At 72.1% G+C, this 56,861-nt stretch carries 50 protein-coding genes (2 of these 50 only partly in view); 16 read left to right on the top strand and 34 right to left on the bottom strand.

The window, feature by feature from the left end:
* Both yicI and IO39_RS25665 read left to right on the top strand, forming a co-directional pair.
* On the top strand, positions 1-1,735 hold the 3' portion of the coding sequence (yicI, locus tag IO39_RS25660) for an alpha-xylosidase (RefSeq protein ID WP_043628043.1). Its footprint begins 560 nt before the window's first position; 1,735 of the gene's 2,295 nt are visible here — the last part of the coding sequence; its start codon lies off the left edge, out of view; it ends in the stop codon at positions 1,733-1,735.
* A 1-nt stretch (position 1,736) separates the two neighbouring features.
* On the top strand, positions 1,737-3,131 hold the full coding sequence (locus IO39_RS25665; protein WP_043628044.1) for a GH1 family beta-glucosidase: 1,395 nt from the start codon (positions 1,737-1,739) through the stop codon (positions 3,129-3,131).
* Between the two features lie 84 nt (positions 3,132-3,215).
* Here IO39_RS25665 and IO39_RS25670 read toward each other — a convergent pair whose 3' ends face one another.
* From IO39_RS25670 to IO39_RS25685, 4 genes are all read right to left on the bottom strand, one after another.
* Entirely contained in the window at positions 3,216-4,049 is an 834-nt protein-coding gene (locus IO39_RS25670; RefSeq protein WP_043628046.1) for an SAM-dependent methyltransferase, read from the bottom strand.
* A gap of 124 nt (positions 4,050-4,173) precedes the next feature.
* A complete protein-coding gene (locus tag IO39_RS25675; protein WP_043628049.1) occupies positions 4,174-4,809 on the bottom strand; it encodes a nitroreductase family protein in 636 nt (211 codons plus the stop codon).
* A gap of 167 nt (positions 4,810-4,976) precedes the next feature.
* Complete coding sequence (locus tag IO39_RS25680; protein ID WP_043628051.1) at positions 4,977-6,080, bottom strand: glycoside hydrolase family 53 protein; 1,104 nt, start codon at positions 6,078-6,080, stop codon at positions 4,977-4,979.
* A gap of 10 nt (positions 6,081-6,090) precedes the next feature.
* Positions 6,091-8,091: a beta-galactosidase gene (locus IO39_RS25685; protein ID WP_043628053.1), complete on the bottom strand. Its 2,001-nt coding sequence runs from the start codon at positions 8,089-8,091 to the stop codon at positions 6,091-6,093.
* Positions 8,092-8,271: 180 nt separating this feature from the next.
* Between IO39_RS25685 and IO39_RS25690 the strand changes: the two genes are divergently transcribed.
* From IO39_RS25690 to IO39_RS25705, 4 genes are read left to right on the top strand one after another with little or no spacing between them, the layout of a single operon-like run.
* Positions 8,272-9,588: an ABC transporter substrate-binding protein gene (locus IO39_RS25690; RefSeq protein WP_052423363.1), complete on the top strand. Its 1,317-nt coding sequence runs from the start codon at positions 8,272-8,274 to the stop codon at positions 9,586-9,588.
* Positions 9,585-10,490, top strand: coding sequence for a carbohydrate ABC transporter permease (locus IO39_RS25695; protein WP_052423364.1), 906 nt, complete (start codon positions 9,585-9,587; stop codon positions 10,488-10,490). The genes IO39_RS25690 and IO39_RS25695 overlap by 4 nt, the downstream gene beginning before the upstream one ends.
* 25 nt (positions 10,491-10,515) lie before the next feature.
* Positions 10,516-11,322 carry a carbohydrate ABC transporter permease gene (locus IO39_RS56860; RefSeq protein ID WP_043628061.1) on the top strand — a complete coding sequence of 269 codons (807 nt, stop codon included), beginning with the start codon at positions 10,516-10,518 and terminating at the stop codon, positions 11,320-11,322.
* Entirely contained in the window at positions 11,319-12,314 is a 996-nt protein-coding gene (locus IO39_RS25705) for a LacI family DNA-binding transcriptional regulator (RefSeq protein WP_043628063.1), read from the top strand. Before IO39_RS56860 ends, IO39_RS25705 begins: the two co-directional genes overlap by 4 nt.
* Before the next feature lie 69 nt (positions 12,315-12,383).
* Here the strand turns inward: IO39_RS25705 and IO39_RS25710 are convergent, their stop codons facing one another.
* From IO39_RS25710 to IO39_RS56110, 4 genes are all read right to left on the bottom strand, one after another.
* The gene (locus tag IO39_RS25710; RefSeq protein WP_043628065.1) at positions 12,384-12,734 is read right to left on the bottom strand and encodes a hypothetical protein; all 351 of its coding nucleotides are present in this window, start codon (positions 12,732-12,734) and stop codon (positions 12,384-12,386) included.
* A gap of 103 nt (positions 12,735-12,837) precedes the next feature.
* The gene (locus IO39_RS25715; RefSeq protein ID WP_043628066.1) at positions 12,838-13,683 is read right to left on the bottom strand and encodes a helix-turn-helix domain-containing protein; all 846 of its coding nucleotides are present in this window, start codon (positions 13,681-13,683) and stop codon (positions 12,838-12,840) included.
* Between the two features lie 23 nt (positions 13,684-13,706).
* Entirely contained in the window at positions 13,707-14,153 is a 447-nt protein-coding gene (locus tag IO39_RS25720; RefSeq protein ID WP_043628067.1) for a DUF6879 family protein, read from the bottom strand.
* Entirely contained in the window at positions 14,146-14,442 is a 297-nt protein-coding gene (locus IO39_RS56110; RefSeq protein ID WP_052423365.1) for a hypothetical protein, read from the bottom strand. Before IO39_RS56110 ends, IO39_RS25720 begins: the two co-directional genes overlap by 8 nt.
* A gap of 365 nt (positions 14,443-14,807) precedes the next feature.
* Here IO39_RS56110 and IO39_RS25730 point away from each other — a divergent pair, with 365 nt between their 5' ends.
* Complete coding sequence (locus IO39_RS25730; protein WP_157548894.1) at positions 14,808-15,299, top strand: hypothetical protein; 492 nt, start codon at positions 14,808-14,810, stop codon at positions 15,297-15,299.
* A 163-nt stretch (positions 15,300-15,462) separates the two neighbouring features.
* Here IO39_RS25730 and IO39_RS25735 read toward each other — a convergent pair whose 3' ends face one another.
* A complete protein-coding gene (locus IO39_RS25735) occupies positions 15,463-17,976 on the bottom strand; it encodes an excinuclease ABC subunit UvrA (protein ID WP_052423366.1) in 2,514 nt (837 codons plus the stop codon).
* A gap of 308 nt (positions 17,977-18,284) precedes the next feature.
* On the opposite strand from IO39_RS25735, the gene IO39_RS25740 reads away from it, so the two are divergent.
* On the top strand, positions 18,285-19,118 hold the full coding sequence (locus IO39_RS25740; RefSeq protein WP_043628070.1) for an SAM-dependent methyltransferase: 834 nt from the start codon (positions 18,285-18,287) through the stop codon (positions 19,116-19,118).
* Positions 19,119-19,203: 85 nt separating this feature from the next.
* Here the strand turns inward: IO39_RS25740 and IO39_RS25745 are convergent, their stop codons facing one another.
* Genes IO39_RS25745 through IO39_RS59050 form a run of 4 tightly spaced genes read right to left on the bottom strand, consistent with a single transcriptional unit; the run spans position 19,204 to position 24,857 of the window.
* Positions 19,204-19,581, bottom strand: coding sequence for a YchJ family protein (locus IO39_RS25745; protein WP_043628072.1), 378 nt, complete (start codon positions 19,579-19,581; stop codon positions 19,204-19,206).
* A gap of 5 nt (positions 19,582-19,586) precedes the next feature.
* Positions 19,587-20,606 carry an NAD-dependent protein deacetylase gene (locus IO39_RS25750; protein WP_245642228.1) on the bottom strand — a complete coding sequence of 340 codons (1,020 nt, stop codon included), beginning with the start codon at positions 20,604-20,606 and terminating at the stop codon, positions 19,587-19,589.
* A 55-nt stretch (positions 20,607-20,661) separates the two neighbouring features.
* Positions 20,662-21,945 (bottom strand): hypothetical protein, encoded by a 1,284-nt coding sequence (locus tag IO39_RS25755; protein ID WP_157548896.1) that lies wholly within the window; start codon positions 21,943-21,945, stop codon positions 20,662-20,664.
* Positions 21,924-24,857 carry a lantibiotic dehydratase family protein gene (locus IO39_RS59050; RefSeq protein ID WP_052423368.1) on the bottom strand — a complete coding sequence of 978 codons (2,934 nt, stop codon included), beginning with the start codon at positions 24,855-24,857 and terminating at the stop codon, positions 21,924-21,926. Before IO39_RS59050 ends, IO39_RS25755 begins: the two co-directional genes overlap by 22 nt.
* A 460-nt stretch (positions 24,858-25,317) precedes the next feature.
* Between IO39_RS59050 and IO39_RS25770 the strand changes: the two genes are divergently transcribed.
* Positions 25,318-26,430 carry a PP2C family protein-serine/threonine phosphatase gene (locus tag IO39_RS25770; RefSeq protein WP_245642231.1) on the top strand — a complete coding sequence of 371 codons (1,113 nt, stop codon included), beginning with the start codon at positions 25,318-25,320 and terminating at the stop codon, positions 26,428-26,430.
* Positions 26,431-26,489: 59 nt separating this feature from the next.
* The gene (locus IO39_RS25775; protein WP_052423369.1) at positions 26,490-27,653 is read left to right on the top strand and encodes a pyridoxal phosphate-dependent aminotransferase; all 1,164 of its coding nucleotides are present in this window, start codon (positions 26,490-26,492) and stop codon (positions 27,651-27,653) included.
* Between the two features lie 76 nt (positions 27,654-27,729).
* Here IO39_RS25775 and IO39_RS25780 read toward each other — a convergent pair whose 3' ends face one another.
* Entirely contained in the window at positions 27,730-28,773 is a 1,044-nt protein-coding gene (locus IO39_RS25780; protein WP_043628344.1) for a glycerophosphodiester phosphodiesterase family protein, read from the bottom strand.
* Between the two features lie 190 nt (positions 28,774-28,963).
* On the opposite strand from IO39_RS25780, the gene IO39_RS25785 reads away from it, so the two are divergent.
* Positions 28,964-31,267, top strand: coding sequence for an ATP-binding cassette domain-containing protein (locus IO39_RS25785; protein ID WP_052423370.1), 2,304 nt, complete (start codon positions 28,964-28,966; stop codon positions 31,265-31,267).
* Positions 31,268-31,335: 68 nt separating this feature from the next.
* Here the strand turns inward: IO39_RS25785 and IO39_RS25790 are convergent, their stop codons facing one another.
* Genes IO39_RS25790 through IO39_RS25800 form a run of 3 tightly spaced genes read right to left on the bottom strand, consistent with a single transcriptional unit; the run spans position 31,336 to position 33,877 of the window.
* A complete protein-coding gene (locus IO39_RS25790) occupies positions 31,336-32,223 on the bottom strand; it encodes a hypothetical protein (protein ID WP_043628074.1) in 888 nt (295 codons plus the stop codon).
* A 33-nt stretch (positions 32,224-32,256) separates the two neighbouring features.
* Complete coding sequence (locus tag IO39_RS25795) at positions 32,257-33,153, bottom strand: S66 peptidase family protein (RefSeq protein ID WP_043628076.1); 897 nt, start codon at positions 33,151-33,153, stop codon at positions 32,257-32,259.
* Positions 33,140-33,877 carry an SIR2 family NAD-dependent protein deacylase gene (locus IO39_RS25800; RefSeq protein ID WP_245642233.1) on the bottom strand — a complete coding sequence of 246 codons (738 nt, stop codon included), beginning with the start codon at positions 33,875-33,877 and terminating at the stop codon, positions 33,140-33,142. The genes IO39_RS25795 and IO39_RS25800 overlap by 14 nt, the downstream gene beginning before the upstream one ends.
* A gap of 30 nt (positions 33,878-33,907) precedes the next feature.
* Here IO39_RS25800 and IO39_RS25805 point away from each other — a divergent pair, with 30 nt between their 5' ends.
* Positions 33,908-34,792 carry a sulfotransferase family protein gene (locus tag IO39_RS25805; protein ID WP_043628081.1) on the top strand — a complete coding sequence of 295 codons (885 nt, stop codon included), beginning with the start codon at positions 33,908-33,910 and terminating at the stop codon, positions 34,790-34,792.
* Positions 34,793-34,843: 51 nt separating this feature from the next.
* Here IO39_RS25805 and IO39_RS25810 read toward each other — a convergent pair whose 3' ends face one another.
* From IO39_RS25810 to IO39_RS25865, 12 genes are all read right to left on the bottom strand, one after another.
* Entirely contained in the window at positions 34,844-36,730 is a 1,887-nt protein-coding gene (locus IO39_RS25810; RefSeq protein WP_043628083.1) for an ABC transporter ATP-binding protein, read from the bottom strand.
* A gap of 427 nt (positions 36,731-37,157) precedes the next feature.
* Positions 37,158-37,919 (bottom strand): enoyl-CoA hydratase/isomerase family protein, encoded by a 762-nt coding sequence (locus IO39_RS25815; protein ID WP_043628348.1) that lies wholly within the window; start codon positions 37,917-37,919, stop codon positions 37,158-37,160.
* Between the two features lie 178 nt (positions 37,920-38,097).
* Positions 38,098-38,313, bottom strand: coding sequence for a helix-turn-helix domain-containing protein (locus tag IO39_RS25820; RefSeq protein ID WP_020547488.1), 216 nt, complete (start codon positions 38,311-38,313; stop codon positions 38,098-38,100).
* A 113-nt stretch (positions 38,314-38,426) separates the two neighbouring features.
* Positions 38,427-40,025 carry an ABC-F family ATP-binding cassette domain-containing protein gene (locus tag IO39_RS25825; protein ID WP_043628086.1) on the bottom strand — a complete coding sequence of 533 codons (1,599 nt, stop codon included), beginning with the start codon at positions 40,023-40,025 and terminating at the stop codon, positions 38,427-38,429.
* A 113-nt stretch (positions 40,026-40,138) separates the two neighbouring features.
* Positions 40,139-42,895, bottom strand: a complete 2,757-nt coding sequence (locus IO39_RS25830) for an exo-rhamnogalacturonan lyase family protein (protein ID WP_084773492.1) — start codon at positions 42,893-42,895, stop codon at positions 40,139-40,141.
* A gap of 23 nt (positions 42,896-42,918) precedes the next feature.
* Positions 42,919-43,794, bottom strand: a complete 876-nt coding sequence (locus IO39_RS25835) for a carbohydrate ABC transporter permease (protein WP_043628087.1) — start codon at positions 43,792-43,794, stop codon at positions 42,919-42,921.
* A 7-nt stretch (positions 43,795-43,801) separates the two neighbouring features.
* A complete protein-coding gene (locus tag IO39_RS25840) occupies positions 43,802-44,767 on the bottom strand; it encodes an ABC transporter permease (protein ID WP_043628089.1) in 966 nt (321 codons plus the stop codon).
* 50 nt (positions 44,768-44,817) lie between these two features.
* On the bottom strand, positions 44,818-46,341 hold the full coding sequence (locus tag IO39_RS25845) for an extracellular solute-binding protein (protein WP_245642234.1): 1,524 nt from the start codon (positions 46,339-46,341) through the stop codon (positions 44,818-44,820).
* A 32-nt stretch (positions 46,342-46,373) separates the two neighbouring features.
* A complete protein-coding gene (locus tag IO39_RS25850) occupies positions 46,374-47,003 on the bottom strand; it encodes a YesL family protein (RefSeq protein ID WP_245642236.1) in 630 nt (209 codons plus the stop codon).
* Between the two features lie 123 nt (positions 47,004-47,126).
* Complete coding sequence (locus IO39_RS25855) at positions 47,127-47,783, bottom strand: DUF1961 family protein (protein WP_211267163.1); 657 nt, start codon at positions 47,781-47,783, stop codon at positions 47,127-47,129.
* Positions 47,784-48,010: 227 nt separating this feature from the next.
* Positions 48,011-49,030, bottom strand: a complete 1,020-nt coding sequence (locus IO39_RS25860; RefSeq protein ID WP_043628091.1) for a LacI family DNA-binding transcriptional regulator — start codon at positions 49,028-49,030, stop codon at positions 48,011-48,013.
* A 175-nt stretch (positions 49,031-49,205) separates the two neighbouring features.
* Positions 49,206-49,823, bottom strand: coding sequence for a TetR/AcrR family transcriptional regulator (locus IO39_RS25865; RefSeq protein WP_084773495.1), 618 nt, complete (start codon positions 49,821-49,823; stop codon positions 49,206-49,208).
* Positions 49,824-49,918: 95 nt separating this feature from the next.
* Here IO39_RS25865 and IO39_RS25870 point away from each other — a divergent pair, with 95 nt between their 5' ends.
* Positions 49,919-50,785: an NAD(P)H-binding protein gene (locus tag IO39_RS25870; RefSeq protein WP_043628093.1), complete on the top strand. Its 867-nt coding sequence runs from the start codon at positions 49,919-49,921 to the stop codon at positions 50,783-50,785.
* 64 nt (positions 50,786-50,849) lie between these two features.
* Here the strand turns inward: IO39_RS25870 and IO39_RS25875 are convergent, their stop codons facing one another.
* Positions 50,850-51,584, bottom strand: a complete 735-nt coding sequence (locus IO39_RS25875; protein WP_169789114.1) for an acVLRF1 family peptidyl-tRNA hydrolase — start codon at positions 51,582-51,584, stop codon at positions 50,850-50,852.
* A gap of 349 nt (positions 51,585-51,933) precedes the next feature.
* On the opposite strand from IO39_RS25875, the gene IO39_RS25880 reads away from it, so the two are divergent.
* From IO39_RS25880 to IO39_RS25890, 3 genes are all read left to right on the top strand, one after another.
* Complete coding sequence (locus tag IO39_RS25880) at positions 51,934-52,959, top strand: EAL domain-containing protein (protein ID WP_043628094.1); 1,026 nt, start codon at positions 51,934-51,936, stop codon at positions 52,957-52,959.
* Positions 52,960-53,229: 270 nt separating this feature from the next.
* A complete protein-coding gene (locus tag IO39_RS25885; RefSeq protein ID WP_043628096.1) occupies positions 53,230-53,514 on the top strand; it encodes an aminotransferase class V-fold PLP-dependent enzyme in 285 nt (94 codons plus the stop codon).
* Positions 53,511-54,296, top strand: coding sequence for an endonuclease/exonuclease/phosphatase family protein (locus tag IO39_RS25890; RefSeq protein ID WP_043628098.1), 786 nt, complete (start codon positions 53,511-53,513; stop codon positions 54,294-54,296). Before IO39_RS25885 ends, IO39_RS25890 begins: the two co-directional genes overlap by 4 nt.
* Positions 54,297-54,316: 20 nt before the next feature.
* On the opposite strand, the gene IO39_RS25895 is transcribed toward IO39_RS25890, so the two are convergent.
* The 4 genes from IO39_RS25895 to IO39_RS25910 form a co-directional block, all read right to left on the bottom strand.
* Positions 54,317-54,859: a carbonic anhydrase gene (locus IO39_RS25895; protein WP_043628099.1), complete on the bottom strand. Its 543-nt coding sequence runs from the start codon at positions 54,857-54,859 to the stop codon at positions 54,317-54,319.
* 85 nt (positions 54,860-54,944) lie between these two features.
* Complete coding sequence (gene hisG / locus IO39_RS25900; RefSeq protein WP_043628101.1) at positions 54,945-55,790, bottom strand: ATP phosphoribosyltransferase; 846 nt, start codon at positions 55,788-55,790, stop codon at positions 54,945-54,947.
* Positions 55,791-55,854: 64 nt separating this feature from the next.
* A complete protein-coding gene (locus tag IO39_RS25905) occupies positions 55,855-56,118 on the bottom strand; it encodes a phosphoribosyl-ATP diphosphatase (RefSeq protein WP_043628104.1) in 264 nt (87 codons plus the stop codon).
* A 100-nt stretch (positions 56,119-56,218) separates the two neighbouring features.
* Positions 56,219-56,861: the 3' portion of an acetylxylan esterase gene (locus IO39_RS25910; RefSeq protein WP_043628106.1), read on the bottom strand. The gene runs 320 nt beyond the window's last position; 643 of the gene's 963 nt are visible here — the last part of the coding sequence; the start codon falls outside the window, past its right edge; the stop codon is at positions 56,219-56,221.

Here is a 56,861-nt window from a genome sequence, read left to right on the forward strand (position 1 = left end):
CAGCGAGATCGCCTACAAGAACGTGCCCTTCTACCTCACCAACCGGGGTTACGGGGTGTTCGTCAACCATCCGGGCCGGGTCTCGTTCGAGGTGGGCTCGGAGAGCGTGTCGCGGGTGCAGTTCAGCGTCGAGAGCCACGACCTGGAGTACCTGATCATCCACGGGCCGACCCCGGCCGACATCCTGCGCCGCTACACCGCGCTGACCGGCCGGCCGGTGCTGCCGCCCGCGTGGTCGTTCGGGCTGTGGTTGTCCACCTCGTTCACCACGAACTACGACGAGGCCACGGTGAGCTCGTTCGTGGACGGGATGGCCGAGCGGGACCTGCCGCTGAGCGTCTTCCACTTCGACTGCTTCTGGATGCGGCAGTACCGCTGGTGCGACTTCGAGTGGGACCCGGAGGTGTTCCCGGACCCCGAGGGCACGCTGCGGCGGCTGAAGGAGCGCGGGCTGAAGATCTGCCTGTGGATCAATCCCTACATCGGGCAGGCGTCGAAGCTGTTCGACGAGGGGGCCGCGGCGGGGCACCTGCTGCGCCGGCCGGACGGGACGATCTGGCAGGATGATCACTGGCAGGCGGGCCGCGCGCTGGTGGACTTCACCTCGCCCGCCGCCCGCGCATGGTACGCGGGCAAGCTGCGGGGGCTGCTCGACATGGGGGTGGACGCGTTCAAGACCGACTTCGGCGAGCGCATCCCCACCGACGTCGTCTACGCCGACGGCTCCGACCCGGAGCGGATGCACAACTACTACAGCCTGCTCTACAACCAGACCGCGCACGACGTGCTGGCCGAGCGGCGCGGGTCCGGCGACGCCGTGCTGTTCGCCCGCTCGGCCACGGTCGGCGGGCAGCGGCTGCCGGTGCACTGGGGCGGCGACTGCGAGTCGACCTGGGAGGGCATGCTGGAGTCGCTGCGCGGCGGGCTCTCGCTCGGCCTGGGCGGGTTCGGGTTCTGGAGCCACGACATCGGCGGCTTCGAGGGCATGCCCGACCCCGCCGTGTTCAAGCGGTGGATCGCGTTCGGGCTGCTGTCGTCGCACAGCCGGCTGCACGGCAGCGGCTCCTACCGGGTGCCGTGGCTGTTCGACGAGGAGTCGGTGGACGTGCTGCGCTCGTTCACCCGGCTCAAGGCGCGGCTGATGCCCTACCTGTACTCCGCCGCCGTGCAGGCCACCACCGAGGGCCTGCCGGTGATGCGGGCGATGCAGCTGGAGTTCCCCGGCGACCGGGCCTGCGACCACCTCGACGCCCAGTACATGCTCGGCCCCGACCTGCTGGTGGCGCCGGTGCTGTCGGCGGAGGGCGAGGTCTCCTACTACGTGCCGGAGGGCACGTGGACGCGGCTGCTCGACGGGGAGCCGGTGAGCGGGCCCGGCTGGCGTACCGAGCGGCACGGGTTCGACAGCCTGCCGCTGCTGGTGCGGCCCGGCGCGGTGATCGCGACGGGCGCCCGTGACGACCGGCCCGACTACGACTACGCCGACGGCGTCACCCTCGACGTCTTCGAGCCGGCCGACGGCGCGGCCCGCACCGTCACCGTGCCCGGCCCGGACGGCGGCGCGGCGGCCGTGTTCGAGGTGTCGCGGGCGGGCGGCCGCGTCACCGCCCGCCGCGTCCAGGGCGCGCCCGCCGCCTGGAACCTGCGCGTCCGGACCCAGCACTCGGCCACGGCGAGCGCCGCCGCGGCCCCGGAGACCGACCACATCGAGATCAACCTCAGCGCCAAGGAGTGACATGCCCGCTTTCCCCCCGAACTTCCTCTGGGGCACCGCCACCGCCGCCTACCAGGTCGAAGGCGCCTGGAACGAGGACGGCCGCGGCCCCTCGATCTGGGACACCTTCTCCCACACGCCGGGGCTGGTGGCCAACGGCGACACCGGTGACGTGGCCTGCGACCACTACCACCGGCTGGAGGAGGACCTCGACATCCTCGCCGGGCTCGGCGTGGGCGCCTACCGCTTCTCCATCTCCTGGCCGCGCGTGCAGCCGGGCGGCTCCGGCGCGCTCAACCGGCCGGGCGTGGACTTCTACCAGCGCCTGGTGGACGGCCTGCTGGCCAGGGACATCGCCCCGGTCGCCACGCTCTACCACTGGGACCTGCCGCAGGAGCTGGAGGACGCGGGCGGCTGGCCGGCGCGCGACACCGCGCTGCGCTTCGCCGAGTACGCCCGGCTCATGGGCGAGACGCTCGGCGACCGCGTCAACACCTGGATCACCCTGAACGAGCCGTGGTGCTCGGCCTACCTGGGCTACGCCTCCGGCGTGCACGCCCCGGCGCGCACCGAGCCGGCCGCCGCGCTGGCCGCCGTGCACCACCTGAACCTGGGGCACGGCCTGGCCGTGCAGGCGCTGCGCGCGACCGCCGCCAAGGACGCGCGGATGTCGGTCACGCTCAACCTGCACCACGTGCGCGGGGTGTCCGAGCGCGACGCCGACGCCGTGCGCCGCGCGGACGCGGTGTCCAACCGGGCCTTCCTCGGGCCGATGCTGGAGGGCGCCTACCCGCGCGACCTGATCGCCGACACCGCCTCGGTGACCGACTGGTCGTTCGTCAAGGACGGCGACGAGGCCACCGCCTGCCAGCCGCTGGACGTGCTCGGCGTCAACTACTACAACCCGACGCTGGTGCGCCAGTGGGACGGCACGAGCTCCAAGGAGACGGCCGACGGCCACCAGGACGGCGCCGCCTCGCCCTGGATCGCCTGCGAGGACATCGAGTTCGTCAAGCAGCCGGGACCGTACACGGAGATGGGCTGGAACATCGACGAGACGGGCCTGACCGAGCTGCTGCTGCGCCTGCACCGCGACTACCCGGACCTGCCGACGATGATCACGGAGAACGGCGCCGCCTTCCCCGACCCGGTCGGCCCCGACGGCGTGGTCCACGACGCCGACCGCGTCGACTACCTGCACCGCCACCTGACGGCCGTGACCGAGGCCATCGCGGGCGGCGCCGACGTGCGCGGCTACTTCGTGTGGTCGCTCATGGACAACTTCGAGTGGGCCCACGGCTACGCCAAGCGCTTCGGCATCGTGCGCGTGGACCGCGAGACCATGGAGCGCACCTGGAAGGACAGCGCCCACTGGTACCGCGAGGTCGTCGCCACCGGCAAGCTGCCGGCGGCCTGACCTGTCACCGGCAAGCCGCCGGCGGCCTGACCTGTCACCGGCAAGCCGCCGGCGGCCTGACCTGTCACCGGCAAGCCTGATCTTCTAGGGCTTGCGCGCCACTCCCCCGACGAAGGTGTGGTACGTGATCCCCGGCGCGGCCTGGTGGTCACCGGTCTCCGGACGCCATTCGGGGAGCGGCACCAGGCCGGGCTCCAGCAGGTCGAGCCCGTCGAAGAAGGCGAGGATCTCCGCGCGGGTGCGCCAGCGGCCGGTGCCGAGGTGCTCGTTGAAGAGCTTCTCGGCGGTGGCGGCCTGCTCGGCCACCTCGGGGCGCTCCTGGCCGGGGTTGTGGAAGTGCGAGATCACCACGTGGCTGCCCGGGGCGAGCGGGCGGATGAGCCGGGCCGCGATGCCGGCCGGGTCCTCCTCGTCCGACAGGTGGTGCAGGATGCCGAACAGCAGCAGGCCCACCGGCTCGTCGAAGTCGATGAGGCTGCGCGTGCGCGGGTCGTCGAGGATCTTCTCGGGCTCGCGGGCGTCGGCCTCGACGATCGTGGTGGTCTCGTCCACGGCGAGCAGGGCCCGGCCGTGCGCCAGCACGATCGGGTCGTGGTCGACGTAGACGACGTGCGCGCCGGGGATGACCGCCTGGGCGACCTCGTGCACGTTGCCCTGCGTGGGCAGGCCGGAGCCGATGTCGAGGAACTGCCTGATGCCCGCCTCGGCCGCCAGGTGGCGGACCGTGCGCCGCAGGAACTCCCGGTTGGCCAGGGCGGCCTCGGGGGCGTCGGGCGCGATCCGCAGCGCGGCCTGCGCCACCTGGCGGTCGATCTCGTAGTTGTCCTTGCCGCCGAGCATGAAGTCGTAGACGCGGGCCACGCTCGGCCTGGTGGTGTCGATCCCGCTGGGCGCGCTCGCCTGCTCGCTGTCGGGCACTGTCGGCTCCTCGATGGATCAGGGGGGTTCAGGGCCATGATCCTAAACGGGCGCGCCCGGAACGGGCGGGAAATTCGTCAGGAAATCTCGCGACTTGCCCGCCTTCGCGTTCCGGCGTGGCGCGTCACCAGTGATCGACGTGGAGCACCTCCTCCAGCGGCTGCCGCTTGGCCGGCCGGAAGGTCTCACCGGTGTAGTACGCGGTGGGCAGCAGCACGCCCTGCCTGACGTCCGCCGGGATGCCGAGCAGCTCGGCCACCTCGCTCTCGTACGCCAGGTGCAGCGAGGTCCACGCGGTGCCCAGCCCGCGGGCCCTGGCGGCCAGCATGTAGCTCCAGGCGGCCGGCAGCAGCGAGCCCCACACCCCCGCCTGGTTGCCCTCGGGCAGGCGGCGCACCGTCATGCACCCGAGCACCAGCACCGGCACCTCGCCCATGTGCTCGGCCAGGTAGGCGGCGCTGTCGGAGACCCGCTCCTGCGTGGCCGAGCGTTCCGGGTCGTCCTTGAACAGCCCTCTGGCCGAGCCGCCCGAGGTGTAGTAGGCGTTCCACGAGCGGGCGTAGTAGTCGCCGATCGTCTTGCGCTTGGCCGGATCGGTCACCACGACCCAGTGCCAGGGTTGCGCGTTGCCCCCGGTCGGCGCCTGGAGCGCGACCTCCAGGCACTCCTTGACCAGCTCCATCGGGACCGGGCGGGTGAGGTCGAGGCGCTTGCGCACGCTGCGGGTGGTGGTGAGCAGCTCGTCCGCTGAGATCGTCATACGGGCATCCTTCCCCGCTCAGCGCGTGACGCGCGGAAACCGGCCTCACCCGCGTGTTTCAGGCGGCGCCCAGCCACAGGTCGGGGCCGAACACCTCGTAGTGGATGTCGCGCGGCGCGACCCCGGCCTCGATGAGCTGCGCGTCCCCGGGCGGGCGGGGTGCGGGGTCAGAGCCGGCCGAGGGTCGCCATCGCGGGGAGGGCGCGGTCGTCGTAGTCGAACAGGGCCTGGTTCTCCCAGCCGTTGCCGGACGCCGGATCGGCCGGGTCCCAGCCGTTGCCGCGCACCCCGGTCCAGGTGGCCTCCCAGGTGAACAGCCCCAGGCCCAGCCCTCCGGGGACGGCGCGCACGATGTCGGCCACCCGCGCGAGCATCGCCGCCTGGCCCTGCGGCGTGGCCCGGTGGCCGGGGTACGGCTCGGCGGAGGTGATGATGTTCGCCCAGCCGTCGTCGTCCGCCGTGGTGAACGGGTAGGCGGTCTCGGCCAGGACGACGGGCTTGCGGTAGCGGGTGGCCACGTCGTTGAGGTTGGCCTGGAACGCCTCCAGGGTGCCGTGCCAGTAGGGGTAGTACGACAGCCCGATCACGTCGTACCGGATGCCGTGGGCGGCGGCGTTGTCGAACCACCACCGGTACAACCCGTTGTCGCCCCCGTCCGCCAGGTGCAGCACGACCCTGGTCGAGCCCGACACCGCCTTGACCGCGTCGTGGCCGGCGTTCAGCAGCGCGGCCGTGCCGGCCCAGTTCGCGGTGGAGCCGTCCGGCCAGAGCAGGCCGCCGTTGAGCTCGTTGCCGACCTGCACCATGTCGGCCGTGGTGCCCTGGTCGCGCAGCGCGGCGAGCACGTCGTACGTGTGGTCGTAGACGGCCTGCCTGAGCCGGTCGAACGGCAGCGCCTCCCAGGCGGCCGGCTTGTACTGCTTGCCGGGGTCGGCCCAGGTGTCGGAGTAGTGGAAGTCGATGAGCAGGCCCATGCGCTGCGCCTTGACCCGCCTGGCCACCGCGAGCACCCGCTCCTTGGTGTTGTAGCCGTCGGCCGGGTTCACCCAGACCTTGAGCCTGATGTAGTTGAGCCCGGCCCGCGCCAGGATGGCCAGCGCGTCGCCCCTGCGCCCGCCGGCGTCGCGGTAGACGCCGCCGAGGGCCTCCGACTTGGCCAGGCTGGACACGTCCGCGCCCCTGATCTGGAGCCGGCCGGGCCCCGCCTGCGCCTGCGCCGGGGCGGCGAGGGCCGCGAGTAACAGCAGCGCGGTGACGATGATGCGTTTCATCAGGATCTCCCTAGGGTCGGGGGGTCTCCTCGGCGGCCGGGGCCTCGATGACCGTGACCGCGCCGGCCGCGACGGTGACCGGCCCGTCGTGCCGTACGCCGTCGAACACGCTCACGCCGCTCACCCCCTCGACCGTCACCGGCAGGTCGCCGTGGTTGATCAGGAAGACGTGCCGGCCCCTGCGCACCAGCTCCAGGGTGTCCGGCAGGCCGCGCGGGCGGGACACGCCCGCGCGGTCGAGCACCTGCGCGAGCAGCTCGCGCAGGCCGGTGACGGGGGCGGTGGCCAGATACCAGGCGGCGCCCGCGCCGAGGTCGTGGCGGGTGACGGCGGGGTGGCCGGCGTCCGGCCCCCCGGCGAAGCCCCGGACCGTGACCGCACCCGCCGGGCGCACCCGTTCCGACCAGATCCGGGCGACGTCGCCGCCGGTCAGGGTCACGGTCTCGTGCTCGCGCAGCGGGTGGAACTCCTCGACGGACAGGCCGAGCAGCTCGCGCAGCGCGCCGGGGTGGGGGCCCGGGTGGATGGTGTCGTGCTCGTCCACGATGCCGGAGAAATACGACACGAGCAGGTGGCCGCCGGCTTCCACGTACCGGTGCAGGTTCTTGGCGGACGCCTCGGTCAGCAGGTACGAGCTGGGCGCCACCACCACCCGATATCCCGAAATATCGGCTGAAGGGTGGACGAAGTCCACCGTCACGTGCTCCCGCCACAACGCCTCGTAGAAGGCGTCCACCCGCTCCCGGAACGTCAGGTCCACCGACGGCCGCCAGTCCAGCTCCAGCGCCCAGTACGACTCCCAGTCCCACACGATCGCCACCTCCGCCGGCACCCCGCTCCCCCGCACCCCGGCGAGCCTGCGCAGGTCGGCCCCGAGCCGCACCACCTCGCGCCACTGCTCGGAGTCCGTTCCGGCGTGCGGCACCATCCCGGAGTGGAACTTCTCCGCGCCGAACCGCGAGGCCCTGAACTGGAAGAACAGCACGCTGTCGGAGCCGCGGGCCACGTGCGCGAGGCTGTTGCGGCGCATCTCGCCGGGCCGTTTGGCGAGGTTGCGCGGCTGCCAGTTGACCGCGCCCGCCGAGTGCTCCATCAGCATCCACGGCGCCCCGCCCGCCACCGAGCGCGCCAGGTCGGCGGACATGGCCAGGTCGATGTGGTTGTCGGGCCGCTCGGCCCTGAGGTAGTGGTCGTTGGCGATCACGTCCAGCTCGCGGGCCCACCGCCACAGGTCGGTGGACTTGCAGTTGACGGTGCCGGCGAAGTTGGTGGTGATCGGCAGGCCGGGGGCGGTCTCGCGCAGGATGTCGCGCTGCAGCAGGTAGTGCTCGCGGTGCTGGGCGTCGCTGAAGCGGGCGTAGTCGAGGCGCTGGGCCGGGTTGACGGCGGTGTGGTTGGCGCGGGGGGCGTCGATCTGCCCCCAGTCGGTGTAGGTCTGGCCCCAGAACGTGCTGCCCCAGGCGTCGTTCAGGGCGGAGATGTCGCGGTAGGTGGTGCGCAGCCACGCGCGCCAGGCCGTCACGCTGTGCTCGCAGTAGCACTCGCCGAGCGGCGCGCCGTACTCGTTGTGCACGTGCCACATGACCACGGCCGGGTGCCCCCGGTAGTGCTCGCCCAGCGCCCGCACCAGCCGCGCGGTGGCCGCGCGGAAGGCCGGGGCGCTGGAGCAGGCGCTCTGCCTGCCGCCGAAGCCGATCCGCCGGCCCTCCCTGTTCACCGGCAGCACGTCGGGGTGCGCGGCCACGAACCAGGCCGGCGGCGCGGCGGTCGGGGTGGCCAGGTCCACCGCGACGCCGGCCGCGTGCAGCCGGTCGATGATCTCGTCCAGCCAGCCGAACGCGAACCGCCCCTCCTCGGGCTCCATCAGCGCCCACGAGAACATGCCGAGGCTGACGAGGTTCACCCCGGCCTCGCGCATCAGGGCCGCGTCCTCCTCCAGGACCTCGCGCGGCCACTGCTCCGGGTTGTAGTCGCCGCCAAAGGCGATCCCGGCCGGACGCTCCGGATACATCCATCCCCCTAGAAAGCTTCTGTGAACGTGCACAGTAATCTTTCTCCGCCCTGCCGGGGAACACCTATCCCGAAATTTGCTGCTTTTGCAGGAGATTAACGAGAGCGTAACGACCTCTTGACGGCCATTTCAGCGCTGTTCCACTCTGTGCACGTTCACAGAACTGTCTGGAGGTACGCAATGCGCGCCAACCGCCTTGGAGCAGCCCTGGCCGTCGCACTCACGGCCGCCCTCGCGAGCTGCGGCTCCGGCGAGCCCACCGAGAGGCCCGAGGCGGCGCAGAGCCCCGCGGCCTCCGCGCAGGGGCCCGTCACGCTCACGTACTGGACCTGGGCCCCCAACATGGACAAGATCGTCGAGGTGTGGAACGCCGCCAACCCCGACGTCCGGGTCACGGTCAGCAAGCAGGCGGGCGGCGACGACGCGGCGGCCAAGTTCCTCACCGCGGCCAAGGCCGGCAACCCGCCCGACCTGGTGCAGGCCGAGTACCAGCACCTGCCGTCGTTCATCGCCGCCGACGCGGTGGCCGACCTCAAGGCCGAGACGGCCGCGATCGAGAAGGAGTTCAGCGCGGGCCTGTGGGGGCTGGTCACGCTGGGCACCGAGTCCGTCTACGGCATCCCGCAGGACAGCGGCCCGATGATGCTCTTCTACCGCAAGGACCTGTTCGACAAGCACGGGCTCAAGGTGCCGGCGACCTGGCAGGAGTACGCCGAGGCCGCCAGGAAGCTGCGCGAGAAGGACCCGCAGGCGTACCTCGGCACGTTCTCCAGCAAGGATCCGGGAGCGTTCACAGGGCTGGCCCAGCAGGCCGGCGCGCAGTGGTGGTCGATCAGCGGCGAGTCGTGGAAGGTCGGCATCGCCGACGAGCCCACCAGGAGGGTCGCCGCCTACTGGGACGGCCTGGTCAAGGAGGGCGTCATCGACGACATGCCGTACTTCACCCCCGAGTGGAACAAGGCACTCAACGACGGCAGGCTGCTGACCTGGCCCTCCGCCGTGTGGGCGCCGGGCGTGCTGGCCGGCAACGCGCCCAAGGCCAAGGGCAAGTGGGCCGTCGCGCCGCTGCCGCAGTGGAACGCCGGGGAGAGCTACAGCGGGTTCTGGGGCGGCTCGTCCACCGCCGTGTCGGCCGGCACGCCGCACAAGGCCGCCGCCGCGCGCTTCGCCACCTGGCTCAACACCGACCCGGCCGCCATCGGCCTGCTGGTCGAGGAGGCCGCCGTCTACCCGGCCGCCACCAAGGGCCAGGCCACCCTCGGCCAGGCGCCGGACTACTTCTCCAACCAGCCCGACTTCTGGCGGCAGGCGGCCGCCGTCTCCGCCGGGGCGCGCGGCTTCACCTTCGGGCCGAACGTCGGCGTCACGTACAACGCCTTCAAGGACGGCTTCGACAAGGCGCTGCAGAACAGGACGCCGTTCACCGACGCCGTGCAGGGCATGCAGGACGCCACGGTCGCCGACATGCGCAAGTCCGGCTTCCAGCTCGCGTCGTGACGCACCCGGACAGGACCGTGCGGCAGCCGGGACGGATCCTCTGGCCGTACGTCTTCCTCACCCCCGCGATCGTGCTGTTCACGCTCTTCCTCGCCGTCCCCATCGGCTACACCGTCTACCTGGCGACGCGCCGCGCCAAGGTGTCCGGGCTCGGGCTGGGACGCGGGGCGCGCAGGGAGGTGTTCGTCGGGTTCGAGAACTTCGCCGCCGCCCTGGCCGACGCCGAGCTGTGGCACGGCTGGCTGCGCGTGCTCGGGTACGGCGCGCTGGTGCTGGTCGTGATGCTGGGCCTGGCGCTGCTGTTCGCGCTGCTGCTGGACACGGCGCGGGTGCGGCTGGCCCGGTTCTCGCGGATCGCGATCTTCCTGCCGTTCGCGGTGCCCGGCGTGGCGGCCACGCTGCTGTGGGGCTTCCTCTACCTGCCCTCGCTCAGCCCGATCCGGGAGGTGCTCGACGTCGACTTCCTGGGCGCGACCACCGTCACGTACTCGATGGCGAACGTGGCGGTGTGGGGCGGGACCGGCTTCAACATGCTCGCGCTCTACACCACGCTGCGCGCCATCCCCCGCGACCTGTACGAGGCCGCCCGGCTCGACGGCGCCTCCGAGTTCCAGATCGCCGTCCGCGTCAAGATCCCGCTCCTGACCCCGGCGATCATCCTGACCACCGTGTTCTCGATCATCGCGACCATCCAGGTGTTCACCGAGCCCACGGCGCTGCGCCCGCTGACCAACACGATCAGCTCCACGTGGAGCCCGCTCATGAAGGTCTACCGCGACGCGTTCGTCAACGGCGACCTGTACTCGGCCGCCGCCACCTCGATCGTCATCGCGGCGATCTCGCTCGTCCTGTCGCTCGGATTCCTGCGCGTGGTCCGCGACCGCGCCTTCGGGGAGAGCTGATGACCACCGCCTTCGGGGAGGGCTGATGACCACCGCGTTCCGCCACCGGCCGCCGCGGGCCGGAGCCGGCCGCGCCGCCGGTCTCGTGCCGACCGCGCTGCTGCTCGTCGGCGCCGTCTACTGCCTGTTCCCGGTGGTGTGGGTGCTGATCGCGGCCACCAAGTCGCCGGGCGAGCTGTTCACCACCTCCACGCTCTCCTTCGGCACCGGCTTCCTCGGCAACGTCTCGGAGCTGTTCGCCTACCGTGACGGCGTGTTCTGGTGGTGGGCCGGCAACACGCTCCTCTACGCGGGCGGCGGCGCGCTGCTGTCCACCGCCGTCTCGGCGATCTCGGGGTACACCCTGGCGAAATACCGCTTCCCCGGCCGGGACGCCATCTTCACCCTGCTCATCGGCGGCATCCTGGTGCCCGCCGTGGTGCTGGCCATCCCGCAGTACCTGCTGTTCTCCAAGATCGGGCTGGCCGACACGTACGCGGCCGTGCTGCTGCCGCAGATCCTGCACCCGTACGGCATCTACCTGGCCCGCGTCTACGCCGCCGCGGCCGTCCCCGACTCCCTGCTGGAGGCGGGGGGGCGCTGCCGCGCCCGGCGAGGCGGGCCCGGTGGAGGGGGTAAACAGCTGCCCCGGCCTCTTGGTGGCGTCGATCAGCACCCACACCACCGGGAACAGGCAGGAGGCGGCCCCGACGAGCAGCAGGGCGCGAACCAGCCCTCGCTCTACAATCTGATCCTCACGGGCGCCTTCCTGTCGATCATCCCCTTGATCGCGCTCTTCCTCACGATGCAGCGATACTGGAAGACCGACCTGTCCTCTGGAGCCCTGAAGTGAAACGCCCCACGATCCACGATGTCGCCGCCGCCGCGGGCGTCTCCCGCGGCACGGTCTCCCGCCTGCTCAACGGGGACAAATACGTGAGCCCGGCGGCGCGCGTGGCCATCGAACGGGCCATCTCCGAGACCGGCTACGTCGTCAACCGCGCCGCCCGCAGCCTGGTCACCCAGCGCACCGGCTCGGTCGTCATGGTCCTGTCCGAGCCGCACGAGAAGCTGTTCGAAGACCCCAACTACAGCACGATGATCCGGGTCGCCATCCGGATGCTGGCCGAGCGCGACCTGTCGCTGGTGATGATGCTGGCCGGCGACGAGGCCGACAGGGAGCGGGTGGTGCGCTACGTGCGGGGCGGCCACGCCGACGGCGTGCTGCTGGTCTCGACGCACGCCGGCGACCCGCTCCTCGACGCCCTGCGCAGCGGCCCGCCGGCCGTCTCCTGCGGCGCCGTCATCGGCCGCGAGACCGTCATCCCGTACGCCGCCGCCGACGACCGCCTCGGCGCCCGCCAGATGACCGAGTACTTCGTCGGCCTGGGCCGCCGGCGCATCGCCATGATCACCGGCCCGATGGACACGCCGGGCGGCATCCAGCGCCTGGAGGGCTTCGCCGACGTGCTCGGCCGCAAGGCCACCAAGCGCCTGATCGCCCACGGCGACTGGACCCAGGCCAGCGGCGAGCGCGCCATGACCGAACTCCTGGAGCGCACCCCCGACCTCGACGCCGTCTTCGTCGCCTCCGACCTCATGGCCGCCGGCGCCCTGGCGGCCCTGCGCGCGGCCGGCCGCCGCGTCCCGGACGACGTGGCGGTGGGCGGCTTCGACGACTCCCCCGTCGCCCTCTCCACCCACCCGCCCCTGACCACCATCAGACAGCCCCTGGCCGAGATGGCCCAGGAAACCCTCCGCCTCCTGCTGGCCCTCATAGACGGCGCCGACCACGTCGACCCGGTCATCCTCCCCACCGAACTGGTCATCCGCGCCTCCGCCTGACCCCATCCCCGGCCGCACGGAGGAGGACCGATGTCGAACCCGAACCGGGGGTAGCTCATGAGGCCCCGTTCAGGGCTCTCTTCGCCTCGGCGGATTCAGGCTCCACGACACCACCGGCCCACTGCCACGGCCCGTGCTTCCCTTCTGGAACGTTCGGTAGGCGGCCTCGGTGGTGAAGAGACGCTGCGTCGCCTTGCCCATCACGTGGTCAAGGACGTCGATGGTGAGCATGCCGCGATCGCGTGTCGGATGGAAGAGGTCTGCGATCACCTCGTCCTTCCAGGCCACCCAGTACGCGGCGCTCATCAGGACCAGACGCTCCGGCTCCATGAGGTCGCAGAGCTGGGCCATCGTCGTCCTGCCGACGCGGCGAACGGCCAGGGCGGAATCGGGGGATGCGAATGTGCCGGGCTCTGTCATCGGGGTTCTCCGTGAGCGTCTATCCGGGTGGCTGTGCCATCCGACGCTAGGAGCAGGGCGATCAGCATCTCAACGAGTGTGGCGAAGTGTGGCAGCCCCATGGCTAAAGCGCCGCCAATGCGGCGGAAATCACCCTTCGAGCCGCATCGCCCCGTACGGCCATGCTCGCCAGCATCTCGAACTCTCGGCGGTACTGTGCGATCTCCGCCGGAACGGTCACGGTCACGGCGGCCGTCAGGAGCTCCACGCGGACTTCCGTGTCGTCGTAGATGGAGAAGTCCCCCAACGTGTACGCCTCCCTGGACGCCGTGAAGGGGATCACGGCCAGGGAAACCGAAGGCAGGCGCATCGCCGACAGCAGGTGCTCAAGCTGGCCGGCGAGTACAGCCGGGCCACCCATCCGGTAGCGCAGCACCGACTCCTCCAGGACGAACGCGAATCGGTGGTCGCCCTCGCGCAGGAGTCGCGCTCGCCTCATACGCGCCGCGACCGCCACGTCCAGGTCATCGGGGATCTCGTTCTGCCGTACCACTGCCCCCATGACCGCGCGGGCGTAGTCGGGTGTTTGGAGCAGGCCGGGAACGACCTGGGAGGTGTAGAGCCGGAAGTGCCGCGTCTGCTCGAACAGGCGGGTGCGCTGCTCTTGGAGGTTGCGAAGGCCGCTCCGGTTGAACCGCTTCCACTCCATGTACATTCCGGCCACCGCACGCAGCGTGGCAAGGAGATCTTCGGTCTGATCCTCAGCCCCGCACACGCGGCACCAGGTGCGGATGTCGGCCACTGATGGGGCCCGAGCGGCATGCTCGATCTTGGAGACCTTCGTACGCTCCCACCCCGCGGCAGCGGCCAGCCCGATGGCCGTCAGCTCAGCCTCTTCGCGCATGTCGCGGAGCCGCCTGGCGAGCGCCTTGCGAGCTTCCTGCGCCGAGGACGATGGCGAGGTGGACATGGTGCCGCGGGCCGTAGCTGCGTCTAGGCCGGCTTGTACTCCGCATGGTCGATGCCGCGATCCCAAACCGCCTCGAACGCCGAGACACACAGCCGCGCCACGTCCGGCTCATCGCGCATTTCGTGCGCGAGGAAGTCACCATTCCCGGCGAAGTGGCCGAACCTCACGAGCCGGTCGTCGAACACCCAGAAGTCGTTGCCGGGCAGGGCCAGATCGGAGGCCAGCCGCCGAGGAAGCCAGCGAACCTGCTCCCCGCTCGCGATGTTGAGCGGGTTCGTCAGCTCGTACTCGTGCCGGATGAACTCCGTGACAGGCTCGGACACGATCCGAGCTCGACGCATGACCACTCCGCGGGCGACCGTGGCCGACACCAGCTCCCGCCACGAAGACCAGAAGCGGTCCACGTCGATGGCGCCCGTCCGCTTCCAGTGCAGGAAACACGGGTCGTCCGGCGTGTACTCGTCACGCATCTCCAGATGCACTGCCGAGCGGGTGGTGGCCGCGATCAGCTCTTGGAACGGTGGGGTCGTCGTCGATGTCACGCAGAGCCTCCCATATGAGCTTCCTCATGCGGACCGGGACCCGCACCGCCGTCTCCGACTCGCTGATCCCGCTGGTACTCGTCAGTCGGGCCAGGGTGCGGGAATCGGTGATCGTCTCACCCACGAACACGAGGTCGCCCGTCTCCTCGTCCACCTGCATGGCCGGACAGTTGTCGCCACCCGTGGTGGGGTCGATCACCAGGAAGCGTAGCCGCATGATCCCCTCCAGGTTTCCCGGTGTGCCGGGATGTGGCACACCTCGGAAGCCTGAACATGGGCACGTAGGCCGTCAAGGCACTATGCGTTACGTCCCCATATGCGTTCGGTACGTTCGTGGCGACCAAGGTGATCAAGATCTGTGACCGGCACGAGGGGCCAGAGACGGCGGCACGGTGTCCGCGGCGATCAACCGTGGGGGCCGCCATCGCCGGCATCGACCGTCGCCTTGCTCTCACGGCGGACCCGCCCGAACGCCAGGCTCGGCACACCGGCGGCTGACACGAACGATCTCCCTCTCCGGCCCCTGGAGGTGATCCGCCGCGGAACGCCCGGCGGGAACCGGCCGTCCAAACGATCATGGATGTGCGGTATCTGAAACGCTCGCCCGCTCTGCTGTGCGCTCTGGCAGCGCCGTTGCTGTACGCAGGGGTGACCCTGATCGCGCTCCAGTCAGCCGCCCGGGCGGGGCTCGACCCCCGGCACGAAGGCTGGAACGACCTGCTGCCAGGCCGGCTGGACGGGGAGATCGCCTCGGCGAGAGGATGGGTGGGCGCCATCACCCTCGTCCTCTCCGCCGAGGCGGCCGTGCTCGCCGCACTCGGGGGCCGGCTGAGTCGCCGATCCACCGCCGCCCGCCTCGTGCTGGGCACGGCCGCCGGCATGGCCCACCTGATGAGTCTCGCCCTGGCCGTGCTGGCCACTTATGCGATCGTGCTCTATCCTTCCGGCGACACCGACCTCGGGCCGCTCTTCCCGGACTGGTACCTTCCCGCACTGACCGTCATCGCCGTCATCACCCTCACCGGGCTGACCGTCTGGCTGTCCACCGTGGACAGGAAGGCCCCGGCCGCCTGACGGGCCGGCCCCGCCCGGTGGTGCCGCCCACCTGCGGCGGTGCAGGGCGGCGAGAGCGGGCTGATGCCGCTGGCGCCTCACAGAGGTCAGGCGAGCCAGGCAAGGCGGATCGCCGTCCGGGCAGAGTCAGGAGTTCACTCAGGGGTACCGGCGGGGCTCGACGTCACTCGTTCGCCCCGGAAACCTGGGTCAGCAGCGCGCCTTCCCCCGCTCCCAGGAGCGGCAGGCCCGCCGCGTACCGCCGGAAGAAGCCGGCGGTCGGGGTGCCCGCGCCGGCGATGGCGTCCGGGGTGCCTTCCGCGATCACCGCGCCCCCGTCCGGGCCGGCTCCCGGCCCCAGGTCGATCACCCAGTCCGCGGAGGCGGCGACGGGGATGTCGTGTTCGGCCACGACGACGGTGTTGCCCGAGTCGAGCAGCACGTCGAGCGCGTCCACCACCCGCTGGATGTCGGACGGGTGCAGGCCCGAGACGGGTTCGTCGAGGACGACGAGGCCGGCCTTGCGGCTCGCGGCGCCACGCTGGATCGCGGAGGCGAGCTTCAGCCGCTGCGCCTCGCCGCCGGACAGCTCCGTGGCGCTCTGGCCGAGCTGGAGATAGCCGAGCCCGACCTGGTTCAGGGCCTTCAGGGTGTCCGCGAGTTGCCGGGGCCGGGAGAAGTGCTCCACGGCCTCGGCGACGGTCAGCTCCAGCACCTGATCGATGGCCAGCCCCTGATACCGGATCTCCAGGGCCTCCGGCTTGTAGCGCCGGCCCTCGCACGCGTCGCAGACCACCCACACGTCCGGCAGGAAGTGCATGTCGACCAGCTTGCGGCCATAGCCGGTGCAGGTTTCGCAACGGCCGCCACCCGCGGTGTTGAAGCTGAACCAGGAGGCGTTGACGCCGCGCCGGCGCGCCTCGCCGGTCTCGGCGAACAGCTTGCGGAGGAGGTCGAACGCCTTGCTGTAGGTGGCCGGGGTGGAGCGCGGCGTGCGCCCGAGCGGTTCCTGGTCGACGACGGCGACCCAGTCGAACCCGTCCAGGCCGATCACCTGCCGTACCGTGTCGGTCGTCGTCCCGTTCAGGGCGGCCTCCACGCTCACCGCGAGCGCGCCGAGCAGGCTGCTCTTGCCGCTGCCGCTCACCCCGGTCAGGCAGGTGAGCCGGCCGGCGGGGAACCGCACCAGGTCCGCGGTCACGTTGTACGCGCGCAGGCCGTGCAGCTCCACCCACCCCCTGCCCTCCCCGACCGGCCGGCGGGTGCGGCGCAGCCGCGGCGCCTCGCCGGCCAGATAGCGTCCGGTCAGCGACGCCGGGTGGGCGGCCACGTCGGCGGGCGGCCCCGACACCAGGACCTCACCGCCGAGGCGGCCCGCGCCCGGCCCCATGTCGATCACCCAGTCGGCCCGCGCGATCAGTTCGGGGTCGTGCTCGACCAGGAGCACCGTGTTGCCGGCCTGGCGCAGCTCCAGGGCGATGTCGAGCAGGTGCGCCTTGTCCGCAGGATGCAGCCCGGTCCCGGGCTCGTCCAGGACGAAGACGACGCCGCTCAGGTCGGTGCTGAGCTGGGCGGCGAGCCGGGTTCGCTGCAACTCGCCCCCAGACAGCGTCGCCGCGCTCCGCGAGAGCTGGAGATGGGCCAGGCCGAGCCGGTCGAGGATCCCGAGCCTGCGGCCCAGGTCCTGCAGCAGCGGCTCCCCCACCTCGCGCTGCCGGGCGTCCAATCCATCCGCCACGCGTTCCGCCCAGCGGCGCACCTCCCGCACTTCCACCTCGATCAGGTGGGGATAGGTCAGCCCGCCGAGCCGCACGGACCGGGCCACCTGGTCGAACCCGCTGCCGCCGCAGGCGCCGCACGGCTGCTTGCGCATGTACGGCAGGTAGCGCTGCTTGGCGCTGGAGGTCTGGGCGTTCACGAACACCCGCTCCACCTCGGCGAGCGCGCCCCGCAGCGGCTGGCTGGAGGTGTAGGTCACCGAGACCGTCTCCTTCTTGCTCGACATGTCGACGGTGGCCTCGACCTTCTCCTCGCCCGTGCCGTACAGCACGCAGCGCCGGAACTCCTCGGGCAGCGACTTCCACGGCCGGCGAAGGTCCACACCCCGCTTCTCGGCAAGCGCCGGCACGAACGCGTGCTCCCCCGACCGCCACTTCGCGTACCAGGGCGAGGCGCCCTCGAAGAGCGGAAGCTCCGGATGGGTGATGATCAGGTCCTCCTGCGCCTGCCAGCGCCCGCCCACCCCGTGGCAGTCCGCACAGCTCCCTTCCGGGGTGTTGCGGTCGAAATGAGCGGTCGTCAGCTGAGCGTCCCCGTTCTGCGCCGCCGGGTCCGCGCCGATCCCGGGGAGGCGCGAGTACAGCAGCCCCAGATGCCCGTCGATGCCGGTGATCGTCGCGACCGTGGAGCGGGGGTTGCGGTTCAGGCGGCGCTGGTCGACCGCGAGCGTCGCGCCGAGGCCCAGGATGCGGTCGACCTTCGGCCGGTTGCGCTGGGTGATGTACTGCCGCACGAACGGCGACAGCCCCTCCAGATACCGCAACTGGGCCTCGTTGTGCAGGGTGTCGACGGCGAGCGAGGTCTTGCCGCTGCCGCTCACTCCGGTGAAGGCGACGAGCCGCCCCTTGGGGATGCTCACCGACACGTCCCGCAGATTGTTGGTACGAGCCCCCACCACCTCGATGGCCTCGCACTGCATACTCGCAACGTCCCGTACGAACGCGGTCAACCTTCGTCATCCTCTCGCAACACAACAGAACCTGGGCGGGCAGACATCCACCCATGGGGTCCTTGTCTGTCCGTGGGGTCCCGGCCCACGCCCCCGTCGGTGCCGGCCGGTACACCGATGATCGGTCCGAAACCCGACGTCCTCTGTCATGTTTTCCATCTCCCGATGCCCACCAGGGCCGGGGCTCCGCCAGAGGTGAGAACTTGACGTACTTTCCGGAAATGTCGGTAAAGAGCCAGTACGATCGCCTGCACCTACACACCGAAGGGAAGCCCACAGTGGCAGCCGGTAACGAGCGGGAGCGGGCGCCCAAGGGGATCGACACCACCAAGCCCAACGTCTCCCGCGTCTACGACTTCATGCTCGGCGGCAAGGACAACTACGAGGCCGACCGGCAGATGGCGCAGCGGGCGCTCGAGGTCGCCCCGGACGCCCCCGAGGCCGCCCGCGCCAACCGCGAGTTCCTCGGCCGCGTCGTACGGTTCCTCGCCGCCGAAGCGGGCATCCGCCAGTTCCTGGACATCGGCTCGGGCCTGCCCACGCAGGGCAACGTGCACGAGATCGCCCAGTCGGCGGCCCCCGGCGTACGGGTCGTCTACGTCGACCACGACCCCACCGTCCTGGTGCACGGCCGCGCCATGCTCGCCGTCGACCACGGCACCACGGTGGTGGAGGCCGACCTCAGGGACCCGGACGGGATCATCGACCATCCCGAGGTACGCGGGCTGATCGACTTCGACGAGCCGGTGGGCCTGCTGATGTTCGCGATCCTGCACCATCTGACCGACGAGGAGGACCCGGCCGGGATCGCCGCCCGCATGGTGGACCGCCTCCCGCCGGGCAGCCACCTGGCCGTCTCCCACTTCCACAACCCCGGCCTGGCGTACCCGGAGGTGTCCAGGCAGGCGTTCGCGGCGGAGAAGATCTTCAACGAGACCCTCGGTACGGGCCGCTGGCGCACCCGCGAGGAGATCCTGGCCTACTTCGACGGCCTCGACCTCCTGGAGCCCGGCCTGGTGCCGCTGCCCGAATGGCGCCCGGACCCCGGCGACCGCGCCGTGCCCGGCATCACGTACCACACCTTCGTCGGCGCGGTCGCCCGCAAACCCTGACCGGCCCGCCGCGCGCCTGCCTCAACGCGGCCATGCCGCCCGGACGGCTACAGCGGGCCGTAGATCCAGCATGCCGCCCGGACGGCTACAGCGCGCCCGCGTAGACCCAGCGGCCGTCCAGGCGGACGAATCTGCTGTGCTCCTCCATCTCCCCCGGCTTTCCCCGGTCGAGATAGTGGGCGCGGAAGCGGACGGTGCCCTCCGTGTGGATCACGCTGCCGCCGGTGGTCTCCAGGATCTCCAGGCGCACCCACTTCACCCGCTTGTCCAGCCCGAGCCGGGCCGGGCGGTCGGACGGGTGCCAGGTGCGCAGCAGGTACGCCTCGTCCCCCACGCCGAACGCGCTGAAGCGGGAGCGCATGAGCTGCTCGGCGGTGGTGGCGGCCGCCTCGCCCCGGTGGAGCCTGCCGCAGCAGTCCTGGTAGGGGGCGGGCAGGCCGCAGAGGCACGTACGAGGAGGCATGCGCCCTATTCTGCCCCGAGCGCGACGGTGGAGCCGCCGAGCGGGCCGGAGGCGGAGGCGAAGGTGGCGGTGGAGAAGGTGGCGGCGGGGACGGAAGCGCCCGCCGGGACAGAGGTGGAAATGGCCTGTCCGGCGGTGGAGGCGGTGAAGGCGGTGGAGGCCGAGGCGGTGGTCGGCTCGGCGGCGGGCGGGGGTGGTGGGAGGTGGTGGGTCAGGGCGGTCAGGGTCGCGCCGAGCGGGGCGTCGAGGGTGAACGCGGCGTCCGCGTCACCGCCGGTCGGGCCCTGGTTGACGATGGCGATGGGGATGCCGAGCGCGGCGGCCCTGGTGACGAAGCGCAGCCCCGACTTGATCGCCAGCGACGACCCCAGCACGAGCAGCGCCCGCGCCCCGCCCACCAGGGCGAAGCACTCGTCCACACGCGGCCGGGGCACGTTCTCGCCGAAGAACACCACGTCCGGCTTGAGCAGCCCGCCGCAGCCCGTGCAGTCGACCACCCGGAACCCGGCCACCTGCTCGTCGCTGAGCACCGCGTCGCCGTCCGGGTTGATCTGGCGGGTGGTGGCCTCCCAGCCGGGGTTGGCCTCGCGCAGGCGGCGCTCCAGCTCGGTACGCGGGGTGCGCTCCCGGCACGACAGGCAGACGACCCGGTCGAGGCCGCCGTGCAGCTCGATCACCCGCCGGGCGCCGGCCGCCTGGTGCAGGCCGTCCACGTTCTGGGTGACGATGCCGGCCAGCAGGCCGCGCCGCTCCAGCTCGGCCACCGCGCGGTGCCCGTCGTTCGGCCGCGCGGCGCCCATCTGCCGCCAGCCGACGTGGCTGCGTGCCCAGTAGCGCTGCCGCGCCTGCGCGCTGCCCACGAAGCGCTGGTACGTCATGGGCTCGGCCCTTCTGGCCCGCCCCGTCGGCCCCCGGTAGTCGGGAATGCCCGACTCGGTGGACAGCCCGGCCCCGCTGAGCACGGTCACGCCGCCACCGGCGACCAGTTCGGCGAGTTCGGCCACCTCTGTGGTGCTTGGTGTCACACCTCCATGGTGCCTCAACCGCCCCCGTGCTCCTCCGCCACCGCCCGTCCCCGGCTCACGCGAGGCTGCCGAGGGCCGGAGCAGGGACAGGGGCGGGGGTGGCCGGCCAGGTGGTCGTGATCGGCTCCGGGCAGGGCTCCCACGTCTGGGCGGGCGGCGGGTCGCCGGCGACGGTGCAGGCGGCCAGGCGGCCGGGAGGAAGCCCGGGCAGCCGGCCGAGCCAGGCGGCGATGGTGGACGTCACCTCCCAGGAGCGCATGGTCTCCGGCGCGTCGAACTCGACCCACCGTGCCAGGTCGTCCCCCGCGCGGGGCGGGAAGCGCACGCTGTGGCCGGCCCACACCGTACGGATGCCCATCCGGTACGGCCGCACCCCCGCCACCCGCACCCCGCCGGGCCTGTCGGCCAGCAGCTCCAGCGACTCCACCACGGCCCCGGCGGCGATGCCCGGCGCGCCCACCGCCAGCTCGCACGCCACCGGCGTCCGGGGCGGGACGGCGGCCAGCAGCCGCCGCAGGTTGACGGTCAGGCCGTTCAGGCCGGTGGCGGCGGCCAGGAAGTCGATGCGCGTCACGGTGATGGTCAGCCCGAGGCAGCGGGCCAGCACGTCAGGGGGGAAGGCCGCCGCGCGGGCCGCGTCGAGCCGGCCTGCCCAGGGCCCGCTCGCGGGCGGCTGGTCGTGACCGGTCACCCAGCGCACGGGCGCGGCGTGGCCGGCGCACCACCGCGGGCGGATCACCCGCTCCGGCGACCAGCTCAGCCAGCCGGCCCCGGCCAGGGCGGGCACCCGCCGCAGCGCCGCGACCTGCTCGGCGACCAGCCGCCCGCACAGCGTCACCCGCTCCGCCCCGAGCGCCTTGACCAGCGCGAACGCGGCGGGAAGCTGCCGGTCGCCGTCCACGGCGACGTGGACCCGCCGCCCTCGCGCCGTGGCCACGGCCAGCTCGATCTCGGGCCGGAACAGCTCGCACCTGTCGGCCGCGCCGAGCACGTCGCGGCTGCTCTGTGTGCTGCCCTCGGCCAGTTCGAGGTCGTCGAGGCCGAGCCGGACGGCAGGGTCGTCGGCCAGCCGCAGCGCCGTGCCGACCGCTCTCAGCCGGGTGTCGTCGTAGGTCTCGCGTTCAAGAACGGCCGCCGCCGCCCGCCTGGCCAGCGCGGCGTGCGGTCCGTCGCTGTGGCGTTCGGCGGCGGCCCGCAGGTGGGCCGGGCGGGCAAGGCGCTCGACGAGGCGGGCTCCGAGGTCGAGCAGCTCGGCGCCGGGCGGCGGCAGAAACTCGGTGGTGAAGTCGGTGAACGGGGGAACGACGAGCAGCTCCATCAGCCGCACTCTCCTGGCCATGGGTAGGGATGCGGGGCACGGCCGTCGGCCGTCGTGAGCGTGCCGGCCCGCTTCCGCGCCGGCACAGAAGCAGGGGCAGAAGCAGAGGCAGAGGCAGGGGCAGGGGCAGGGGCAGGGGCCGCGGGTCTGGGGCGCTTCTCCGGCCGGGCGTCCGGCCCCGGCTCCTGCCCGTAGCGGCCGTCCGGGATCGGGTAGGGCCCGTAGGACAGGTCGGGGCTCTGGCCGTAGGAGAAGGCGTATCCCACGTCGTGCCGCGCGCCGCCCCCGGTCGCGCCGCGCCGCCCGTCGCCCGCCCGGCGCAGGTAGACGCAGCCCAGCTCGGCCGCGAACCGCTGCTCCCCCTCCCGCAGCCAGCACTCCTCCGGCCCGGGCAGCACCTCCGTCATGGTGACCGGGCCGGTCCCGGCGGCCAGCCGGGCCAGCCCTTCGAGCAGCGCGGGCGAGCGCGTGTCGACGTAGAACGGCTCGCGCTCGCGGGGCGTGGCGGCGAAGAACGCCTCGGGCAGGCCGTGCACCTCCCGCAGGCGGGCCATGGCCACCAGCAGCTCCTGGTCTCCTCCCGCCTGCCCGAGCGCGTCGAGCGAGGCCGGACCCACCTGCCAGCGCCGCCGCGAGATGACGACGTTTCCCCAGGTCAGCCGGGGGATGCGGGCGAGGTCGCGCAGGCGGGGCGGCCGGACCCTGGGCAGGGCGAGCGCCGTGTGCACCGCCGAGTCGTGCCCGCCGTTGTGCAGCAGCAGCGGCTCGTCCAGCTCTTTGGCGTGCAGGACGGCGCGCCGGCCGTCGCTGTGCACGTAGAGCTCGTCGAGCCCGATCCGCCGCCGCCCCGGGTCGGCCGTGACGCCGCCGAGCTCCAGCACCGGCCCGGGCAGCTCGGGGGGCGGCACGCCGTCGCCGGGGCGCGTGACGACGTTGAGGACGGTGCAGCCGGACAGCGCCCGGCGGATCGCGGTGTCGCGCTCGGCCAGGCACGCGGCGGCGTCGTCGTGGAACTGCAGCGCCCAGGGCGTGAGCAGGACCGTGTCGTGGAGCCGGTTGAGCACGAGCGGGGTCACGCCCGGTTCGTACGCCTCCAGCGCCGGCGCGGCCACCATCACCCCGGCCGAGCAGAGCACGGGCGCCTCCGGCGGGACCGGGTCGTCGAGCAGGCCCGCGAGGTCGAGCTCCGCCGCCCCGGCGGGCGCGTCGCGGATGAGCGCCGCGATGCGGCCGGCGAGCCGGTCGCCGTGCTCGATCTCCAGGTCGCCGGTGGTGCGCAGGACCTCGGCCAGCGGGTGGGTGCCCGGCCCGAGCCGGCCCGCCAGCAGCCGGTTGGTGCGCACCCGGGTCAGCTCGGCCTCCTCGGCCAGCAGCCCGAGCACCCGGGGCACCCGCTCGCGCAGGTCGGCCGCGAGCCCGCCGCCGATCGTGACCCGCAGCGTGCCGCCGGCGGCCTCGTGCACGATGGCCCGGTCGTCGTGCCGCCCGCAGCCGGCCAGCGTCTCGATCCGCCGCTGCACGGCCGGCTTCACGTCGGGAGAGGCGGCGGGGTACTGCCGGAGCAGCTCGCTGATCTCCCTGACCCGGGCCACCGTGGGCAGGCCGGCGTCCGGGGCGGGCCGCGACCCGTCGAGCGCCCGCCGGCGTTGCGCCGGCACCTCCATCCGCCCCCGTCCGGCGGGCCCGGCGGGGCGGGGTCCGCCGGGCGGCGGCGCCGGTGAGAGCCCCCGCTCTCGCGCCTCCCGCACGCCGGCGAACCCGGCCGCGCCCGGGTGGTGGTGCGGCACGCCGCCGCGCCCGCACTCGCACCCCTCGACCGGCCGGGCGGACGGCCCCGCGGCTGACCCGGTGGCTGACCCGGTGGCGGGCCCGGTGGCGGGCCCGGTGGCGGGCTCTGCGGCGGGCCCGGCGGACGGCGGCGGGGCGCCCGGCGCGACGGCACCCCCGTGCCCGTCGCCCCCCGGCGTCTCCCGCACCCCCTTGGCCGCCAGGCGTTCGCGCAGCCAGCCCACCGGGTCGCCGCCGGCGGAGGGCGGGCACAGGTCGTGGGTGAGCAGCCCGCGCCGCACCGCCACGGCCAGCGCGGCGGAGGCCCGCTCCAGCCCGATCCCCGTCTCGGCCGCGATCTCGGCCAGCGTGCGCACCCCGTCGCAGTGGGCCGTGAACGCCGCGCCGTCGGGCGCCTGCCCCGTCCAGGTCGTGCGCCGTGGCACCAGCCCGGCCACGAGCGCGGTCTCGGCCAGGATGCGCCGCTGGAGCGCCTCGCCGACCCGCGCGGCGGGAAAGGCCACCCGGCCGGTGTAGGCGCGGTGCCCCTCCCAGGTGTGCCCGCAGGGCCCGCCCGGATCGACGGCCGCGTAGCCGATCGGCCCGTGGCAACCGGCCGGCTCGCACGACGTCGCCAGCCGCTGCACCTGGTGGGCGAGCTGCCGGCGCGCCCTGGCCCCCTTGGCGGCGCGCCGCAGGTCGCGGTAGAGGGCGGGAGAGGAGCACACCAGCGCGTCGAGGAAGCGCTCGTCGGCCATGAGCCCGGCCACGGCGGCGCGGGCGAGCGCGGCGTCGGCCGCGGCCGTGCCGGCCAGCGTGAGCCGGGCCTCCTCCAGCGGGCCCGTCACCGCGTTCCACGCCGCCACCCATCCGGCGGGGCCGGGGGTGCCGGGTGGCAGCGGGCGCAGGTCGCGCAGGCGGCTGCGCACGCCGCGCGGCAGCCGCCCGCCTCCCGCCCGCCCGTTGGGTGCGCCGGACGGGCGGGGGTCAGTGTCGCGGGCGGGCGTCTCGGCGAGCAGGCGCAGCGCCTGCCTCTCCAGCCGGGCGACCGCCGCGGCCCGCTCGGCCGCCCTGGGGTGGACGAGCGACAGGGCGAGCTCCCAGGGGAAGCCGGCGCTCCTGACGACCACGGCCGGCAGCAGGGTCCAGTCGTGCTCGATGTCCATATGGACCGCTCCTCTTTCCTGGCGGAATTCGCCGTACCGCGTCTCAACTCAGATATTTACAAGATCCTTTTACTGTGTCAATGCGTTCTCGGATTAGAAGAAAATGAGAAGCGGCGACCGGCACTCTCCCCCTTCGCGGAAAATTGACCGTCAACGCCAGCAAAACCCGCCATATGGGGCAGGACTGTTTACTTTGCGTAGCCGGAGGGCCTATCCTCGCAGCACAGAGGGTCAGCGTCGGCCGGAGAAACGCCTGCGATTATCAATTCACCCGACCCGGCGAGCGCCGATTCCGTGCCATTCAAAAGGCGCCGCGCGGCTGCCGCGGATAATCGCGCTAATACGCCCGCGCCCTCTTCCCATTCGCCTGCCGGGGCAAGGTGCGGTCAAGGCCGCGCGCCAGCGGGCCGGAACGGAGAAACGGCCTGATAGAAGGTGACATGGGGGCGAAGGGGGAGCAGTGACGGATGACGGGCGGCGGCACGGCGAACGGTCGCGCCTGAGCACACCGCTGTTCCTGGCGGGGCTCGTCCTCATCAGCGCGGCCGTCATCGCGCTGGACGTGACCACGGGCACGGCGGTGCGGCTGTTCCCGCTGCTGATCTTCCTGCCGGCCATCATCTCCGGCGTCGGCGCGGTGTGGCAGACGGCCGTCGCCTCGGTGTGGGTGGTGCTGGTCGAGGTGAGCACCGGCGTCTACCTCGGCGGGGCGACCGACGACGTGCTGCTCGCGACCGGCTTCACGGCGCTGTTCGGCACGGTGAGCGTGTTGTGGTGCCGCTACCGCATCCGGCGCGACCAGGAGGTGCGCCGGCTGCGCTCGGCGGCGGCCGCCCTGCAGCGGCTCATCGTGCGCCCGCTGCCGCTGCGCACCGCAGACGTGCTCGTGGACGGCCTCTACCAGCCGGTGGAGGAGGACGCGATGGTCGGCGGCGACATGTACGAGGTGGCCGCCTCCCGGCACGGCACCCGGGTGCTGATCGCCGACGTGCAGGGCAAGGGGCTGCCCGCGATCGGCACGGCGCTGGCCGTGCTGGGCTCGTTCAGGGAGGCGGCCTACCGGGAGAGGACGCTCACCGGCGTGGTGGCCGCCCTGGAGAACTCCGTGGTCCGGCAGAACTTCTTCGCCGCCCAGACCGGCGAGCCCGAGCGGCTGGTCACCGCGCTCGTGCTCGACATCGGCAGCGAGCCGGTGGTCGAGGCGATCAACTGCGGCCACATCGCCCCGTACGTCATCGACGGCGGCGACGCGCGCCAGGCGGACCTCGGCGAGCCCGCCGTGCCCCTGGGCCTGGCCGAGCTGACGCCGGCGCCGCGCCGGGGCGCCAGGTTCGTCTTCCCGCCCGGCGCGACGCTGCTGCTGTGCACCGACGGGGTGACCGAGGCCCGCGACCCCCGGGGCGCCTTCTACCCGCTGGAGAGGCGGCTGCGCGCCTGGGCGCCCGAGCCGCCCGCCGACCTGGCCCGTACGCTCGACGCCGACCTGCGCCGCTTCACCCGCGCCGCCCCGCGCGACGACGTCGCCATCCTCACCCTCCGCAGGACCGATCCCGCCGGCCGCGCGCCGTCATGAACCACTGCGAACATCCGCGCGTACCTCCACACATCGGACACGTGGTCCATGGAGGTGTCGTGGAGCTCAGCCTCTTGCGGGCACAGGCGCACAGCCCGTCGTACTTCTCACTCCTGCGCGGCTCGACGGGAGAGCGCGCCCCGGTGGACTTCTGCATCCCGTGCAACCCGTATTTCCCCACCCCGGAGGTCTTCGAGCACCTCGGGAGGAACCTGGAGGCGATACTCAAGTTCTATCCCAGCGACGCGGGCACGATCACCGAGGAGCTCTGCGCCACCTTCGGGCTGCACCCCAAGACGGTCGCGATGGGCAACGGCTCCACCGAGCTGATCACGTGGATCGACCACCTGCTGGTGCGCGAGAGCCTGGCCGTGCCGATCCCCACCTTCGGCCGCTGGACCGACCAGCCGCTGGAGACGGGCAAGCGGGTGGACATGTACCCGCTGCAGGAGAGCCGCAACTTCGCGCTCGACGTGAACGACTACGTCTCGTTCGTCCGCATGCGTGGCTCGCGGGTGGCGGTGATCTGCAACCCGAACAACCCCGACGGCGGCTACCTGCCCAGGCACGAGGTGCTGCGCCTGCTCGACCAGCTCATCGACCTCGACCTGGTGATCGTGGACGAGTCGTTCGGCGACTTCGTGGACGCCGAGCCGTACCCGGGGGTGGCGGCGGAGGCCGCCGTGCGGCCGAACGTGATCGTGCTGCGCAGCCTGGGCAAGAACTTCGGCCTGCACGGCATCCGCTTCGGCTACCTGGTGGCCAACCCGGCGCTGGCCGGCCGGGTGCGCGACGCGCTGCCGAAGTGGAACCTCAACTCCTTCGCCGAGGTCGTGGTGTTCATGATGCGGCAGTTCATGCCCGAGTACCGCGACAGCCTCAAGCGGCTGGCCGGCGACAGGAGGGCGGTGTTCCAGCAGCTCAGCACGATGCCGGGGCTGTCGGTCTTCGCCTCGCAGGGCAACTTCCTGCTGGTGAAGCTGCCGCCCGGCCACGACGGGGTGCCGCTGCGCGACCACCTGCTCACCGAGCACGGCGTGTACGTCCGCGAGTGCGGCAACAAGCTCGGCACGACCAGCCGGTTCCTGCGCCTGGTCGTGCGCCCCCAGGAGGACGTGCGCCGCCTGCTCATCGGCATGACGCAGTTCCTGTACTCCGGGAGCCTGCACGAGATCCCCGTCATCGGCCTGCACCACCGCCACGCCAACCCGCTGCCGGCCTGAGACCGGCGGGCCGGACTCAGGCCGTCACGCCGGCGACGACCACGCCGGTCTCGGGCCGGTCTCGGCCGGCCGTACCCTACGCGCCGCGCGGGCGGTAGGGCCTGGGCAGCTTGAGCCCGCGCTCGGCCATGACCTGCCGCAGCCGGTCCGGGTAGTCGGTGATGAGGCCGTCCACGCCGTCGTCCATGAGCTTGCGCATGGTGGGCTCGTCGTCCACGGTCCACGGGATCACCTTGAGCCCCAGAGCGTGGGCGCGCGCCACCATGTCCCTGGTGACGTACGGCTGGTAGCCCGGGTCGGTCACCTTGCCGTTCTGCGGGAAGCCGTGCACCGGGGAGAACGCCCGCGCGCCGAACGACGCGACCGCCGTGAGCGGGTCGCCGCCGAAGTCGTCGATGTCGAGGCCGCCCAGCCACGGCGAGGCGCCCGGCTGCCCGGTCTGCAGGAAGTCGCGGTTGGTGAGCGCGACGAGCGGCAGGCGCGGCTCCAGCTCGCGCATCCGCATGAGCGCGCCCCAGTCGAAGCTCTGGATGCTCACCTGCCGCAGCAGCCCGGCCCGGCGGATCTCGCGCAGCGTCACCCGCACGAACTGCTCCCTGGGCGCGGTCTCGCCGGGCGCCCCGGCCTCCACCTTGGTCTCCACGTTGAGCATGACCCGGTGCGCCCGGTAGCGGCGCACGAGGTCGAACACCTCCCGCAGCGTGGCCATCGGCGCCCCCGGCACGGCCCGCTGGCCGGGGAACTCCGGCAGCGTCCGCGACCCGCAGTCCATGGTCCTGACCTGCCGGAGGGTGAGCGTGTTGACGTACTTGCCGACGTAGGGGAACTCGGGGTCGCCCGGGACGGCGGGCGCGGTGTCGCGGCACTTCCGGTCGCTGATCCTGCGGTCGTGGGTCACCACCGCCTGCCCGTCCTCGGTGATCTGCACGTCCAGCTCCAGGGTGGCGACCCCGAGCTCCAGCGCGTTGGCGAAGGCCGGCAGCGAGCTCTCCACCACGAGCCCGAGCCCGCCCCGGTGCGCCTGGAGGTCGAAGTCGCGGCGGCCCTCGGCGGCGGCGGCGCCCGGCAGGGCCGCGAGCGCCAGAGCCGCCGCTGCCAGGATCGCGGGCCATCTTCTCATGTCGTCATCCATCCCCGAGAGGTGCTGGTCTTCCGGGAAAGAAGATCGTGCACCCGGGCCACAGGAGGGAGTCCGTCAGGTGAGCGGCGGGCGAAACCTGGCGGGCGGCGCGTGGCCGCCCCAGGGGAGGTATGCTGTCCCGGCCAATCTCCTTACACCATAAACAATCATCCGACGATGGAAGGGTTCCGTGCTCCCCAGCCACCAGGCCAGCACCGTCCAGACTCGCGATCACAGCGCTGCCGACAGCCACGGCCACATCCAGGTCCGTGGCGCCAGGGAGAACAACCTCAAGGGCGTCTCCCTGGACATCCCCAAGCGGCGTCTCACCGTCTTCACCGGAGTGTCCGGCTCCGGCAAGTCCTCGCTCGTCTTCGACACGATCGCCGCCGAGTCGCGGCGGCTGATCGACGAGACGTACACGGCCTTCATCCAGACGTTCATGCCGAGCCTGGCCCGCCCCGACGTCGACGCGCTGCACAACCTGAGCGCGGCGATCATCGTGGACCAGGAGCGGATGAGCGCCAACGCCCGCTCCACGGTGGGCACCGCCACCGACGCGCACACCATGCTGCGCATCGTCTTCAGCCGGATCGCCGAGCCGCGCGTCGGCTCGGCCTCGGCCTTCAGCTTCAACATGGCCGAGGGCATGTGCCCCGAGTGCGAGGGGCTCGGCAAGACGTCGGAGATCGACATCGACGCGCTGGTCGACAGGGAGCTGTCGCTGAAGGAGGGGGCGATCAAGGCCCCCGGGTACGCGGTGGACAGCTGGCCCTGGCAGATCGTGGTCGGCTCCGGCCTGTTCGACCCCGACGTCAAGCTGAAGGACTTCACCGAGCAGCAGTGGCACGACCTGCTCCACAAGCCCGTCACCAAGATCAAGTACGGCACCGGCAACTTCACCTACGAGGGCCTGGCCCTCAAGGTCAGGCGCAGCTACCTGGGCAAGGACCGCGAGGCGATGCAGCCCGCGGCGCGCGCGTTCGCCGACCGGGCGATCAGGCTCGCCGACTGCCCGGCCTGCGGCGGCTCCCGGCTGAACGAGGCCGCCCGCGCGGCCAAGATCCAGGGCATGAGCATCGCCGACTGCTCGGCCATGCAGATCGACGACCTGGCCGACTTCGTCCGCGGCATCGACAACCCCTCGGTCGGCCCCGTGCTGGACGGGCTGCGCTCGACGCTGGACTCGCTGGTCGAGATCGGCCTGGGCTACCTCAGCCTGGACCGCGAGTCCTCGACCCTGTCGGGCGGCGAGGCGCAGCGGGTGAAGATGGTGCGCCACCTCAACTCCAGCCTGACCGACGTGACGTACGTCTTCGACGAGCCCACGGCCGGGCTGCACCCGCACGACATCCAGCGCATGAACCGCCTGCTGCTGGCCCTGTGCGACAAGGGCAACACGGTGCTCGTGGTCGAGCACAAGCCGGAGACGATCGCCATCGCCGATCACGTGGTGGACCTCGGCCCCGGCGCGGGCACGGCCGGCGGCCAGATCTGCTACGAGGGCGCGCTGTCGGGGCTGCGCCGCTCCGGCACGCTGACCGGCCGCTACCTCGACCACCGCGTCCGGCTGCGCGAGGAGGTCCGCGAGCCCACCGGGCGGCTCCCGATCAGGAACGCCACCCTGCACAACCTGCGCGACGTCAGCGTGGACATCCCGCTCGGCGTGCTGACCGTGGTGACCGGCGTGGCGGGGTCGGGCAAGAGCTCGCTGATCCACGGCCACGTCGCGGGCCGGGAGGGCGTGGTGGTGGCCGACCAGTCGCCGATCCGCGGCTCGCGCAGGAGCAACCCGGCCACCTACACCGGGGTGCTCGACCCGATCCGCGCGGCCTTCGCCAAGGCCAACGGGGTCAAGCCGGGCCTGTTCAGCGCCAACTCCGAGGGCGCCTGCCCGGCCTGCAAGGGCATCGGGCTGATCTACACCGACCTGGCCATGATGGCCGGGGTGGCCTCGGTGTGCGAGCAGTGCGAGGGCAAGCGGTTCACGCCCGAGGTGCTGACGTACCGGCTGCGCGGCAAGAACATCAGCGAGGTGCTGGACATGCCGATCTCCGAGGCCAGGGACTTCTTCCCGACCGGGCAGGCCGGCACGATCCTCGACCGGCTGGTCTCGGTCGGCCTCGGCTACCTGGGGCTGGGCCAGCCGCTCACCACGCTGTCGGGCGGCGAGCGGCAGCGGCTCAAGCTGGCCATCAACATGGCCAAGAGCGGCACCACGTACGTGCTGGACGAGCCCACCACGGGCCTGCACCTGGCGGACGTGGACCAGTTGCTCTCCCTGCTCGACCGCCTGGTGGACGACGGCAACACGGTCATCGTGATCGAGCACCACCAGGCCGTGATGGCGCACGCCGACTGGATCATCGACCTGGGGCCCGGCGCGGGCCACGACGGCGGTCAGGTCGTCTTCTCGGGCACCCCGGGCGAGCTGGTGGCCACCGGCGACTCGCTGACGGCCATCCACCTGCGCGACTACGTCAACCGCCCCTGACCCTCCGGGAGGGGCAGGCCGCACGGCGCCCGCCCCTCCCCGGGACCTCCATCAGATGGGCGCCGGAGTCAGACGGCCAGGCGGGCCAGGACGCGGGCGAACTCGGGCGGCGGCGCCACGACGAGCCTGGTCTGCCCGTGCTGGGTGACGATGTCGGCCCTGATGAGCGTCAGCCGGCCCGCGTGCCACCAGTAGACCTGCGGGCTGAGCCCGTCGGTGCGCGCCGCGTGCACCCGCAGCCGCTCGATGGCCCGCACCACCCCGATCCCGTCCACCGGATGCACGAGCAGCGTGTACGGGTCGGGCAGCACCACGAGCACCCCGTCCGCCGGCACCGCGAGGTATTCCCCCAGCCACCGCAGATGCGTGGCGGCCGACGGGCTGCCCGCGGTGAGCCGGATGACCGGGGTGCCGGACAGCTCGATGCCCTCCACCCTGAGCCGCTCCTGCCGGCGCACGTTGGCCACGGCCAGGTCGAGGGCCTGCGCGGTGGGCACGGGCCAGCAGCCGGACTCCTCGGGGCGCACCGGGCGCGTGCCGACGGTGAGCAGCTCGACCAGGTCGGCGTTGAGGTGGCGGCCGACGACGCGGGTCAGGTCGGGCACCTCGTCCACGGACTCCACGCGGGTGCGCATCAGGGGCCGCGCCTGCTCCAGCTCGCACACGTCGAGCCGGTCGCCGGCGGTGGCCACGGCGTGCGCGAGGTGCTCGGAGACCAGCATGGGCCAGTCTTCCCTGGCCCGGCGCCCGGCCTCGCGCCGCAGGCCGGTGAGCCGGACGAGCAGCTCGGCGGCCCGCTCCGGCGCGCCCGCGGCGCGCAGCGTCACGGCGGAGCCGTCAGGGGCGAACTCGAAGGAGTATCCGTGGGACTCCGCGACGAGCGCGAGCAACGAGTCGAGATCGACGTCCTCGACCGGCCGACGCGTGGGCTCCCGGTCACGCCTGAACAAGTTCACGCGCCGTGTCCCCTTCTGTCGGATTCGTCCCTCCTACCTTGCCTGCTCCTCATTCCGGATCGAGCCAGCCAGGGAGCACGATTCGGTATCGATAACACCAAGTGCGCCCAGCCAGATGCTGTGCTGCGGGGAGCCGTGCCCGACCGGCAGCCCGGCCACGATCGGCACCCCGAGCGGCTTCAGCCGATCCTCCAGGACCGGGTACGGGTCACCGCACCCCACCCACGACCCCAGCGCGATCCCCCGCACCCCGTCGAAGGCCCCCGCCTGCAGCAACTGGGTGAGCATGCGGTCGATCCGGTACGGCTCCTCGCCCACATCCTCCAGGAACACGATCCCGTCCGCGAACGACGGCTGCCACCGGGTTCCGCACATCGAGGCGAGCAGCGACAGGTTCCCGCCGCGCACCACCCCCTCGGCCCGGCCGGGAGCCAGCACCCGGTCGCCCGTGACCGTCTCGGCCGTGCCGAACAGGGCCGCCCGCAGGCTCTCCCACGTGCGCGGCTCGGGCCCCGCCTCGTCGCCGGCGATCACGTCGCAGGCGATCATCGGCCCGTGCAGCGTGGGCACGCCCAGCTCGGCGGCGAACGCGTTGTGCAGCGCCGTGATGTCGCTCGACCCGAGCAGCACCTTGGGCCCGGCCTGCCGCATGGCGTCCCAGTCGAGCAGGTCGAGCAGGCGGGCGGCGCCGTAGCCGCCCCTGCTGCAGAACACCGCGGACACGGCCGGGTCGCACCAGGCAGCCTGGAGGTCGGCGGCCCTGTCGGCGTCGGAACCGGCCAGGTATTCGAGCCCCTGCCGGTCGAGCGCGTGCGGGCCGGTCACCACCTTCAGCCCCAGCCCCTCCAGGCGTTCGACGCCCCGCTTGAGCAGGGCGGGCGAGGCCGGCCCCGAGGGGGAGACGACGGCGACGGTGTCATCGTGCTGCATCGATCAGCTCCTTGACGAGCGCGGGCAGTGCCTGGCCGATCGGCTCGTTGATCACCAGGTCGGCGAACGGATCATAGGGGGTGGGCTCGGCGTTCACGATCACCAGCCCCGCCCCGGCGTCGAGCGCCTCGCCGCACAGCCCGGCCGCCGGGTGCACGGTCAGCGAGGTGCCCACCGCCACGAACAGGTCGCACGAGCGGGCCGCGTCCAGCGCCGCGCTCAGCACCTCGGGCTTGAGCAGCTGCCCGAACGCGATCGTGTTGGACTTCTGGATGCCGCCGCAGCGCGGGCAGGGCGGGTCCTGCTCGCCCGCCGACACGCGGGCGAGCACCTCGCTCATGGGCGTGATCAGGTCGCACGACAGGCACTCGGCGCGGTGCAGGGTGCCGTGCAGCTCGATGACCTTCTCCGGCGCGGAGCCGGCGCGCTGGTGCAGCTCGTCGATGTTCTGCGTGATCAGCGCGCGCAGCAGCCCGGCGCGCTCCAGGTCGACCAGCGCGCGGTGGGCGGCGTTGGGGCGGGCGTCCCAGATCGGGTGCACCAGCCTGGCCTGCCACAACGTGCGCCTGACCGCGGGGTCGGCCAGGTAGCGGTCGATCGTGGCGTTCGCCGCCGCCTCGGGGTCTTTCGTCCAGACGCCCTGCGGGCCCCGGTAGTCGGGGATGCCGGAATCGGTGGAGATGCCCGCTCCGGTCAGCACCGATACCGAGGTTGGCTCGTTCACGGAAGAAACGGTGTCACACTTACCTGTCGTATGCGACTTCCGCCCCACATCCTCGTGGTCAACGGCATCAAGGTCCGCCGGCCGGTCTTCCTGCTCGGAGCTCCGCATTCCGGCGTGGACCTGCTCGCCCGCGCCCTGAAACGCGCGCCGGGCTTCCACGTGACGATGGGCCGCGCGAGCGTGGCGCACGTGGTGTACGCCTTCGCCCGCAAGCCGTCCCTCACCCGCACCTCCGGCGCCGTGCGGGTGATGCGTGACGCGCTGGCGGAGTCGTGGCAGGTCCGCCCCCGCTCCTGTGCCGAGTGCGCCGAGCCGTGCCGGGCGGCGGGCGGCGTCACCGGGGCGGGCCCCTGCGTGGCGGCGGACGACGTCACCCGCTTCGGCGACGGCAGCCCCGACCTGATCTACAGCGCGCCCGTGCTGCTGCGCGCCTTCCCCGACGCGCGTTTCGTCCAGCTCATCCGCGACGGCAGGGACGCGGTGGCCGGCATGCTGGGCGATCCGGACTGCCTGGCCTGGTTCAAGCCGTCGATGTTGTCGGAGCGAACCGAGTTTCCCAACCCGTTCCTCGGCGTCAACAAGGACGAGCACCTGGAGCGCTGGAAGAGCATGCCGGCGGCGGGCAAGAGCGCGCTGCGCTGGCGCAGCGCCGTGCGGCTGAGCGCCGAGCTGCGCCGCACGCTGCCCGAGGGCCGGCTGCTGACGCTGCGCTACGAGGACCTGGTGAACCGGCCGCCGCAGTCGGTGGCCACGCTCTCGGAGTTCCTGCAGACGCGGGTGCCGAAGGTCGTCCTGTACGACACCGCGGTGCCCAAGGTGGGCGCCTGGCGCACCCGGCTGCGCCGCGACGACCTGGAGCTGGTGCGGAAGGTCGCCAGGGAGGAGCTCAGGCGGCTGGGCTACGAGCCCGCCTGAACAGCGGCCCTCACGGGGGCGGGCTGCCGGTCGAGCCGAACCGGGGGCGGGTCACGGGGGCGGGCTGCCGGTCGAGCTGAACTGGGTGCGGTAGAGCTCGGCGTAGAGCCCGCCGCGCGCCAGCAGCTCCTCGTGCCCGCCGCGCTCGGCCACGCGCCCGTCCTGCACGACCAGGATCTCGTCGGCCTCCCTGATCGTGGACAGCCGGTGCGCGATGACCAGCGAGGTGCGCCCCTCCAGCGCCGTCTTCAGCGCCACCTGCACGGCCGCCTCGGACTCGGAGTCGAGGTGGGCGGTGGCCTCGTCGAGCACGACCACGCGCGGCGCCTTGAGCAGCAGCCTGGCCAGCGCCAGCCGCTGCTTCTCGCCTCCGGACAGCCGGTAGCCGCGGTCGCCGACCACGGTGTCGAGCCCGTCGGGCAGGCTCTCGACCAGCTCACCGATCTGGGCCGCGCGCAGGGCCGCCCAGATCTCCTCCTCGCTCGCGCCCGGCCTGGCGTAGCGCAGGTTGGCCCCGATCGTGTCGTGGAAGAGGTGGGCGTCCTGCATGACCACGCCGACCGTCTCGCGCAGCGAGTCGAGCGTGGCGTCGCGCACGTCGAGCCCGTTGATCCGCACCGCGCCCGCGTTGACGTCGTAGAGCCGGGACACCAGCGAGGTGATCGTGGTCTTGCCCGCCCCGCTGGGCCCGACGAGCGCGATGAGCTGCCCCGGGGCGGCGGTGAACGACACGCCCTTGAGCACCGGGTAGGAGGGGCCGCTGTCCTGTCTGGCCACGGACTCCAGCGAGGCCAGCGAGACCTCCTCGGCCGACGGGTAGCGGAAGCCGACGTCGTCGAACTCGATCGTCACCGGCCCCCCGGGCACCGGCACGGCGCCGGGCTTCTCCGCCACCATGGGCTTGAGGTCGAGGATCTCGAAGACCCGGTCGAAGCTGACCAGCGCGGTCATCACGTCCACGTGCACGTTGGACAGGGAGGTGAGGGGGCCGTACAGGCGCATCAGGAGGGCGGCCAGGGCCACCAGCGTGCCGAGCTCGAAGGCGCCGGAGACGGCCAGGACGCCGCCGATGCCGTAGACGAGGGCGGTGGCCAGCGCCGCGATCAGGCCGAGCGCGACCCGGAACACGGTGCCGTACATCGCCACGGTCACGCCCACGTCGCGCACCCTGGCCGCCCGCGCGCCGAACACCTCGGCGTCGTCCTCGGGCCGGCCGTAGAGCTTGGCGACCATGGCGCCGGCCACGTTGAAGCGCTCGGTGGTGACCGAGCTCATCTCGGCGTCGAGCTCCATCTGCTCGCGGGTCAGGACCGACATGCGGCGGCCGACGTATTTCGCGGGCACGATGAAGATCGGCAGCAGCACCAGCGCGACCAGCGTGACCTGCCACGACAGCGCCAGCATCGCGGCCAGCACCAGGACCAGGCTGACCACGTTGGAGACGACCGAGGACAGGGTGCTGGTCAGCGCGCGCTGGGCGCCGATCACGTCGGTGTTGAGCCTGCTGACCAGCGCGCCGGTCTGCGCGCGCATGAAGAACGCGACCGGCATGCGCTGCACGTGGTCGAACACCTCGGTGCGCAGGTCGTAGATCAGCCCCTCGCCGATGCGCGCGGAGAACCACCGCTGCGCCAGCGTCAGCCCGGCGTCGACCAGCGCGAGCGCGGCGATCGCGACGGCCAGCCAGACCACCACGCCGGTGCGGCCGGGCAGGATGCCGTCGTCGATGATCGCCTTCATCAGCAGCGGGTTGGCCACCACGATCACCGCGCCGGCCACGACGAGCAGCAGGAACGCCGTGATGTGCCGCACGTGCGGGCGGGCGTAGCCGGCGATGCGCCGCACGGTGCCGGGGCGCAGCCGCTGCTTGGTGACCGAGCCGTCGCGCCGCAGCGACATCATCATGCCTGGGCCGAAGCCGCCACCCATCATCGACATCCGGGCAATCCCTTCTTCTCCGCGAGGACAGCGCCGCCGGGGCGCACGGGATTCCCGGCTCCGCTCACCGCGAAACTCCCCCGTCCGGAGCGGCGCCGCGTCACCCGCGCCGGTTGGCCGCGTGGCGCGCGTCCCCCGGCCCGAACTGCGCCGCGTGGCCCCCGGCCCGAACTGCGCCGCGTGGCGCGTGGCCCCCGGCCCGAGCTGCGCCGCGTGGCGCGTGCCCCGGGCCCGAACTGCGCCGCGTGGCCCGCGCCGGATGTGCTCCGGGCGCGCTCTGAGGCGGCCGCTGAGGGCCGCCGGGCGGTCACCCGACATATCCGGTCCCATCACCCCGATACGGGCGGCATGGCCCGTCAGGGCGCGGCGGCGGGCGGAAGGCGCTCACCACCGGCGCACGTCAGCCGGAAGGGTGTTGAGCATTCAATCAGCCGAAGAGCGCCTTGATCCGCGCCGCCTGCTCGATCCCCTCGGCCCTGCTCTGCTCCTCCAGGGTGCGGCCCTGCGCGCCCTGGAGGAGCCGCTTGGTCGCCGCCGCCGCGTCCCGGTTGGTGGACAGCAGCTGCTCGACCTTTTCTCGTGTCGCTTGCTCCAGGTCGCCCCCGGCGACCACTCTCTCGGCGAGGCCGATGCGCATGGCCTCGTCGGCGTGCACGGTCCTGGCGGTCAGGCAGATGTCGATCGCCTTGGCCAGACCCACCAGCTCGACCAGGGGCTTGGTCCCCGTCAGGTCGGGCACCAGGCCCAGTGCGGGCTCTTTCATGCAGAACGAAACGTCGTCGGCCACGATCCGCAGGTCGCAGGCGAGCGCGAGCTGGAACCCCGCGCCGATCGCGTGCCCCTGCACCGCGGCGATGGATACGATCTCCGGGCGGCGCAGCCACAGGAAGCCCGCCTGGGCCCGCCTGATGCTCTGCTCGAAACTCGCGCCGTCGCTCTTGGCCGCCGAACCGAACGAGCCCTGTCCGGGCACCCCTTCGGCTGTGAACATTCGCAGGTCGATGCCTGCCGAGAAGGACGGTCCCTCACCTTTCACGACGACGACGCGCACCCGCTCTGGCAGGGTCTCGCCGATGCGAGCCAGCGCCGACCAGGTCGCGAACGTCTGTGCGTTGCGCTTTTCCGGCCGGTCGAGCGTGATCGTCGCTATCTCACCGTCCACCTCGAAGCGAACTCCGCCCTCTGCCATGGCAGGGTCGTCGCCCGCGTTCCCCCCGTGCTGTCGCGCCTGCGCTTCCGCCATCGCCCACTCCCGTCATCCGGAATGCTGACCGTCGCGCCCGAGCCTACAGAATATCGTTCTGGCCCGGGCGCGACGGCGGCTGACTAGGGACGGGCGGCTGCGGTCGCACGTTCCGAGGCGGCCGTCAGCGCTTGGACTTGCCTCGGGTCGCCCCGCCGCGCCCGCGCAGAGTCACACCGGACTCGCTCAGGATGCGGTGGATGAACCCGTAAGACCGACCGGTAGAAGCGGCGAGCGCGCGGATGCTTTCGCCCGCGGCGTAGCGCTTCTTGAGATCGCCGGCCAGTTTTTCCCGGTCGGCCCCGGTGACCCGGGTGCCCTTCTTCAGTGTCTCGGCCACGAGTACCTCCTGTAGTGCCGGACTTCCGCAGCGTTACTCCGCCATGATCAGTCATTTCAGCGGGATCGGCTACCTACTCCACGGGAAAAGATCCGTACCCACTCAAATTAAGATCAGGCAAGTGCCACAAGATCGGAAAATTCGTCGCTCCATGCGTCTTCAGTTCCGTCCGGTAGCAAGATCACCCTATCCGGTGACAGGGCGTCAACGGCACCCTCGTCATGTGTGACTAGGACGATTGCTCCTGAATACGACCTCAGAGCGTTGAGAACCTGCTCGCGGCTGACCGGATCGAGGTTGTTCGTGGGCTCGTCGAGAAGCAGGACATTGGCGCTCGACAACACCAGCATCGCCAGCGCCAGCCGGGTCTTCTCGCCGCCCGACAGCACTCCGGCGGGCTTGTCGACGTCGTCGCCGGTGAACAGGAACGAGCCGAGCACCTTGCGCAACTCGGTGTCGGTGAACTCGCCGCCCGCCGAGCGCATGTTCTCCAGAAGCGTACGGTCGGCGTCGAGCGTCTCGTGCTCCTGGGCGTAGTAACCGATCTTGAGCCCGTGGCCGGGCTTGATCTCGCCGGTGTCGGGCGTCTCGATCCCGCCGAGCAGGCGCAGCAGCGTGGTCTTGCCGGCGCCGTTGAGCCCGAGGATGACGACCCTGTGACCTCGGTCGATGGCGACGTTGACGTCGGTGAAGACCTCCAGCGAGCCGTAGGACTTCGACAACCCCTCGGCCGTGAGCGGCGTGCGGCCGCAGGGCTGCGGATCGGGGAAGCGCAGCCGCGCCACCTTGTCGCTCTGGCGCTCCTCCTCGGTGCCCGACAGCAGCCGGTGCGCGCGCCGCATCATGTCCTGGGCCGCCTTGGCCTTGGTGGCCTTGGCGCGCATCTTGTCGGCCTGCGCCAGCAGCGCGCCGGCCTGCTTCTCGGCGTTGGCCCGCTCGCGCTTCCTGCGCTTCTCGTCGGTCTCGCGCTGGGCCAGGTAGGCCTTCCAGCCCACGTTGTAGTGGTCGATCGTCGAGCGGTTGGCGTCGAGGTGCAGGACCTTGTTGACCGTGGCTTCAAGAAGCCCGACGTCGTGGCTGATGATCACCAAGCCACCTTGATGACTGCGCAAAAAATCGCGAAGCCAGCCGATTGAGTCGGCGTCCAGGTGGTTTGTGGGCTCGTCGAGAAGGAGAGTTTCAGCCCCGCTGAAAAGAATTCGCGCCAATTCCACCCGCCTGCGCTGACCGCCGGAAAGCGTTTGCAGCGGCTGGCCGAGCACGCGGTCGGGCAGGCCGAGGCTGGAGGCGATGGAGGCAGCCTCCGACTCCGCGGCATAACCGCCCAGGACATGCATCTGATCTTCGAGCCGGCCGTAACGCCTGACGGCCTTCTCCCGGGTGCGGTCGTCGGCGGAGCTCATGCCGAGCTCGGCCTCGCGCAGCTGGCGGATGACCTCGTCGAGGCCGCGGGCGGACAGGATGCGGTCGCGGGCCAGCACCTGCAGGTCGCCGGTGCGCGGGTCCTGGGGCAGGTAGCCGACGCTGCCGGTGGTGGTGACGGTGCCCGCGGCGGGCAGCCCCTCCCCCGCCAGCACCTTCGTCAGCGTCGTCTTCCCCGCGCCGTTGCGGCCGACGAGCCCGATCTTGTCGCCCGGGTTGACCCGGAAGGAGGCTTTCTCGATGAGCAGACGCGCGCCCGCGCGCAGCTCGATATCATTGGCAATGATCATGGTGACCGGAACACTCCCGAGCTAGGAAACGAGGATTGGGGCGTGCGACGCCGGTCAATCGGGAGTATGCATACCGATCAGTGTAAGGGCCCCGGCAGGGGCGTCACCTCTCGTTATCGATCCTCCAGGTGCTCCCCGATCAGCGCCAGATTGTGAATGGCGGCCAGGCCGTACTGCGCGGCGTCGTTGGTGGTGACGAACACCGCCTCGCGCACCGGATGCGGCACCCGCGGCCCCTCCACCAGTGACGTCTCCCAGACCTCGCGCTCCAGCAGCGGGTTGCGGTTGAGCTGGTCGCCCTCGCCCAGGCGGAACTTGCGCCACGCCCACGCGGCCAGGCCGGCGTCGCCGGTGCGCGCCGCCGCGTACGCCGTGAGCCGGCTGTGCGCCTGGATCAGCGAGATCCCGCTCAGCCGCCGCCCCACCTCCGCCTCCTGCCGCTCCGGCGGGGCCAGGTAGAGCCGGCAGTACTCCAGCCACGCCGCCTCGAACCCGGGCACGCCCAGATCCAGCGCGATCAGCTCGGCGCAGATCTCCGGCAGGCCGAACAACGACGACAGGTGCGAGATCGAGATCTGGTCGCGGGAGGTGTCGAAGCGGCCCGACTCCAGGTCCAGCCGCGCCTCCCCGGTCAGGAAGCGGCGCGGCAGGGCGGCGATGCCGGCCATCGTGCCCAGCAGCCGGTCCCTGGCCCGCTCGTCCCCGTGCCGCTCCCATCTGGTCAGCCAGGCCGCCGCGAGCGAGCCCCAGTCGGTGCCGAGCCCGACCGACAGCGCCGACGGGTCGGGCGTGTAGACGTCCTCGCGCACCTTGCGCAGCGGATCGACGGCCAGGAACGTCTCCTCGGGGACGCTGAGCTCGTCCATCAGGTCGCCGGTGCGCTCGTCGGCGGTCAGGTAGTAGTAGAAGCGCCGGTAGGCGGCGTTGGAGATGCGCAGCTGCTTGCAGCTGCAGCCCCAGTGCTGCACGTTGTGCCGGCTGCCCAGCCCCTTCCACGGGCCCAGGTGATAGACGTCCACCTCGCCGGTGTGGCGGGTCATGGCCTCGGCGAAGCGGAAGACGTCGGCCCGGCCCGTGCGCAGGAACTGCAGCCACAACCACAGGTCGGGCGACAGCTCCGAGTTGTCCCAGGCGTAGCCGCCGACGTCGTAGCGCCAGGTGTGGCGGTCGGCGTCGTAGGTGTGCATGACGTCGCCGTAGTCCCAGAAGCCGTACCAGCGGCGCTGCTCGCGCTCGCGGACGTACAGGTCGAACAGGAAGTCCAGCCGCTCCTCGATCTCGGCGCGCGCGGGCGTGGAGCGGTCGGGCAGGCCCCAGACGCCGAACACGCCGGCCGCGCGCACCCGCTCCGGGCTCGCGACCAGCAGCCCCGGCTCGTTCATGGCGGCGGCGTGCGCGGCCAGCTCGTGCGCGGCGGGCGTGGCGTCGTGCACGCGCAGGCTCAGCTCGTGCGTACGGGCGATGCCGCGCGGGTCGCCGAACCCCGGCTCGTAGTCCTCATAGGTGATCTCCAGGCCCTCCAGCTGCTCGGCGAAGGTGTCCTGGCCCAGGCCGTCATGGTAGAAGCGCAGATCCATGGCGGGCGCGGACGGCGACCACAACCAGACGGTCGCCGTGGCCAGGCCGGTGGCGGCGTTCCTGACGTCCAGGCGGGTGGGGTGCAGCCGCCAGAAGTCGCGCAGCCCGAAGCCGAGGCCGCCGCTGACGCCGCCGACGTAGCCGTACCCCTGGGAGCGGGCGCCGGCCGGGATCGTCACCCAGGCGTGGCCCTCCTTGGTGCGCTTGCGCAGCGTGTAGCCGTCGGCGGAGCCCTGGTCGAGCGTGTAGTCGTTCCAGGTGGGGACGAGGTGCAGGCGGCGGGCGACCTCGGGGGCGAGCGCGCCCGCCGGGCGGCCCTCGACCTGGGCGCGGCGCGCGGCCGCGCCGGGGTCGAGGCGCAGGCCGGTCAGCCCGCGCACGGCCTCGGTGAGGAAGCCCTCGCTCCCGGCCAGGCGGACGTGCCGGTCGTGCGGCTCGTCGCGCATCACCACGTCGGCGCGCAGGCCCAGCCCGGCCAGGAAGTCGCGCCCGGGGTCGCCGTCCCAGACGAAGGTGTGCAGCAGGCGCACGTGCTCGGCGCCGGCGTGGAAGTACAGCCGCACGGTGAACGGCAGCCAGTCGCCGTGCCGGCCCTCCAGCCTGACCACGGCCCGCACGGGGCCGTCCTGCTCGACCGTGACGCTGTCGACCACGCCCGCGCGCCGCTCGCGGGCCGGGTGCCCGCCCTCGTCGGGGGTGGGCTCCGGCTGGCGGAGGCTGACCAGGCGCACGTCCCTGACGATCTCGCGGCCGCCGCGCGCGATCGAGCGGGCGACCGTGCCGCCGCCGATCCGCCAGGTGACCACGCCCGTGTCCACCACCAGGTCGCCGCCCTGGCGGGCCACGGTGACGGCGGCGGGCGCGAGGGGCACGGGGGGTACGGCGGCCTCGCGGCCGGGTTGGAGCCGGTACGCCGTGGCGGGCGGCCCGGCGCCGATGGCGTGGGCCGACCACTTGACCGAGCCGTCCGGCCAGGTCGCGGTGACCCAGCTCTGCACCGGCACCGGCCGGCCGGCGGCGTCGGTGAGCGCGAACGGCGTGCCGCGCGCCACCGTGCCGCGCGGCCACGGGACTCCCCAGGTCGCCCCCTGCTCCCCCGGCCGGTCCAGCCAGGTCAGCTCGGTGACGCCGGGCTCCTCCGGCCGGTCCGGCGAGTCAGGCACGGCGGTCGAGCCGGGCGCGGCGGTCGAGCCGGGCGCGGCGGTCGAGCCGGGCGCGGCGGTCGAGCCGGGCGTGGCTGGCGGGGTCACGTCCGGCTCCTCCGGCCGGTCCGGCGGGGGCGGCGCGGTCACGTCCGGCTCCTTCGGTCGGCGGGTCACTCCTTGACCGATCCGATCAGCACGCCCTTGACGAAGTGCTTCTGCAGGAACGGGTAGAAGCAGAGGATGGGCAGCGTGGCGATGACCACGACGGCGAACTTCAGCCCCTGGGTGGGGAAGAACACCGTCTCCAGGGCCGACAGCGCGTTCTGCGCGTCCGCGCCGGTGAGCTGGCGCACCAGCACCTGCAGCGTCCACTTGCTGGAGTCGTCGATGTAGAGCAGCGGCGACATGTAGTCGTTCCAGATGCCCACGGCGTAGAACAGCGAGAACGTCGCGATGATCGGCTTGGACAGCGGCAGCACGATCTTGAAGAAGACGCCCATCTCCGTGCAGCCGTCGATGCGCGCCGCCTCCTCCAGCGCCTCGGGCAGCTCCTGGAAGAAGCTCTTGACGATGATCAGGTAGAACGGGTTGATCGCGAGCGGCAGGATCAGCGCCCAGTAGCTGTTGAGCAGCCCCAGGTCCCGCACCACGAGGTAGGTGGGGATGATGCCGCCGCTGAACACCACCGTGAAGATCACCAGGTTGAGCGCCAGGGTGCGGCCCGGCAGGTACCTCTTGGCCAGCGGGTAGGCCATCGTGAGGGTGAGCGCGACCTGGACGACGGTGCCGACGAGCGTCACCCCGATGGTCGTGAGCAGCGCCCTGACGAACACGTCGGTGGCGAAGATGTACTCGTAGGTGCTGGTGACGAACTTCTCCGGCCACAGGAAGAACGTCCGCGAGGCGATCTCCGACTCCGAGGCGAACGACCCGGCCAGCACGTACAGCAGCGGCAGGAGCGTGATCAGTCCCAGCCCGACGAGCACGGCGATGTTGACCGCGTCGAAGACGCGGCTGCCCACAGAGCGGTATTGGTTGACGGACATGGCGCTCCTAGAACAGGCCGTTCTGGCCGAGGCGCTTGGCCAGCCAGTTCGAGCCGAAGATCAGCAGGACTCCCGCCACGCCCTTGAACAGGCCGACGGCGGTGGCGTAACTGAACGCGCCCTGGTTGATGCCGACGTAGTAGACGAAGGTGTCGAAGACGTCGGCGGTGCTGCGGTTCAGGTTGTTGGTCATGAGCCAGATCTGCTCGAAGCTCATGTCGAGCAGGTTGCCGGACATGAGGATGGCCATGACGACGATCGTGGGGCGGATCGCCGGGAGGGTGACGTGCCACAGCTGCCGCAGGCGGCCGGCGCCGTCCATCCTGGCCGCCTCGTACAGGTCCTGGTTGACCCCGGCCAGCGCCGCGAGGTAGATGATCGTGGTCCACCCGGTGGTCTTCCACAACGTCTGCAGGATGATGATCGGCCGGAACCACTCCGGCTGCGCCACGTAGTCGACCTTCGTCCCGCCCAGGAACTCGTGCACCCAGCCGGCCAGCACGCCGTAGTCGACGGAGAACAGGATGTACGTCAGCGACGCGACGATCGTCCAGGACAGGAAGTGCGGGATGTAGATCAGCGACTGCACCGAGCGCTTGACGATGTTGATCCGCAGCTCGTTCAGCATCAGCGCGACGATGATCGGCGCGGGGAAGACGAAGACGATGTTCAGCAGCGCCAGGAACAGCGTGTTGTACATCAGGCGGTTGAAGTCGGGACCGGTGAACAGGTCCACGAAGTGCTTGAAGCCCACCCACTCGCTGCCGTTGTAGCCCAGGAACGGCACGAAGTCCTGGAAGGCGATCTGCAGGCCGCGCATGGGGACGTACTTGAAGACGAGGAAGTACGCCAGCCCGGGGATGAGCATCAGGTACAGCCAGCGATAGCGCCACAGGGCGCGGGCGGCCCTGCCGGGCTCGCGCCGGGGCGCCTTGGCCGCTCTGACCGGTGGCGACGCCAGGTCGGTGGCCACTCGGCCTCCTTTCTCGTGGAGGGGCCCGGCCCGGGCCCCTCCGCCTCACATCACTGGCCGAGCTTCGAGACCAGGTCGTTGATCTCCTGGGCGATCTGGGTGCCGCCGCCGTCGTACCACCGCTTGATCTCCGCCTTGAGCTGCTCCTCGGTGATCTGGCCGGCGAGGTACTTCACCCGCGCGTCGGTCACGATCGGGTTGAGCGTGGCGCCCTTGGCCACGGCCGTCTCCGAGATCACCGGCAGGCTCGGGTCCCAGACGGCCGTCTTGAGGTCCTCGGCCACCCGCTCCTTGCGCTCGGCCAGGTCCTTGCGGTACGGCTCCTCCGGCGGCACCCGCTCGTAGGCGATGCCCGTGGTGCCGGTGCTGGCCTGGGTGCCGAGCTGGATGAAGGCCTTGTCGACGTCGTCCTGGAGCTGCTTGACCTTGGGGTCGTCCTGGTTGATGAGCACGGCCTGGCCGTTCTCGACCTTGAAGTTGCGGCCCTCGATGCCGTTGGTGAGCAGGATCTGGCCCTCCTTGCTGGCCATCTTGTCGAGGGTCTTCAGCAGCTCGTCGAGCTGGGCCTCGGTGCGCACCCGCTGCTTGGAGACGGCCAGGATGTCCTTGTAGCCGCTGAACGGCAGCGAGAACTTCTTGCCGTCGGGGCGGGCCAGGTTGCCGACCGTCAGCACCTTGTCGCCGTAGGTCTTCGGGTCCTGCTCCTTGAGCAGGTCGAGCAGCTGGGTGGTGCGGACGTCGACGTCGATGATGATGCCGCCCTTGCCCTGGACGAACGGGTCGTTCCACTTGGCGGTGTCGAGCGTGTTCCAGTCGGGGTTGACCAGGCCCTCGTCGATCATCTTCTTCATGAAGCGGTTGGCCTCGAAGAACTCGGGCGTGTCGAACTCCGGCACCATCTTGCCGTCGCGCTTGCCCCAGTTGTTCGGGGCGCCGAACCAGACGTCGATCGCGTTGAACGGGCTGGAGGCGGCGAAGCTGACGCCGGGCCACTTCGGGATGATCAGCCCGTAGGTGTCCTTCTTGCCGTTGCCGTCCGGGTCCTTCTCGGTGAACGCCTTGGCGATCTCGTACAGGTCGTCGGTGGTCTTGGGGGCCTCCAGGCCGACCTTCTCCAGCCAGTCCTTGCGGATCATCACCGCGGAGCGGAGCTGCGGCCGGACCCGGTACGGGCCGTAGACCTTGCCGTTGATCGAGGAGTTGAGCAGGATCTTGGGGTCGCCGACCAGGTTGGGATAGTTCTTGATCTTCTCGGTGAGGTCCCAGAACGCCCCGGCCGCCGCGGCCTTGCCGAACGCGGGGGCCTTGGGGTCGACCACCATGACGTCGGGGATGTTGTCGGAGGCCAGCGTGACGTTGACCTTCTCCTGGTAGTCGGCGTTCGGCACCCAGGTGACCCGGATCTTCTTGCCGAGGAACTTCTCGACCGCCTGGTGCAGCTCGCCCTGGGGGTTGGGCGCCGTGCCGAACAGCTGGGTCATGAAGGTGATCGTGCCGTCGTCGGCCTGGCCGGACGTGCCGCCACCGGTGCCGGAGCAGGCGGAGGCCAGCAGGGCGGTCGTTAGCGTTAACACACCAGTGATGAGCCGGCGGTTACGGGGTGCGCTCATGAGTTCCCTTTCGAATGCAGGCGCGCCTCGTTCTCCTGGAAGAAGCGCAGGCAGAGCCACGTGTTGAGATAGATCCAGGCGCCGACGCTGATCAGTGGCGCGAGGACGGGCACCGCCGCGGTCACGTAGGCGATCGCCCAGAGCGCGAACAGCAGCAGCACGGTGGAGGCCGGCCGGGTCAGCGCGAGCAGCGACGCCTTCGGGATGTAGGCCCACAGCGGCAGCTCGTAGTGCGCGTACAACGGCCCGATGTACGCGCCAACGGCCGCCAGCACGAGCAGCGCGGCGAATGTCGCGACCCGCAGCGCGCCCGATCCGGGGCCGAGGACGGAGAAGTACAGGTAGTTGCCGACGAGCGCGACGGCGAGCAGCGCCATCGGCAGCACCAGCAACGAGGCCCGGACGAACTCCCGCCGGTAGACGGTCCAGAATTCGCGCCAGACCTGAAACGATTCATTCCGAGCATGCCGCCGGGCCAGCGTGTAAGCGGCGACGGTGGCGGGCCCGAGCCCGAGAATCACGCCTCCTGCGAGGGTGAAGACGAGCCAGATCAGGTTCAGGCGAGCCGCCCAGATGAGTTCTGAGCAGGCAGCTTGAATCCTGAGGGACATGGCGGGGTGGTTCATCCGGCACCACCTTTCGTGGCATGTGCACGGATAACGGGGGTGGAGTGTTGCACCGTGGTTCCTGCCCAGTTACCAGCGAGTGAACGGCGGTTGCTGCGAAATTAGTGTTGAATCGACTCAAAGTCAATGACGAGATACGCGGAGATTTGCGTACTCTCCGATCATCGGCGCCATCTGCCGGAAGCCGACCTTGCCTCCTGCCAGGGCGGGACCGCCCACGGAGCCGTCGTCCTGCCAGCGGAACGAGACCAAATCGTTGATTGCGAAGCTCACCGCGCCCGCCTCGACCTCCAGCCGCATCGCGTAGGGCCCCTGCGCGTCCAGCACGGCCGGCAGCGGGTCCGGCCCCTGGGCGACCAGGTGGAAGCCGTGGCTCTTGCGCAGGTTGCAGGTGTGCAGGGCCCGTTCGGAGGCCCACATGCGGCGGAAGTAGGACACGTGGTAGGCGTCGATGTCGCCGTGGTGGTACTGCTCGTAGGGGCCGGTGCGGGGGGCCAGGCCGGGGTCGAACAGGTCCCGCCCGTCTCGGCCCCTGGCGTGGAAGAACATGATGGCCAGCCCCGGCTCCCTGACCGGCCAGAAGTCCCATTCGATCCGCACGTCGGCGGGGAGGTCCACGGGACACCACAACACCAGGTTGGCCGCCTGCCCGTCGGAGGCCGGCCGGCGGCTCTCCAGCCGGAGCCTCCCCTGGGGGAAGGAGGTCGCCCCGTCCCCCTCCATCCGGAATCCGGCCAGGTCGCCGGGGCCGGCGAGGGGATTGCGATAGAGCTCGGTCACGATTTCTGCTCCTTGGGGCGTTCGGGGGTGGACCGCGCAGAAGGCGACCCGGCCGGAAAGGGCGCGGGCCGATACGAAAAACGCAGGCTCCAGCCAGGAAGCGGCACGAAAAGCGCAGGCTGAAGTCAGGGAACGGCACGAAAGCGCAGGCCGCAGCCAGAGAATGGCACGAAAGCGCAAGCCTCGGCCGGAGACCGGCGCGGGGACAGCAGGCTTCGGCAGGCGGGTCAGGTGTCGCGGCGCAGCGCGCTGGACTCGCGGATCACCAGGTCGGGCTGGAAGATGACCTGCCGGTGCCGATGCTGCTCGGGGTCGGACACCTCTTCCAGCAGCAGGTCGATGGCCGTGCGCCCGAGCAGCTCCCTGGGCTGCCGGACGGACGACAGCGGCACGGCCGCCGCGGCGGCGAAGTCGATGTCGTCGTAGCCGATGATGGCCAGGTCCTCGGGCACGCGCAGGCCGTGCGAGGCCATCGCCTGTAAGAAGCCCAGCGCCATCATGTCGTTGGCGCAGAAGGCGGCCGTCGGCCGTTCCTCCGGGGGCAGCGCGGCGACGCGCTCCCCGATCGCCCGCCCCTCCGCCACGGTGAGCGCGGGCGCGGTGACGGTGAGCAGCTCGACGGCGCCGTCCGCGGCGGCGACCGCCCCGGCCACGCCGGCGTGCCGGTCGGCCACCTGTTTGACCGACGGCGGGCCGCCGACGAAGACGATGCGCCGGTGCCCGCGCTCGATGAGGTGCGCGCCGGCGATCTGGCCGCCCAGCCGGTCGTCCACGGCGACCGAGCACTGCAGCCCGGTGGCCGGGCTGTCGACCAGCACCACGGGGGTGCCCCGGGCGACCAGCCCCTCCAGCCAGGGGTTGTCCATCTCGACCGGGGTGATCAGGATGCCCAGCACCCGCTGCTGTTCGAGCTGGTCGAGGTGGCGGCGCTCGCGGCCGGGGTCGCCGGCGCTGTTGCAGAGCACCACCATCGAGTCGTGCTCGTCGGCCACCGCCTCCGCGCCCTGGGCCACGTCCACGAAGAACGGGTTGGCCACGTCGAGCACCACGAGCCCGACCGTCCTGCTGCGGCCCACCCGCAGGTGGCGGGCCACCTCGTTGCGGACGAAGCCGAGTTTTTTGATCGCTTCGAAGACGCGTTCGCGGGTGGCGGGGGCCACGATCTCGGGGCGGTTGAGCACGTTGCTCACCGTGCCCACTGAGACGCGCGCCAGCTGCGCGACCTCCTTGATGTTCCTGGTCGCCATCGATCCTCACGAGGCCGTGCTGCTGAAAGGGGGGCGGAACTGCGCCGCTCCGGATGTCACGCCGGACGCGGTGCGCCGGGAAGCGCAGGACCCGCCAGGTCGGGCGGCCCGCCGGGATGCGGTCGCCGAGAGCTTCGGCTCATCATAGCCGCATTCAAGATTGTTTTGAATCGTCTCAACGACGCGGAACGGTCACGCTCCGGAGCCGGGCGGCGGCGTGGCGGCGTGACCGGAGGCGGCGTGACCGGAGGCGGCGTGACCGGAGGCGGCGTGACCGGAGGCGGCGTGACCGGAGGCGGCGTGACCGGAGGCGGGGGTGGCAGGTGAAGACGTTCAGCAGGTGGACGAGGTCCGCCACGCCGACGTCCGGCCGCATCGATCCCTCGGCCTGGGCCCGGCGCACGAGCTCGGCGAGCCGCGTCACCCACCGCTCCCGCTCCCGCGCGAACCCGGCCCGGCCCGCCAGCGCCTCTTCCGGCAGCACCGCCAGCGCGGTGGACAGCGCCGCGCGGCCGGGCTCGGCGGCCCAGGAGACGAAGTCCCCGATCGCGGCCCAGGCGTCGGGAGCGCGGCCGGCGGCGGCCTCCAGCGCGTCGGCCATCGTGTGGACGTAGTGGTCGCCGAGGGCCGCGATGAGGGCGTCGCGGTCGGGGAAGCGGCGGTAGAGCGTGCCGACGCCGACGCCGGCGCGCCTGGCGATGGCCTCCATGGGCGCGTCGACGCCGCGCTCCGCCACGACCTCGGCGGCCGCTTCGACGATCTTGCCCAGGTTCCGCCTGGCATCCGCGCGCATGTGCGACTCCCTCGGGACCGAAGTGGACGATGCGATTCCGCTTAGTGTACCGTCCAGCGAACCGGAACCTGAGATTCCACTTATGGAGGCTGCTCATGATCGTGGTGACCGGCGCCACCGGCGCCATCGGCCGCGCGCTCGTGGCGCGGCTGCGCGGGCACGACGTCCTCGCCGTCGTCCGCCGCCCCGCCGACGACCTCGGATGCCCGTACACCCTGGCCGACTTCGACGAGCCCGAGAGCATCGGCCGCCTGCTCTCCCCCGGCGACCGGCTCTTCCTCAACAGCTCGCTCTGGCCCGGGGTCGTCGATGCCCAGCGCGCGGTCATCGACCTGGCCGCGCGGGCGGGCGTCGCCCGGGTCGTCGCGGTCTCGGTGCGGCACGCCGCCCCCGGCGCCCGGCTCGGCATGGGCATGCACGGCCTCATCGACGCCCATCTGCGCGCGTCGGGCCTGCCCTGGTCGATCCTGCAGCCGAGCGGCTTCATGCAGAACCTGCCGCGCGACTTCGGCGACGGCGTCATGTACGGCTCGTACGGCTCCGCCCCCGTCAACTACATCGACACCCGTGACATCGCCGACGCCGCCGCGGCCCTGCTGACCGGCAGGGCCGGTGCCGCCGGTGCCACCGGTGCCGCCGACGTGGCCGGTGCGGCGGCCCCGGGCCGCGACCACCTGCTGACCGGCCCCGCGTCCCTGTCGCACGAGCGGATCGCCGAGGAGGTCGGCGCGTTCCTCGGCCACCCGCTCCGCTACGTGGACCTGCCTGTCCCGGAGATGGCCGCCCACCTGGAACGGCAGGGCCTGCCCGGGCCGCAGGCCGAGGACCTGGCCCGGCTGATGGCCGAGATGGGCGACGGAAGCTGGGCCGAGGTCACCTCGGAGGTGCGGGACCTGACCGGCCACCCACCCCGCCCCCTGTCGGCCTTCCTGGCCGACCACGCGTCCGCCTTCCGCCGATGAGTCACACCTGACCGGGCCGCCGACGGCAATCTCTCCCCGGATGGGCTGGCCACGCCGCCGCCTCCTACGGCGTCCCCGGCGGTTCGGAGGAGCCCTTCACCCCTCGCGAGCCCTTCTCCTGCGCCGTCACCGAGGAGGAGGACTGATCCGGGTCGGTCACGCGGATGCGTACGGCTCTGAACAGGGCGGGCGTGTCACGCAGCACCGCCAGCCGCGGATCGGGCACCACCAGGAACGGCTCCCGCTCCAGCGCGAGCAGGGGGGCCAGTCGCCGGTCGGCCCGCAGGCGGTCCATCGCGCGCCGGTCGCCGCCGAGCACCACCGCGTCCAGGTCCCCGAGGTGCGGCGTCAGCACGCGCACCGCCGTCTCCACCGCGTCGTCGAGCGCCTGGGCGGCCTGCTTGCCGCGGCGGCGGGCGAAGCGCTGCTGCGACCAGCCGCCGGCCGCCGTGCGGCCCTGGACCAGCCGGGAGCCGACCTTGGAGGCCACCAGCGCGGTGCCGTGGAAGACGCCCGCCGCGTGGCCGCCGAGCCGTACGAGGAACACCCCCACCTTCCGCGCGGCTCCCGCGTGGGCCACGAGCCGGGTCACGTGGGGCGGGCCCGGCGGCGTCATGGGCGGGAAGGGCACGTGCAGCTCGGCCAGCGCGCCGTCGGCGGCCGGCAGCCGCACGACGCGCTCGTCACCGGAGGGGGTGAAGGGCCCGTGGCGGGCGGCGAACCCGTCGATCCACGGATGCAGGCGCTCCGGCGGCACCGTGACCCACCGGCCGCCGCCCCTCGCCGGACGCGCGCTCATGCCCGAAGGCTAGCGGAGACCGCCCGCCCGCCTCCTCCCGGGCACCCGTCCCGACCTCCGCGACACCCGCGACACCCACGCCCCCGCCCCCGCCCCTCAGGGCCGTCCCCGACCGCCGTGACACCCGCGTCCTCGCCCCTCGGAGCCGCCTCGCGCGGGAACCGCCCCTCGCGGGCACCGCCCCGGGCGGGCACCGCCCCGGGGCGGGCACCGCCCCGGGGCGGGCACCGCCCCGGGCGGGGGCGCGGTGCCCGCGGGGAGGGAGCGCCCGGGGAATCAAAGCGGAAATATGGGTAAATTCTGTTTCGCGGGGCTTCTGCGACGGCTGTGCCTGGAGCACCATCTGTACGTGTCCTCCCTGCTCACCAGCCCCCTGGTGGACCTCGACTCCGGGGCCGTGATCGCGCACCCCGCCGTCGTGGACCCCACCGGCACCCTCAGGGCCGCCCCGCTGCCCATGGTGCTCGAACTGCCGGTACGGGTGGTGCTGTCGGGCGCGGGCGCGCTGGCTCCGCTGCACGAGGCGCTGAGACGGGCGGGCAGGCATCCCCGCGAGGCCATCCTCCTGCTCACCGGCCCGTGCCACGAGCAGGACCGGCCGCTGCTCAAGGTGGGGCTCGACAGCCTGCGCACGATCGGGTACCTGCTCGGCTTCGCCGACGTGGGCACCACGGGCGCGGCGATGGACCTGATCACGGACGCGTCCCCGTACGTGCTGGCCCTGGACCCCGAGGTGGTGGCGCGCATCCCCGGCGACCATCGGGCCGCCGCCGTGGCGCGGGCGGTGGCGACGCTGGCGCGCGGCATCGGCGCGCACGTGATGGCGCCGGGCGTGGAGCGCGAGGCGCAGGTGGCGGTGGTGCGCGGCCTGGGCGTGCGTCTCGCGCACGGCCCGCTGCTCGCGCCGGGCCCGGACGGCAAGATCCGGGTCCCGCTGCCGATCGCCGACGAGTCGGCCGCCTCGGTCATGCTCGGCCCCCGGGTGCAGGAGCTGCTGCTCCCGGCCGTGACGCTGCCGGTGGAGGCCAAGGCGGAGGAGGCCGTGGCGGCGTTCGGGCAGGAGCCGACGATCACCAGCGTGATCCTGGTGGACGAGTTCCAGCGGCCGAAGGGCAGCCTGGACCGCAGCAGGTTCCTGCTGTCGTTCGCGGCCCGTTACGGCCACGCCCTGCACGGCTCGAAACCGGCCCAGCGCCTGGCCGACCCTCCCCGTACGGTGCCGCGCACGACCCCGGCCATCGCGGCCATGCAGGCGGCCGGCCGGGACGCGGCCCGCGTCTACGACGACCTGGTGGTCACCGACGAGCTGAACCGCTGCCTGGGCATCGTGCGCGTCTCGGACCTGATCAGGCAGGTGACCGCGCTCAGAAGCTGACAGGGGCCGGCCTGATGGGTACAACGCGAGCATGCTGAACCGACGGGCCCTGCTCGGCGCCGGGCTGCTCACCGGCGTGGCGGCCTGCACCGCCGACGCACCCGCGCCCCACGCCTCCCCCCTCTCCGGCGCCTCCGGGCGGGGCGGGTTCGACCCGGGCGACTGGGCGTCCGTGCGGGCCCAGTTCCGGCTCGACCCCGCCTACGCGCAGTTCGCCGCGTTCGTGCTGGCGCCCGCGCCGGCGCCGGTCCGGCGATCGGCCGGGACCGGGTGTGGCGGCGCACTCAGGAGCTGGCCGGGCGGCTCAAGACGGGGCTGGCGGAGATCGCGCACGTGCGGCCGGCCACGCCGCTCTCGCCGGAGCTGTCGGCGGGGCTGGTGTGCTGCTCGGTGGCCGGGATGGAGCCGTTCGAGGCCGTGCGGCGCCTGCGCGCGCGGAAGGTGGCCGCGAGCGTGACGCCGTACAACCCCTCGCTACTGCGCTTCGGCGCCAGTATCGTGATCAGTCCCGAGCAGGTGGACCAGGCCGTCAGGGCGATGGAGGGGCTGCGATGAGCTGGGACGAGCCGTACGGGCCGTTGATCGGCACCCGCGTCCGCGTGCTGACCTGGAACGTGTGGGGCGAGTCCGGCCCCTGGGCAGAGCGCGCGGGACGGATCGAGAAGCTGGTGGGCGAGCTGGCGCCCGACGTGGTGGCGCTGCAGGAGTGGGCGGGCCGGCGGCTCGGCTACGAGCACGCGGCGGCGGCGCCCGGATGCGCGATCCTGTCCCGCTGGCCGATCACCCGGCACGAGGACCGGGAGCTGCCGGTCGGCCCGGACGCGGTCGTCCCCGAGCGGGCCGGCGGCGCCCGGCCGGGCCGCGCGCTGTTCTGCGAGCTGGCCGGGCCGCGCGGCCCGGTGCAGGTGTTCAGCGTGCTGATCGGCTCGTTCCGGCTGGACGAGTCGGCGGTACGGCAGGCGCAGGTGCGGGCGCTGGCCGCCTTCGTGGCGGAGGTGACCTCGCGCAAGCACGTCACGCTGGTGTGCGGCGACTTCAACGCCCCGCCCGACAGCGACGAGCTGCGGATGCTGACGGGGCGCAGCGCGCCCGCGGCGCCCGGCCTGGCCTTCTACGACGCGTGGGAGGTCGCCGGCGACGGCGGCCCCGGCCACACCTGGAGCAACGACAACCCGTGGGCGCGGCCGGGGTTGCTCCCCGGCCGCCGCTTCGACTACGTGCTGAGCGCCTGGCCACGGGCGGGCGGCGCGGGACATCCCGTGCGCTGCGAGGTGGTGGGCGACGGCCCGGAGCCGGCCTCCGACCACTACGCTGTCCTGGCCGAGCTGCGCTACTGAAGAGAGGCGGAGGACGGGGGTCAGGCCACGCGGGTCACCAGCCCCGTGTCGAGGCTGTAGTGGGCGCCGATCACGGTGGCGCTGCCGTAGAGGAGGGGGTCGGCTCGGAGGAACGAGACGGTGCGCCGGATGTGGGCGTGCACCATGGGCTCGACCCGGCCGTCGGTGACGGCGTAGGCGGGTTCGAGCGCTTCGACGATCGCGGGCAGTTCGCCGGGCAGGGTCACCCGGCGGCGTAAGGCCCGGGCGGCGGCCGTGACCGCGCCGCAACGCTGGTGGCCCAGGACGACGACGAGGCTGGCGCGCAGGTCCTGGGGACCGTACTGGACGGCGGCGGTGACCAGGGGGTCGAGGGTGTGCGCCGCCGTACGGACGACCAGCAGGTCACCGAGGCCGACGTCGAAGACGACCTCGGGCGGGACCCTGGAGTCGATGCATGACAGCACCACCGCGTGGGGCGACTGGCCCGTCGCGACCTGCTTCCTGCGCCGCCGGTCCTGGTGCGGGCGGTGGGACCGGCCCGCCGCCCAGCGCCGGTTGCCCTGTTCGAGTAAGGACCACATTTGCTTGGCGGAACCACGCCAAGCGACCGATTCGTTACGCACGGCTGCGATATGCCCGCCCGGCCGGTGACCTAGCGGGCAGATCTCAGAGGCGGCAGGCGTAGATGTCGGTGACCAGAATGGCTCTTGCGCCGATGTCCCAGAGCTGGTCCATCACCTGCTGGTGGCCCTTGCGGCGGACCATCGCGCGCACGGCCACCCAGCCCTCGCGGTGCAGCGGCGAGACCGTGGGGCCCTCCATGCCGGGCGTCAGGGCGATGGCCTCCTCGATGCGCTCGGCGCGGATGTCGTAGTCCATCATGACGTAGTCGCGGGCCTGCACGACGCCCTGGAAGCGGCGGACGAGCTGGCCGACGCCCGGCGTCTCCGGCGCGCTCTGCCGCTTGATCAGCACGGCCTCCGACTTCATGATCGGCTCGCCGAACACCTCCAGGCCGACGTTGCGCAGCGTGGTGCCGGTCTCGACGACGTCGGCCACGGCGTCGGCCACGCCGAGCCTGATGGCCGTCTCCACGGCCCCGTCGAGCTTGATCACGCGGGCGTCGACGCCCTGGTCGGAGAGGTATTTGTCGAGCAGGCCGGCGTAGGAGGTGGCGATGCGCCGGCCGTTGAGGTCGTGCACCGACGTCATCGTGCCCGCCGCGGCGGCCAGCCGGAAGGTGGAGGCGCCGAAGCCGAGCGACATGATCTCCTCGACGGCCGCGCCGGAGTCGATGAGCATGTCCCTGCCGGTGATGCCCACGTCGAGGGTGCCCTCGCCGACGTAGACCGCGATGTCGCGGGGCCGCAGGAAGAACAGCTCCCAGCCGTTGGCGTCGTCGACGACGACGAGCTCCTTGCTGTCTCTGCGGGACCGGTAGCCGGCCTCCTTCAGCATGTCCTGGGCGGCCTCGCTGAGCGAGCCCTTGTTGGGTACTGCCAGACGCAGCATGTCTTCAGGTCCTTACCGTGTGTCTGCCTTCCGCCATCTCCTGGTCGCGGGCGCCCGCGGCGCCCTAGAGATGCTTGTAGACCTGGTCGAGGCCGATGCCCTTGGCGATCATGAGCACCTGCACGTGGTAGAGGAGCTGGGAGATCTCCTCGGCGGCCCTGTCGTCTGACTCGTACTCGGCGGCCATCCAGCTTTCGGCGGCCTCCTCGACGACCTTCTTGCCGATGGCATGGACGCCGGCATCGAGCGCGGCCACGGTGCCCGAGCCCGCGGGCCGGGTCCTGGCCTTCTCTGACAGCTCGGCGAACAGCTCTTCGAAGGTCTTCATGGTCTCTCTCGTCGATCGGATGACGTGCCTGTCAAGCCTAGTCTGCGTCAAGGGGTGACGCCGCCCGGCGTCCGCCACGCGAGACGGCGTCATCGGCTGTTCATCCCAGCGCCTTCTTCGCCCTGGCCACCCGTTCCATCGTGTGCGCCGACTCGCCGCCCTCGTGCCCGTTGTACGGATACACCCTGATGTCCTTCTCTCCCGCGTAATGGTTGTACGCGGCGAACACCGTGGACGGCGGCGTCACCCCGTCCTGCAGCCCCACCGAGAACAGCGCGGGCGTGGCGGACCTGACGGCGAAGTTGACCCCGTCGAAGTACGACAGCGTCTCGAAGACCCGCTCCACCCGGTCCTTGAACGCCCGGCAGTAGGCGGCGATCTCGGCGTAGGGAGGTTCGGCGGTGATCTGGGTGGCGTGCCGGATGTGGCACATGAACGGCACGTCCACCAGCGCGCAGGCCAGGCCGGGCGCCAGCGCGGAGACGGCCAGCGCGATGGCCCCGCCCTGGCTGGCGCCCGCGACCGCGACCGCCCCGATCCGGGGGTGCGCCCTGGCGGCCTCGACCGCGCGCACGGCGTCGGTGTAGAGCCGCCGGTAGTAGTAGTCGTCCGGGTCCTCGATGCCGCCGGTCATGACGCCGGGGGTCTGCGGCCCGGTGCCGGGGTACGGGTCGGCGGTGTCGCCGCGCCGCCACCCGCCCGCGCCCTGTCCCCTGCTGTCCATGGCGAGCACGGCGTAGCCG

The sequence above is a fragment of the Nonomuraea candida genome (assembly GCF_000725485.1).
Classification (GTDB): Bacteria; Actinomycetota; Actinomycetes; order Streptosporangiales; family Streptosporangiaceae; genus Nonomuraea; species Nonomuraea candida.

Excerpts from the sequence above, each read along its gene's own strand:
- IO39_RS25810 (WP_043628083.1), bottom strand. The coding sequence starts at position 36,730 with ATGTCGATGATGGGTGGCGGCTTCGGCCCAGGCATGATGATGTCGCTG.
- IO39_RS25805 (WP_043628081.1), top strand. The coding sequence starts at position 33,908 with ATGCGACTTCCGCCCCACATCCTCGTGGTCAACGGCATCAAGGTCCGC.
- IO39_RS56110 (WP_052423365.1), bottom strand. The coding sequence starts at position 14,442 with ATGCGGCTACGCTTCCTGGTGATCGACCCCACCACGGGTGGCGACAAC.
- IO39_RS25675 (WP_043628049.1), bottom strand. The coding sequence starts at position 4,809 with ATGACGATCTCAGCGGACGAGCTGCTCACCACCACCCGCAGCGTGCGC.
- IO39_RS25815 (WP_043628348.1), bottom strand. The coding sequence starts at position 37,919 with ATGGCAGAGGGCGGAGTTCGCTTCGAGGTGGACGGTGAGATAGCGACG.
- IO39_RS25720 (WP_043628067.1), bottom strand. The coding sequence starts at position 14,153 with ATGCGTGACGAGTACACGCCGGACGACCCGTGTTTCCTGCACTGGAAG.
- IO39_RS25665 (WP_043628044.1), top strand. The coding sequence starts at position 1,737 with ATGCCCGCTTTCCCCCCGAACTTCCTCTGGGGCACCGCCACCGCCGCC.
- IO39_RS25795 (WP_043628076.1), bottom strand. The coding sequence starts at position 33,153 with ATGCAGCACGATGACACCGTCGCCGTCGTCTCCCCCTCGGGGCCGGCC.
- IO39_RS25895 (WP_043628099.1), bottom strand. The coding sequence starts at position 54,859 with ATGTGGTCCTTACTCGAACAGGGCAACCGGCGCTGGGCGGCGGGCCGG.
- IO39_RS25680 (WP_043628051.1), bottom strand. The coding sequence starts at position 6,080 with ATGAAACGCATCATCGTCACCGCGCTGCTGTTACTCGCGGCCCTCGCC.
- IO39_RS25835 (WP_043628087.1), bottom strand. The coding sequence starts at position 43,794 with ATGTCCGTCAACCAATACCGCTCTGTGGGCAGCCGCGTCTTCGACGCG.
- IO39_RS25755 (WP_157548896.1), bottom strand. The coding sequence starts at position 21,945 with ATGGCCAGGAGAGTGCGGCTGATGGAGCTGCTCGTCGTTCCCCCGTTC.
- IO39_RS25825 (WP_043628086.1), bottom strand. The coding sequence starts at position 40,025 with ATGATCATTGCCAATGATATCGAGCTGCGCGCGGGCGCGCGTCTGCTC.
- hisG (WP_043628101.1), bottom strand. The coding sequence starts at position 55,790 with ATGCTGCGTCTGGCAGTACCCAACAAGGGCTCGCTCAGCGAGGCCGCC.
- IO39_RS25860 (WP_043628091.1), bottom strand. The coding sequence starts at position 49,030 with ATGGCGACCAGGAACATCAAGGAGGTCGCGCAGCTGGCGCGCGTCTCA.
- IO39_RS56860 (WP_043628061.1), top strand. The coding sequence starts at position 10,516 with ATGACCACCGCGTTCCGCCACCGGCCGCCGCGGGCCGGAGCCGGCCGC.
- IO39_RS25865 (WP_084773495.1), bottom strand. The coding sequence starts at position 49,823 with ATGCGCGCGGATGCCAGGCGGAACCTGGGCAAGATCGTCGAAGCGGCC.
- IO39_RS25870 (WP_043628093.1), top strand. The coding sequence starts at position 49,919 with ATGATCGTGGTGACCGGCGCCACCGGCGCCATCGGCCGCGCGCTCGTG.
- IO39_RS25715 (WP_043628066.1), bottom strand. The coding sequence starts at position 13,683 with ATGTCCACCTCGCCATCGTCCTCGGCGCAGGAAGCTCGCAAGGCGCTC.
- IO39_RS25780 (WP_043628344.1), bottom strand. The coding sequence starts at position 28,773 with ATGAGAAGATGGCCCGCGATCCTGGCAGCGGCGGCTCTGGCGCTCGCG.
- IO39_RS25745 (WP_043628072.1), bottom strand. The coding sequence starts at position 19,581 with ATGCCTCCTCGTACGTGCCTCTGCGGCCTGCCCGCCCCCTACCAGGAC.
- IO39_RS25890 (WP_043628098.1), top strand. The coding sequence starts at position 53,511 with ATGAGCTGGGACGAGCCGTACGGGCCGTTGATCGGCACCCGCGTCCGC.
- IO39_RS25685 (WP_043628053.1), bottom strand. The coding sequence starts at position 8,091 with ATGTATCCGGAGCGTCCGGCCGGGATCGCCTTTGGCGGCGACTACAAC.
- IO39_RS25875 (WP_169789114.1), bottom strand. The coding sequence starts at position 51,584 with ATGAGCGCGCGTCCGGCGAGGGGCGGCGGCCGGTGGGTCACGGTGCCG.
- IO39_RS25710 (WP_043628065.1), bottom strand. The coding sequence starts at position 12,734 with ATGACAGAGCCCGGCACATTCGCATCCCCCGATTCCGCCCTGGCCGTT.
- IO39_RS25690 (WP_052423363.1), top strand. The coding sequence starts at position 8,272 with ATGCGCGCCAACCGCCTTGGAGCAGCCCTGGCCGTCGCACTCACGGCC.
- IO39_RS25850 (WP_245642236.1), bottom strand. The coding sequence starts at position 47,003 with ATGAACCACCCCGCCATGTCCCTCAGGATTCAAGCTGCCTGCTCAGAA.
- IO39_RS25905 (WP_043628104.1), bottom strand. The coding sequence starts at position 56,118 with ATGAAGACCTTCGAAGAGCTGTTCGCCGAGCTGTCAGAGAAGGCCAGG.
- IO39_RS25735 (WP_052423366.1), bottom strand. The coding sequence starts at position 17,976 with ATGCAGTGCGAGGCCATCGAGGTGGTGGGGGCTCGTACCAACAATCTG.
- IO39_RS59050 (WP_052423368.1), bottom strand. The coding sequence starts at position 24,857 with ATGGACATCGAGCACGACTGGACCCTGCTGCCGGCCGTGGTCGTCAGG.